Annotated in this window: 45 protein-coding genes and 1 other RNA gene (2 of these 46 cut by a window edge); 28 read left to right on the forward strand and 18 right to left on the reverse strand. The window is 60.9% G+C overall.

The window, feature by feature from the left end; genetic code table 11:
• The 4 genes in view from ccoN to ccoP are tightly spaced (at most 5 nt apart) and all read left to right on the forward strand, a layout consistent with a single transcriptional unit that may run on beyond the window.
• On the forward strand, positions 1–1344 hold the 3' portion of the coding sequence (gene ccoN, locus AACY19_RS02880; RefSeq protein ID WP_339447727.1) for a cytochrome-c oxidase, cbb3-type subunit I. 99 nt of this gene lie to the left of the window's left edge; the window shows 1344 of its 1443 coding nt (coding positions 100–1443); its start codon lies beyond the left edge, outside the window; the stop codon is at positions 1342–1344.
• The gene (gene ccoO / locus AACY19_RS02885) at positions 1344–1952 is read left to right on the forward strand and encodes a cytochrome-c oxidase, cbb3-type subunit II (protein WP_122592537.1); all 609 of its coding nucleotides are present in this window, start codon (positions 1344–1346) and stop codon (positions 1950–1952) included. Before ccoN ends, ccoO begins: the two co-directional genes overlap by 1 nt.
• A 5-nt stretch (positions 1953–1957) precedes the next feature.
• Complete coding sequence (locus AACY19_RS02890; RefSeq protein ID WP_003175465.1) at positions 1958–2143, forward strand: CcoQ/FixQ family Cbb3-type cytochrome c oxidase assembly chaperone; 186 nt, start codon at positions 1958–1960, stop codon at positions 2141–2143.
• Positions 2140–3123, forward strand: a complete 984-nt coding sequence (gene ccoP / locus AACY19_RS02895; protein WP_339447730.1) for a cytochrome-c oxidase, cbb3-type subunit III — start codon at positions 2140–2142, stop codon at positions 3121–3123. Before AACY19_RS02890 ends, ccoP begins: the two co-directional genes overlap by 4 nt.
• 54 nt (positions 3124–3177) lie before the next feature.
• Here the strand turns inward: ccoP and AACY19_RS02900 are convergent, their stop codons facing one another.
• Positions 3178–4182: a metallophosphoesterase family protein gene (locus tag AACY19_RS02900; protein WP_339447732.1), complete on the reverse strand. Its 1005-nt coding sequence runs from the start codon at positions 4180–4182 to the stop codon at positions 3178–3180.
• A 279-nt stretch (positions 4183–4461) separates the two neighbouring features.
• On the opposite strand from AACY19_RS02900, the gene AACY19_RS02905 reads away from it, so the two are divergent.
• The 7 genes from AACY19_RS02905 to hemN all read left to right on the forward strand — a co-directional run bounded on the left by AACY19_RS02905 (position 4462) and on the right by hemN (position 11949).
• Positions 4462–4665: a hypothetical protein gene (locus tag AACY19_RS02905; RefSeq protein ID WP_339447734.1), complete on the forward strand. Its 204-nt coding sequence runs from the start codon at positions 4462–4464 to the stop codon at positions 4663–4665.
• Positions 4666–4979: 314 nt separating this feature from the next.
• The gene (gene ccoG / locus AACY19_RS02910) at positions 4980–6395 is read left to right on the forward strand and encodes a cytochrome c oxidase accessory protein CcoG (RefSeq protein WP_339447736.1); all 1416 of its coding nucleotides are present in this window, start codon (positions 4980–4982) and stop codon (positions 6393–6395) included.
• Between the two features lie 11 nt (positions 6396–6406).
• The gene (locus AACY19_RS02915) at positions 6407–6946 is read left to right on the forward strand and encodes a FixH family protein (protein WP_339447738.1); all 540 of its coding nucleotides are present in this window, start codon (positions 6407–6409) and stop codon (positions 6944–6946) included.
• Positions 6947–7073: 127 nt separating this feature from the next.
• The gene (locus tag AACY19_RS02920; protein ID WP_339447740.1) at positions 7074–9524 is read left to right on the forward strand and encodes a heavy metal translocating P-type ATPase; all 2451 of its coding nucleotides are present in this window, start codon (positions 7074–7076) and stop codon (positions 9522–9524) included.
• 22 nt (positions 9525–9546) lie between these two features.
• Positions 9547–9759, forward strand: coding sequence for a cbb3-type cytochrome oxidase assembly protein CcoS (ccoS, locus tag AACY19_RS02925; protein WP_339447741.1), 213 nt, complete (start codon positions 9547–9549; stop codon positions 9757–9759).
• Positions 9752–10435: a sulfite exporter TauE/SafE family protein gene (locus AACY19_RS02930; RefSeq protein ID WP_210553588.1), complete on the forward strand. Its 684-nt coding sequence runs from the start codon at positions 9752–9754 to the stop codon at positions 10433–10435. Before ccoS ends, AACY19_RS02930 begins: the two co-directional genes overlap by 8 nt.
• Positions 10436–10566: 131 nt before the next feature.
• Positions 10567–11949, forward strand: coding sequence for an oxygen-independent coproporphyrinogen III oxidase (gene hemN, locus AACY19_RS02935; RefSeq protein WP_339447747.1), 1383 nt, complete (start codon positions 10567–10569; stop codon positions 11947–11949).
• Here the strand turns inward: hemN and AACY19_RS02940 are convergent.
• Positions 11946–12428, reverse strand: coding sequence for a hypothetical protein (locus tag AACY19_RS02940; protein WP_339447749.1), 483 nt, complete (start codon positions 12426–12428; stop codon positions 11946–11948). The two genes, hemN and AACY19_RS02940, sit on opposite strands and share 4 nt — an antisense overlap.
• A 155-nt stretch (positions 12429–12583) precedes the next feature.
• On the opposite strand from AACY19_RS02940, the gene fnr reads away from it, so the two are divergent.
• Positions 12584–13318, forward strand: coding sequence for a fumarate/nitrate reduction transcriptional regulator Fnr (gene fnr / locus AACY19_RS02945; RefSeq protein ID WP_339447751.1), 735 nt, complete (start codon positions 12584–12586; stop codon positions 13316–13318).
• A 78-nt stretch (positions 13319–13396) separates the two neighbouring features.
• Complete coding sequence (locus AACY19_RS02950) at positions 13397–13945, forward strand: adenine phosphoribosyltransferase (protein ID WP_339447754.1); 549 nt, start codon at positions 13397–13399, stop codon at positions 13943–13945.
• Between the two features lie 106 nt (positions 13946–14051).
• On the opposite strand, the gene AACY19_RS02955 is transcribed toward AACY19_RS02950, so the two are convergent.
• The 5 genes from AACY19_RS02955 to dnaX form a co-directional block, all read right to left on the reverse strand.
• A complete protein-coding gene (locus AACY19_RS02955; protein ID WP_339447756.1) occupies positions 14052–15200 on the reverse strand; it encodes an acyl-CoA dehydrogenase family protein in 1149 nt (382 codons plus the stop codon).
• A gap of 192 nt (positions 15201–15392) precedes the next feature.
• Complete coding sequence (gene recR, locus AACY19_RS02960; RefSeq protein WP_339447758.1) at positions 15393–15995, reverse strand: recombination mediator RecR; 603 nt, start codon at positions 15993–15995, stop codon at positions 15393–15395.
• 66 nt (positions 15996–16061) lie between these two features.
• A complete protein-coding gene (locus AACY19_RS02965) occupies positions 16062–17096 on the reverse strand; it encodes an NADP-dependent oxidoreductase (protein ID WP_339447760.1) in 1035 nt (344 codons plus the stop codon).
• A 263-nt stretch (positions 17097–17359) separates the two neighbouring features.
• A complete protein-coding gene (locus AACY19_RS02970; protein WP_016984747.1) occupies positions 17360–17698 on the reverse strand; it encodes a YbaB/EbfC family nucleoid-associated protein in 339 nt (112 codons plus the stop codon).
• 67 nt (positions 17699–17765) lie between these two features.
• Positions 17766–19868, reverse strand: coding sequence for a DNA polymerase III subunit gamma/tau (dnaX, locus tag AACY19_RS02975; protein WP_339447763.1), 2103 nt, complete (start codon positions 19866–19868; stop codon positions 17766–17768).
• 145 nt (positions 19869–20013) lie between these two features.
• Here dnaX and AACY19_RS02980 point away from each other — a divergent pair, with 145 nt between their 5' ends.
• Positions 20014–20763 carry a substrate-binding periplasmic protein gene (locus AACY19_RS02980; RefSeq protein WP_339447765.1) on the forward strand — a complete coding sequence of 250 codons (750 nt, stop codon included), beginning with the start codon at positions 20014–20016 and terminating at the stop codon, positions 20761–20763.
• Between the two features lie 195 nt (positions 20764–20958).
• On the opposite strand, the gene ffs is transcribed toward AACY19_RS02980, so the two are convergent.
• The 6 genes from ffs to AACY19_RS03010 all read right to left on the reverse strand — a co-directional run bounded on the left by ffs (position 20959) and on the right by AACY19_RS03010 (position 30119).
• Positions 20959–21055: signal recognition particle sRNA small type (ffs, locus tag AACY19_RS02985), an RNA gene on the reverse strand.
• Positions 21056–21189: 134 nt separating this feature from the next.
• Complete coding sequence (locus tag AACY19_RS02990; protein ID WP_339447767.1) at positions 21190–22353, reverse strand: zinc-binding metallopeptidase family protein; 1164 nt, start codon at positions 22351–22353, stop codon at positions 21190–21192.
• A gap of 82 nt (positions 22354–22435) precedes the next feature.
• Complete coding sequence (ligA, locus tag AACY19_RS02995) at positions 22436–24793, reverse strand: NAD-dependent DNA ligase LigA (protein WP_339447769.1); 2358 nt, start codon at positions 24791–24793, stop codon at positions 22436–22438.
• Between the two features lie 86 nt (positions 24794–24879).
• Positions 24880–25743 (reverse strand): cell division protein ZipA, encoded by an 864-nt coding sequence (zipA, locus tag AACY19_RS03000; RefSeq protein ID WP_339447771.1) that lies wholly within the window; start codon positions 25741–25743, stop codon positions 24880–24882.
• 225 nt (positions 25744–25968) lie between these two features.
• Complete coding sequence (gene smc / locus AACY19_RS03005; protein WP_339447773.1) at positions 25969–29457, reverse strand: chromosome segregation protein SMC; 3489 nt, start codon at positions 29455–29457, stop codon at positions 25969–25971.
• Positions 29458–29459: 2 nt separating this feature from the next.
• Positions 29460–30119 (reverse strand): GntR family transcriptional regulator, encoded by a 660-nt coding sequence (locus tag AACY19_RS03010; RefSeq protein ID WP_339447775.1) that lies wholly within the window; start codon positions 30117–30119, stop codon positions 29460–29462.
• A 268-nt stretch (positions 30120–30387) separates the two neighbouring features.
• Between AACY19_RS03010 and xdhA the strand changes: the two genes are divergently transcribed.
• The 4 genes from xdhA to guaD all read left to right on the forward strand — a co-directional run bounded on the left by xdhA (position 30388) and on the right by guaD (position 36529).
• Positions 30388–31842 (forward strand): xanthine dehydrogenase small subunit, encoded by a 1455-nt coding sequence (gene xdhA, locus AACY19_RS03015; protein ID WP_339447777.1) that lies wholly within the window; start codon positions 30388–30390, stop codon positions 31840–31842.
• Positions 31835–34234: a xanthine dehydrogenase molybdopterin binding subunit gene (gene xdhB, locus AACY19_RS03020; protein WP_339447779.1), complete on the forward strand. Its 2400-nt coding sequence runs from the start codon at positions 31835–31837 to the stop codon at positions 34232–34234. The genes xdhA and xdhB overlap by 8 nt, the downstream gene beginning before the upstream one ends.
• Before the next feature lie 119 nt (positions 34235–34353).
• Positions 34354–35211 (forward strand): xanthine dehydrogenase accessory protein XdhC, encoded by an 858-nt coding sequence (xdhC, locus tag AACY19_RS03025; RefSeq protein ID WP_339447781.1) that lies wholly within the window; start codon positions 34354–34356, stop codon positions 35209–35211.
• A gap of 13 nt (positions 35212–35224) precedes the next feature.
• Positions 35225–36529 (forward strand): guanine deaminase, encoded by a 1305-nt coding sequence (gene guaD / locus AACY19_RS03030; RefSeq protein WP_339447783.1) that lies wholly within the window; start codon positions 35225–35227, stop codon positions 36527–36529.
• 176 nt (positions 36530–36705) lie between these two features.
• Here the strand turns inward: guaD and AACY19_RS03035 are convergent, their stop codons facing one another.
• Positions 36706–37470 (reverse strand): GntR family transcriptional regulator, encoded by a 765-nt coding sequence (locus AACY19_RS03035; RefSeq protein WP_105707893.1) that lies wholly within the window; start codon positions 37468–37470, stop codon positions 36706–36708.
• A 358-nt stretch (positions 37471–37828) separates the two neighbouring features.
• Between AACY19_RS03035 and AACY19_RS03040 the strand changes: the two genes are divergently transcribed.
• The gene (locus AACY19_RS03040) at positions 37829–39019 is read left to right on the forward strand and encodes a benzoate/H(+) symporter BenE family transporter (protein ID WP_339447786.1); all 1191 of its coding nucleotides are present in this window, start codon (positions 37829–37831) and stop codon (positions 39017–39019) included.
• Positions 39020–39156: 137 nt separating this feature from the next.
• Here the strand turns inward: AACY19_RS03040 and AACY19_RS03045 are convergent, their stop codons facing one another.
• Positions 39157–39501, reverse strand: a complete 345-nt coding sequence (locus tag AACY19_RS03045) for a YggL family protein (RefSeq protein ID WP_339447787.1) — start codon at positions 39499–39501, stop codon at positions 39157–39159.
• 234 nt (positions 39502–39735) lie between these two features.
• Between AACY19_RS03045 and dacB the strand changes: the two genes are divergently transcribed.
• On the forward strand, positions 39736–41196 hold the full coding sequence (gene dacB / locus AACY19_RS03050; RefSeq protein WP_339447789.1) for a D-alanyl-D-alanine carboxypeptidase/D-alanyl-D-alanine endopeptidase: 1461 nt from the start codon (positions 39736–39738) through the stop codon (positions 41194–41196).
• A 121-nt stretch (positions 41197–41317) separates the two neighbouring features.
• Here dacB and AACY19_RS03055 read toward each other — a convergent pair whose 3' ends face one another.
• Both AACY19_RS03055 and rlmKL read right to left on the reverse strand, forming a co-directional pair.
• Complete coding sequence (locus AACY19_RS03055; RefSeq protein WP_339447791.1) at positions 41318–43699, reverse strand: sensor domain-containing diguanylate cyclase; 2382 nt, start codon at positions 43697–43699, stop codon at positions 41318–41320.
• Between the two features lie 145 nt (positions 43700–43844).
• Positions 43845–46115: a bifunctional 23S rRNA (guanine(2069)-N(7))-methyltransferase RlmK/23S rRNA (guanine(2445)-N(2))-methyltransferase RlmL gene (gene rlmKL / locus AACY19_RS03060; protein ID WP_339447793.1), complete on the reverse strand. Its 2271-nt coding sequence runs from the start codon at positions 46113–46115 to the stop codon at positions 43845–43847.
• Positions 46116–46645: 530 nt separating this feature from the next.
• Between rlmKL and rmf the strand changes: the two genes are divergently transcribed.
• Positions 46646–46861: a ribosome modulation factor gene (gene rmf, locus AACY19_RS03065; RefSeq protein WP_003223300.1), complete on the forward strand. Its 216-nt coding sequence runs from the start codon at positions 46646–46648 to the stop codon at positions 46859–46861.
• Positions 46862–47040: 179 nt separating this feature from the next.
• Here the strand turns inward: rmf and AACY19_RS03070 are convergent, their stop codons facing one another.
• Positions 47041–48060 (reverse strand): quinone-dependent dihydroorotate dehydrogenase, encoded by a 1020-nt coding sequence (locus AACY19_RS03070; protein WP_339447795.1) that lies wholly within the window; start codon positions 48058–48060, stop codon positions 47041–47043.
• Positions 48061–48282: 222 nt separating this feature from the next.
• Here AACY19_RS03070 and AACY19_RS03075 point away from each other — a divergent pair, with 222 nt between their 5' ends.
• From AACY19_RS03075 to AACY19_RS03105, 7 genes are all read left to right on the forward strand, one after another.
• Positions 48283–49494: a CmpA/NrtA family ABC transporter substrate-binding protein gene (locus tag AACY19_RS03075; protein ID WP_339447797.1), complete on the forward strand. Its 1212-nt coding sequence runs from the start codon at positions 48283–48285 to the stop codon at positions 49492–49494.
• A gap of 15 nt (positions 49495–49509) precedes the next feature.
• A complete protein-coding gene (locus AACY19_RS03080; protein WP_007916390.1) occupies positions 49510–50085 on the forward strand; it encodes an ANTAR domain-containing response regulator in 576 nt (191 codons plus the stop codon).
• Between the two features lie 291 nt (positions 50086–50376).
• A complete protein-coding gene (locus AACY19_RS03085) occupies positions 50377–51588 on the forward strand; it encodes a nitrate/nitrite transporter (protein ID WP_339447800.1) in 1212 nt (403 codons plus the stop codon).
• A 7-nt stretch (positions 51589–51595) separates the two neighbouring features.
• Positions 51596–53254 carry a bifunctional protein-serine/threonine kinase/phosphatase gene (locus AACY19_RS03090; RefSeq protein WP_339447802.1) on the forward strand — a complete coding sequence of 553 codons (1659 nt, stop codon included), beginning with the start codon at positions 51596–51598 and terminating at the stop codon, positions 53252–53254.
• Between the two features lie 419 nt (positions 53255–53673).
• Positions 53674–56127, forward strand: a complete 2454-nt coding sequence (nirB, locus tag AACY19_RS03095; RefSeq protein WP_339447804.1) for a nitrite reductase large subunit NirB — start codon at positions 53674–53676, stop codon at positions 56125–56127.
• Positions 56124–56441 carry a nitrite reductase small subunit NirD gene (gene nirD, locus AACY19_RS03100; protein WP_027613287.1) on the forward strand — a complete coding sequence of 106 codons (318 nt, stop codon included), beginning with the start codon at positions 56124–56126 and terminating at the stop codon, positions 56439–56441. Before nirB ends, nirD begins: the two co-directional genes overlap by 4 nt.
• A protein-coding gene (locus tag AACY19_RS03105) for a nitrate reductase (RefSeq protein WP_339447806.1) crosses the window boundary here: on the forward strand, positions 56441–57671 show its beginning. It continues 1484 nt past the right edge of the window; the window shows 1231 of its 2715 coding nt (coding positions 1–1231); the start codon lies at positions 56441–56443; its stop codon lies beyond the right edge, outside the window. The genes nirD and AACY19_RS03105 overlap by 1 nt, the downstream gene beginning before the upstream one ends.

Below are 57671 nucleotides of genomic sequence, written 5' to 3' on the forward strand. Positions count from 1 at the left end.
GTCTTCATCGCCTCGCAACTGGTCTGGCCGGAGTTGAACTTCGGTCTGCCGTGGACGAGCTTTGGACGCCTGCGCCCGTTGCACACAAACCTGGTGATTTTCGCCTTCGGTGGTTGTGCACTGTTTGCCACTTCCTACTATGTCGTGCAGCGAACCTGCCAGACGCGACTGATTTCCGACAGCCTCGCGGCCTTCACCTTCTGGGGCTGGCAAGCGGTGATCGTCGGCGCGATCATTACCTTGCCGCTGGGTTACACCACCACCAAGGAATACGCGGAACTGGAATGGCCGATCGCCATTTTGCTGGCCATTGTCTGGGTCACCTACGGTCTGGTGTTCTTCGGCACCATCACCAAGCGCAAAACCAAGCACATCTATGTCGGTAACTGGTTCTACGGCGCGTTCATCGTCGTGACCGCTATGCTGCACATCGTCAACCACATGTCGCTGCCGGTGAACCTGTTCAAGTCCTACTCCGCCTACTCGGGCGCGACCGACGCGATGATCCAGTGGTGGTACGGGCACAACGCCGTGGGCTTCTTCCTCACCACCGGTTTCCTCGGGATGATGTACTACTTCGTGCCGAAACAGGCCGAGCGCCCGATCTACTCCTATCGCCTGTCCATCGTGCACTTCTGGGCACTGATCACCCTGTACATCTGGGCCGGCCCGCACCACCTGCACTACACCGCCCTGCCGGACTGGGCGCAATCGCTGGGCATGGCGATGTCGATCATTCTCCTGGCGCCAAGCTGGGGCGGCATGATCAACGGCATGATGACCCTGTCGGGCGCCTGGCATAAGCTGCGCACCGACCCGATCCTGCGCTTCCTGGTGGTGTCGCTGGCGTTCTACGGCATGTCGACCTTCGAAGGGCCGATGATGGCGATCAAGACCGTCAACTCGCTCTCGCACTACACCGACTGGACCATCGGCCACGTACACGCCGGCGCGCTCGGCTGGGTGGCGATGATTTCCATCGGCGCGATCTACCACATGATCCCGAAACTGTTCGGTCGTGCTCAGATGCACAGCGTCGGCCTGATCAACGCGCACTTCTGGCTCGCGACCATCGGCACCGTGCTGTACATCGCTTCGATGTGGGTCAACGGCATCACCCAAGGCCTGATGTGGCGTGCAATCAACGACGACGGCACCCTCACCTACTCGTTCGTTGAAGCGCTGCAGGCCAGCCACCCTGGCTACATCGTCCGTGCGCTGGGCGGTGCATTCTTCGCCAGCGGCATGCTGTTGATGGCTTACAACGTCTGGCGCACAGTGCGCGCCTCGAACCCGGCTGAAGCCGAAGCCGCCGCCCAGATCGCCGTCGTTGGAGCTCACTGATGAAGCATGAAGCTGTCGAGAAGAACATTGGCCTGCTGGCCTTCTTCATGGTCATCGCCGTCAGCGTCGGTGGCCTGACCCAGATCGTTCCGCTGTTTTTCCAGGATGTGACCAACAAGCCGGTCGAAGGCATGAAGCCGCGCCCCGCCCTGGAACTGGAAGGCCGCGACGTTTACATCGCCAACGGTTGTGTCGGCTGCCACTCGCAGATGATCCGTCCGTTCCGCGCTGAAACCGAGCGCTATGGCCACTACTCGGTGGCCGGCGAAAGCGTCTGGGATCACCCGTTCCTGTGGGGTTCCAAGCGTACCGGTCCGGACCTGGCCCGCGTCGGCGGTCGTTACTCCGATGACTGGCACCGTGCGCACCTGTACAACCCGCGCAACGTGGTGCCGGAGTCGAAAATGCCGGCTTACCCGTTCCTCGTGGAAAACAAGCTCGACGGCAAAGAGACGGCCAAAAAAATGGAAGTCTTGCGCACACTCGGCGTTCCTTACACCGACGAAGACATCGCCGGAGCCAGGGATGCCGTGAAGGGCAAAACGGAAATGGACGCGCTGGTGGCCTACCTGCAAGGCCTGGGCACCATCATCAAAAGCAAACGGTGAATTAGATGGATATCGGGATGATTCGTGGCCTGGGCACCGTTGTTGTGATGGTGGCCTTCATCGGTCTGGCGCTGTGGGTGTTCAGCCCCAAGCGCAAGTCGGAGTTTGAAGACGCGACCTTGCTGCCTTTTGCGGATGATCCCGAAGCCATCAAGCACGTCGAGCAAGCTTCTAGGAGTAACAAAGAATGACTACATTCTGGAGTCTGTACGTCACAGTCCTCAGTCTCGGTACGATCTTTTCCCTGACCTGGCTGCTGCTGTCGACCCGCAAGGGCCAGCGCAGCGAACAGACGGACGAGACGGTCGGGCACTCCTTCGACGGGATCGAGGAGTATGACAACCCGCTGCCGAAATGGTGGTTCATGCTGTTTGTCGGCACCATCATTTTTGCCTTGGGTTACCTGGTGCTGTACCCGGGTCTGGGCAACTGGAAAGGCCTGCTGCCAGGCTACAACTACCTCGATAATGACAAGCAGACCGCGTTCGCCAACGGCCAGACCGGCTGGACCGGCGTGCACGAGTGGGAAAAGGAAATGGCCCGGTCGGACGCCAGGTTCGGTCCGATCTTCGCCAAGTTCGCTGCGATGCCAATCGAAGAGGTCGCCAAGGACCCGCAAGCACTGAAAATGGGGGGCCGTCTGTTCGCCTCCAACTGCTCGGTGTGCCACGGTTCCGATGCCAAGGGTGCTTACGGCTTCCCCAACCTGACCGACGCCGACTGGCGCTGGGGCGGCGAGCCGGAAACCATCAAGACCACCATCATGGGCGGCCGCCACGCGGTGATGCCGGCCTGGGCCGAGGTGATTGGTGAGCAAGGCGTTGCCGACGTCGCTGCATTCGTCGTGACCAACCTCGATGGCCGCAAACTGCCAGAAGGCACCAAGGCTGACCCGGAGAACGGCGGCAAACTGTTCGCCGCCAACTGCGTGGCTTGCCACGGTCCGGCCGGCAAAGGCACGCCAGCCATGGGGGCGCCCGACCTGACCCACCCGGGCGCGTTCATCTACGGTTCGAGCTTCGCCCAACTGCAGCAGACCATCCGTTACGGCCGTCAGGGCCAGATGCCTGCGCAGGAACAGCTGCAAGGCAACGACAAGGTTCACCTGCTGGCGGCTTACGTCTACAGCCTGTCACACGGTGAAAAAGCACCGGACGCCGAAGCGCAGTAGGCCTGCGCCTGATACACGAAAAAGCCCCCGCCAGTGATCTGACGGGGGCTTTTTTCATGGGCGACTGGCCCAGATCGACTTCACCGGCACTGTCGCCACCGAAGTGCGTTTGCGCCAATCATTACCTCTGACAAGGCTTACCTCCAACTGCTTGCGATCCTTGGAAAAACTGGCAGTCAGGTACGTCTGTTGAGAGGCCGCACCACTGAGGAACATCGGCACGCCGCCGATGGAACTCATGCTGCCACCGTCAGCATGGAAATGTCCGGCGAATATCGCCGTCACTTGATACTTTTCAATCATGTCGCGGAAACGCTTTTGCTGATCCCAATTGCCCGCCCAATCAAACGGTTTATGCATGTTGATAATGATCGCGTGCCCCTGCACCCGCGCCATGCGCAAATCATTCTCAAGCCAGTCCAGCGACTGCCGGATATCGAAGGTCGTCGGGTTCAGCGCATGGGCAATCTTCACCTGATACGTCGGCTCATTGTTCAGTTGTACCAGATGCACTTCGCCAATATTTTTCGAATAAGCCAGACTGCCCACATACTGCCTACTGACAAAAGTCCCGGAAACTTCCAGGTCAAATTCATCAACCTTGCCCACATGATGATCACGGTAATCGACAATACTGCCTGCAGCGCAACTTTCACTGAAACAGTCGCCCACATTGTTTTGATAGTCGTGATTACCCAGTCCGTACAGGTAGTCATCCCCAAAGTGCTTTTCCAGCATCGACCCGACATACGAGCGCTGCCAGCCATGGCCGAACGCGGTCATGTCGCCATTGATCATCAGCGGCACGGCAGCCTGCCCGCCCATTTCATGACGGAACTGGGCAATGCTCGCAAACTGGCTGTCCACCAGCCATTTAGAGCGTTCTTCGAATTCGGCACTCGATTCGTCTTCACCACTGTCCGACTTTTCCGTCCACGGGTATTGCGGGTCCGATGCAAATACCATGTGCTGCGGAACACCTCCATTGGCGCAGGCAAAAGAAGCCAGCGAAAACAGGTACACGCCAGCGAGCGCCTTCTTGACATCCTTGATATTCATACAACTCCATTCGTTCTTTCATTAAGTACTTTTCATGCAACTACCAAATAGCAGCGCAGACAACTAAGCTAGTTCAAATCCACCGAACTTTAAAACCCATCGATTAACTAATAATATTTCCAAAACAAACAGATCGCCCCCGCCAAAGAACATTGGCGAAACTATTTTTTGCGTTTCATACTTTGAGACATATGCCCGATGGACTCGATTCATCACTGCCTGTAGCGTCATCCACAGCCCGGTGATTCGCATCGGAGCCACTTCAAGGATGAAGCCGTCATGCGCGATAACGATACAAACTTTCAGCAGCCAAGTGATGACCACGCCATTGCAACCGGTCACGAGATCGAAGCGATGGAATACCCTGCGGAACCGGTCGTCGCGACACGGGCGTCCTCCGCCCAGCCCGCTTGCGCAAACACCACAAAACCCCACAGAAACACCGGCAGTCTCGACAGCCTGGGCGGCGGCAGGCTTCCCTGACGCCTGAAACCCGCAATGGATATACCGGAGACGGCTTGCGTGCGCTACGCAGCCGTCTCAACCCGGGCTGACAGCGCCGCGGCCCATAGCCGACTAGCGACCACGGCAAAACTGTCCATACTCAACAAGTCAATTGACCTGCATCAGGCTTTGCTGCATTCGCTACACCATTCACCAATTTTCCCCAACGCGACCAAAGGTCGCACCCTTGAGTTAGAGCGACAGGCGTATCATTGCGCCACTGCAACAATCCTTTTTGACCCCGGTTGGCACGTATCGACCGAGGCATTTTTCCACTGCCGTGGGATGCAATGATGAGCAACCAGATTCCGGTACACGACGTCACGCCACCGAGTAAAAACGCCAACAACAGCGTCGATCTCTACGCCTCACGAGAAAAAATCTACACCCGTGCTTTCACCGGTCTGTTCCGCAATCTGCGGATGATGGGCGGCGCCGCGCTGTTCCTGCTGTATTTCGGCACGGTGTGGCTGAACTGGGGCGGCCATCAGGCGGTGTGGTGGAATCTGCCGGAGCGCAAATTCTTCATCTTCGGCGCGACGTTCTGGCCACAGGACTTCATCCTGCTTTCGGGCCTGCTGATCATCGCGGCGTTCGGCCTGTTTTTCATCACTGTGTATGCCGGTCGTGTCTGGTGCGGCTACACCTGCCCGCAGAGCGTGTGGACGTGGATTTTCATGTGGTGCGAAAAGGTCACCGAGGGCGACCGCAACCAGCGCATCAAGCTCGACAAGGCGCCAATGAGCGGCAACAAGTTTTTGCGCAAACTGGCCAAACACGCGTTGTGGCTGCTGATCGGCTTTGTCACCGGCATGACCTTCGTCGGCTACTTCTCGCCGATCCGCGAACTGGTCATCGAATTCTTCACCGGCCAGGCTGACGGCTGGTCGTATTTCTGGGTCGGTTTCTTTACCCTCGCCACTTACGGTAACGCTGGCTGGTTGCGCGAACAGGTGTGCATTTACATGTGCCCGTATGCACGCTTTCAAAGCGTGATGTTCGACAAGGACACATTGATTGTGTCCTACGATCCACGTCGCGGTGAAAGCCGTGGCCCGCGCAAGAAAGGCATTGACTACAAGGCTCAGGGCCTGGGTGATTGCATCGATTGCACCATGTGCGTGCAGGTCTGCCCGACCGGCATCGACATCCGCGATGGTCTGCAGATCGAGTGCATCGGCTGTGCCGCATGCATCGACGCCTGCGACAGCATCATGGACAAAATGAACTATCCACGCGGCCTGATCAGCTACACCACCGAACACAACCTGTCGGGGCAGAAAACCCATAAACTGCGACCACGCCTGATCGGGTATGCCGTGGTGCTGCTGGCGATGATCAGCCTGTTGGTGACCGCTTTCTTCATGCGTTCGCTGGTCGGTTTCGACGTCAGCAAGGACCGCGTGCTGTATCGCGAAAACGCCGAAGGCCGGATCGAAAACGTCTACAGCCTGAAGGTCATGAACAAGGATCAGCGCGACCACACGTATGTGCTGCAAGCCACTGGTTTGCCGGACTTGCGCCTGCAAGGCAAACGCGAGATCAAGGTTGCGGCCGGAGAAATCTTTACCATGCCGGTCGAGTTGTCGAGCGCCCCTGAACAACTGCCGTCGAGTACCAACGAGGTGAAATTCATCCTCAAGGATGCCGATGACGACAGCGTCCACGTTGAAGCCAAGAGCCGATTCATCGGCCCACAAATCCGTTGAGAGAACTGAAGATGCCCGCAGCAAGCACCGCAAGCCCTTGGTACAAGCACCTTTGGCCGTGGATCATCATCGGGATTCTGGCCTGTTCGGTGACACTGACCCTGTCCATGGTGACCATTGCGGTGAACAACCCGGACAACCTGGTCAACGACAACTACTACGAGGCCGGCAAGGGCATCAACCGCTCGCTGGATCGTGAACTGCTGGCACAAAACCTGAAGATGCGCGCCGCCGTGCACCTGGATGACGTCACCGGCGAAGTCGACTTGCGCTTGAGCGGTGACAGCCAGCCGAAAACCCTCGAACTGAACCTGATCTCGCCGACCCAACCGGAGAAGGATCGCAAGATCGTCCTGACCCGCAGCGAGACTGAAACCGGGCGTTACATCGGTCAGTTGAACGACAAGGTTGAAGGTCGTCGTTTTGTCGAACTGCTCGGCACGCAAGACGAGCATATCTGGCGCATGTTCGAGGAAGAACTGGTGAACCACGACAAGGATCTGCTGCTGGGTGATGAACCGCTTCAGGGCGCCGAAGACCTGAAAAAATAAAAAAACCTGCGCTTCGCGCATTCGCGAGCAAGCCCGCTCCCACAGTTTGATCTGCGCTCGATACACATCCTCTGTGGGAGCGGGCTTGCTCGCGAAGAGGCCTTTGCGGACGACATAGATTTATCCGATGACCACGCCACTCCCCTGCTACCACTGCGCCCTGCCCGTTCCTTCCGGCAGCCGCTTCACCGCTGTCGTACTCGGGGAACCCCGCGAATTCTGCTGCCCGGGCTGTCAGGCCGTGGCTGAAGCCATCGTCGCCGGTGGCCTGGAAAGTTATTACCAGCATCGCAGCGAAGCCTCGGCCAACCCCGAAGCGCTGCCGGTGCAATTGACCGACGAACTGGCGCTGTACGACCGCGCTGACGTCCAGCAACCGTTCGTCCGTCACCAGGGTGATCTGGCCGAAACCACCCTGCTGATGGAAGGCATCAGCTGCGCCGCGTGTGGCTGGCTGATCGAAAAACACCTGCGCACGCTGCCCGCTGTGGCCGAGGCGCGGTTGAACCTGTCCAACCATCGCCTGCACGTGAGCTGGGCCGATGCGCAGTTGCCGCTCAGCCAGATCCTCGCCGAACTGCGCCACATCGGTTACGCCGCCCATCCCTATCAGGCCGACCGCGCCAGCGAACAACTGGCCAGCGAAAACCGTCTTGCCCTGCGCCAGCTCGGCGTCGCCGGGCTGCTGTGGTTTCAGGCGATGATGGCGACGATGGCGACCTGGCCGGAATTCAATATCGACCTCAGTCCCGAGCTGCACACGATCCTGCGCTGGGTCGCGCTGTTCCTGACCACGCCCATCGTGTTCTACAGCTGCGCGCCGTTCTTCAAAGGGGCGATGCGTGATCTGCGCACGCGACATCTGACCATGGATGTTTCGGTCTCGCTAGCGATTGGCAGTGCCTACATTGCCGGAATCTGGACGTCGATCACCGGAGTCGGCGAGCTGTATTTCGACGCCGTGGGCATGTTCGCCCTGTTTCTGCTGGCGGGGCGCTATCTGGAGCGGCGCGCCCGCGAACGCACCGCCGCCGCCACCGCGCAACTGGTCAACCTTTTGCCGGCGTCGTGTCTGCGTCTGGACGCCAGCGGCCAGAGCGAGCGCATTCTGCTCAGTGAACTGCGACTGGGTGATCGAGTGCTGGTGCAGCCCGGGGCCGTTCTGCCGGCGGACGGCACGATCCTCGACGGCCAGTCGAGTGTCGACGAATCGTTGCTCACCGGTGAATACCTGCCGCAACCGCGCACTCAGGGTGATGCGGTCACTGCCGGCACCTTGAATGTCGAAGGCGCGTTGACCGTGGAGGTTCACGCGCTGGGCCAGGACACCCGGCTGTCGGCCATCGTGCGCCTGCTCGACCGCGCCCAGGCGGAAAAGCCACGATTGGCGGAAATCGCCGACCGCGCCGCGCAATGGTTTTTGTTGTTGTCGCTGATCGCCGCTGCCGCCATCGGCCTGCTGTGGTGGGAGCTGGATGCGTCGCGGGCGTTCTGGATCGTACTGGCGATGCTGGTCGCTACCTGCCCTTGCGCACTCTCACTGGCGACCCCGACCGCGCTCACCGCCGCCACCGGCACGCTGCACAAACTCGGCCTGCTGCTGACGCGCGGCCATGTGCTGGAAGGTCTGAACCAGATCGACACGGTGATTTTCGACAAGACCGGTACGCTGACCGAAGGTCGTCTGGTGCTACGCTCCATTCGCCCGCTCGGCTCACGGGACAGCGATCAATGCCTGAGCCTCGCCGCCGCCCTCGAAAACCGTTCGGAGCACCCGATTGCCCGGGCATTCGGGCGCGCACCGCTGGCGGCTGAAGAGGTGCACAGCACGCCGGGGCTGGGTCTTGACGGTGTGGTCGGCGGACAGCGCCTGCGCATTGGTGAAGCCGCGTTTGTCTGTGAGTTGAGCGGTGCGGCGGTTCCCGCCATGCCGAACGAAGCGGGCCAATGGCTGCTGCTCGGCGACACTCATGGGCCGCTGGCGTGGTTTGTCCTCGACGACCGCTTGCGTGACGACGCCCCCGCCCTGCTCGCCGCATGCAAGGCGCGTGGCTGGCGCACATTGCTGTTGTCCGGCGACAGCTCGCCGATGGTCGCCAGTGTGGCGGCGGAACTCGGCATTGATGAGGCCCGAGGCGGTTTGCGCCCGGACGACAAGTTGCAGGTGCTGCAACAACTGCACAAGGAAGGTCGCAAAGTGTTGATGCTCGGCGACGGCGTCAATGACGTGCCGGTGCTTGCAGCGGCTGACATCAGTGTGGCCATGGGCTCGGCGACAGACCTGGCGAAAACCAGCGCCGACGCGGTGTTGCTGTCCAATCGCCTCGACGCCTTGGTGCAAGCCTTCACGCTGGCGCGGCGCACCCGCCGGGTAATCATCGAGAACCTGCTGTGGGCGGCGCTGTACAATGGCCTCATGTTGCCGTTCGCCGCTCTCGGCTGGATCACTCCGGTGTGGGCTGCCGTCGGCATGTCGATCAGTTCGTTGACCGTGGTGCTCAACGCCCTGCGCCTGACCCGTCTGCCGGGCCCGCCGCCGGTCAGCACCCGTTCAGAAACCCGCCCGCTGCCGGCCTGAGCCGCTCGGGCCTGGAGTACAGATGCCAGCTCTCTACGTGATGATCCCGGCCGCCCTGCTGATCGTGGCCATCGCCGTTTACATTTTCTTCTGGGCGGTGGACAGCGGTCAGTACGACGACCTCGACGGCCCGGCCCACAGCATTCTGTTCGACGATCAGGACCCGAACCACAAGGCAGCGGTCGACGAAGCCAACGCCAACAAGCCGGACGACAAGGCGCCACCCCATGCTTGAACTGGCGCCTCTGCTGGTGTCGGCGCTGATCCTTGGCCTGCTCGGTGGCGGTCATTGCCTGGGCATGTGCGGCGGCTTGATGGGCGCGCTGACCCTGGCGATTCCCAAAGAGCAGCGCAGCCGGCGCTTTCGTTTGCTGCTGGCCTACAACCTGGGGCGAATTCTCAGTTATGCCACGGCAGGCTTACTGATCGGACTGGCGGGTTGGGCGGTGGCGAACAGTCCGGCGGCGCTGTTCATGCGCGTGCTGGCCGGGCTGTTGCTGATTGCCATGGGTCTGTATCTGGCCGGCTGGTGGAGCGGGCTGACGCGCATTGAAAGTCTTGGACGCGGTCTGTGGCGCTATATCCAGCCCGTCGCCAACCGCTTGTTGCCGGTGTCGAGTTTGCCCCGCGCGCTGCTGCTCGGTGCCTTGTGGGGCTGGCTGCCCTGTGGGCTGGTTTACAGCACGTTGCTGTGGTCGGCGAGTCAGGGCAATGCGCTGGACAGTGCGTTGTTGATGCTTGCATTTGGGCTCGGCACCTGGCCGGTTTTGCTGGCGACGGGGCTTGCCGCTGAGCGGGTCACGGCGCTGTTGCGCAAGCGCAGCGTGCGCATGACCGGTGGTTTGCTGGTGATTCTGTTCGGGATATGGACATTGCCGGGGCCGCATCAGCATTGGCTCATGGGGCATTAGATCGGCGGTGCGGCCTTCGCGAGCAAGCCCGCTCCCACAACACACCGCTCCCCGTTGATGCAAATCAACAGCCCCGTCGCCGCCCCCCGATAGACTCGCCACACTGCCAGCCTATCCGGGGGAATGCCCGCATGCTCGACGCCATTCGTTGGGACTCTGATCTGATCCGCCGCTACGACCTGGCGGGGCCGCGTTACACCTCGTATCCGACGGCCGTGCAATTCCACAGTCAGGTCGGCACCTTCGACCTGTTCCATGCCTTGCGCGACAGCCGCAAGGCCCTACGCCCATTGTCGCTGTATGTGCATGTACCGTTCTGCGCGAACATTTGCTACTACTGCGCCTGCAACAAGGTCATCACCAAGGATCGCGGCCGCGCCCTGCCGTACCTGCAGCGGCTCGAGCAGGAAATCCAGTTGATCGCCTGCCACCTCGACCCGGCACAGAAAGTCGAGCAGTTGCACTTTGGTGGCGGCACGCCGACGTTTCTCAGCCACGACGAACTGCGGCAACTGATGGCGCACCTGCGCAAACATTTCAATCTGCTCGACGACGATTCCGGTGATTACGGCATCGAAATCGACCCGCGCGAAGCCGACTGGTCAACCATGGGCCTGCTGCGCGAACTCGGTTTCAACCGCGTCAGCATCGGCCTGCAAGACCTTGATCCGGCGGTGCAGCGTGCGGTCAATCGCCTGCAAAGCCTGGAAGAAACCCGCGCGGTGATCGACGCCGCACGCACCCTGCAATTTCGCTCAATCAACATCGATCTGATCTACGGTTTGCCCAAGCAGACGCCGGACAACTTCGCCCGCACGGTCGAGGAAGTCATCAGCCTGCAACCGGACCGGCTCTCGGTGTTCAACTACGCGCACTTGCCGGAGCGCTTCATGCCGCAGCGGCGGATCAATGGTCAGGAACTGCCAGCGCCGGCGCAGAAACTCGAGATGCTCGAGCGCACCATCGAGCAACTGACCGCCGCCGGTTACCGCTACATCGGCATGGATCACTTCGCCCTGCCCGACGATGAACTGGCCGTTGCCCAGGAAGAAGAAACCCTGCAACGCAACTTCCAGGGCTACACCACCCACGGCCATTGCGACCTGATTGGCCTGGGCGTTTCGGCGATCAGCCAGATCGGCGACCTGTACTGCCAGAACAGCAGCGACCTCAACGAATACCAGAACACCCTCGCCGCCGCGCAACTGGCGACCAGCCGGGGTCTGGTGTGCAACGCCGATGATCGACTGCGACGCGCCGTGATTCAGCAGTTGATCTGCAATTTCAGCCTGGAATTCGCCGGAATCGAGCAGCAATTCAACATCGATTTTCAGGGTTATTTCGGCGCGCTGTGGCCACAACTGCAGGATATGGCCAGAGACGGCCTGATTGAGCTTGATCGCGAACGGATCGAGGTGTTGCCTGCGGGACGCTTGCTGGTGCGGTCGGTGTGCATGGTGTTCGATGCCTATCTTGAGCAGCAGAACCGCCAGCGTTTTTCCCGGGTGATTTAGTCTTTGGTCAACAGTGAGCCGACTTTCAGGTTCTGGTCTGCGCTCAGGCCCGACTGGTTCATCACTTTCGACAGGGCAAGGTTGGCGGTGATCAGCCCGGTATTCAGCGCGGCGATGGCGCCGCGTAGCGCTGCGACCTTGTTGATCTTTTCTTCGCTGGACAGGCGCTTGTCGGCCATGACCGCTTCGATGCGTGCTTTCTTCTCGATGATGTCCTGATGCAGCTTGCGAATCATCTTCAGCAATTGCTGGATGTTCTCCGGCAAACCGCTTTCGTCGATATCGCGATTCTTGCCGCCGACACCTGCGGATTTCTGGATCGAGGCGCCGGACAGCGACACTTTGACGCCCTCGACCAAAGTCGGGGTTGCCTCGCTCGGGAAATTGTTTGCCCGGTCGTTGTCAGCGGCGGTGTCAGCCACGTCCGGCAATGCCGCAACACCGCTGTTACCGGGGCCCAGCGTAGCAATGGCGTCCATCGAGTCCTTCCTCTGCAAGCGTTCTGATACCGGGTTATCGGCTGTCGGCGCTGCGCCTTTATGGCGGCGGGACAAAGTTGCCACAGGCTGGCCTGAATGTCCTCCCGTGAGTTACCCTTACGCCTTATGTGTGTTTTCCCACAAGGATTTAAGAAATGTCCGAGCCAGTTAAACTGCGCGCTCACAACCAGGCCCATTGCAAGGATTGCAGCCTGGCCCCTCTCTGCCTGCCACTTTCTCTGAATCTGGAAGACATGGATGCGCTGGACGAAATCGTTAAACGCGGCCGCCCGTTGAAAAAAGGCGAGTTCCTGTTCCGCCAGGGCGACACGTTCGATTCCGTTTATGCAGTACGCTCCGGCGCCCTGAAGACCTTCAGCCTGAGCGATACCGGTGAAGAACAACTGACCGGTTTCCACCTGCCGAGCGAACTGGTCGGCCTCTCCGGCATGGACACCGAGAAACACCCGGTTTCCGCCCAGGCGCTGGAAACCACGTCGGTCTGCGAAATCCCCTTCGAACGTCTCGACGAACTGGCCCTGCAACTGCCGCAACTGCGCCGTCAGTTGATGCGCGTGATGAGCCGCGAAATCCGCGACGATCAGCAAATGATGCTGCTGCTGTCGAAGAAAACCGCTGACGAGCGCATAGCGACTTTCCTGGTCAACCTGTCCGCCCGCTTCCGCGCTCGCGGCTTTTCGGCCAACCAGTTCCGCCTGGCCATGTCCCGCAACGAAATCGGTAACTACCTGGGTCTGGCGGTGGAAACCGTGTCTCGGGTTTTCACCCGCTTCCAGCAGAACGAACTGATCGCCGCCGAGGGCAAAGAGATTCATATCCTCGACCCGATCCAGCTCTGCGCGCTGGCCGGTGGCTCCATCGAAGGCTGATCTCGATCCGCGGTTGAGCGAAGCGTTTCAGCCGCGGGTATACTGCGCCGTTTGCAGCCCTGCCAGGACACCTCGACGATGGTCTTCGACTCCTTCGACATCAAATCGCTTATCCGCCCCGTGATCGACTTCCCGAAGCCGGGCGTGATTTTTCGCGACATCACCCCGCTGTTCCAGTCGCCGACGGCCCTGCGCCTGGTGATGGACAGCTTCGCCCACCGTTACGTCGAAGCCGACTTCACCCACATCGGCGCGATGGATGCCCGTGGCTTTCTGATCGGCTCGGTCTTGGCCTATCAGTTGAACAAGCCGCTGGTACTGTTCCGCAAGCAAGGCAAGCTGCCGGCGGACGTGTTGGCCGAAGGTTATGCAACCGAGTACGGCGAAGCGTTCCTCGAAGTCCACGCCGACAGCCTGTGCGAAGGTGACTCGGTGGTGATGTTCGATGACCTGATTGCGACCGGCGGCACGCTGATCGCGGCGGCCAACCTGATTCGCCGCATGGGCGCACGGGTGCATGAGGCGGCGGCGATCATTGATTTGCCTGAGCTGAGTGGGTCGCAGCGCCTGCAAGACATGGGCATTCCTACCTTCTGCCTGACGCAGTTTGCCTTGACCGATAAATAAGTAGCGCCTGTCCGGCCGCTTTCGCGAGCAGGCTCCCACACTTGGAATGCATTCCCCTGTGGGAGCGGGCTTGCTCGCGAAGAGGCCCGCAGCCTCACTACAACACCTAAAGCCCCATCTGCTTGCTGATGATCTCGTTCATCACCTCCCGCGTCCCGCCGCCAATCGACAGAATGCGGTTATCCCGATACAGCCGCTCCACAAGGCTCTCACGCATATAACCGAGCCCGCCGAGAATCTGCACCGCCTCCGTGGTGATCCGGTCCGAGGTGTCCGTGGCAACGTTCTTCGCCATGGAAATCTCCTTGATCACGCTCCGCCCCGCCGCCATTTTCGCCGCTTGCCGGTAGGTGAACTCCCGCGACACCTCCAGCGCCGTCGCCATTTCTGCCAAACGATGCTTGATTACCTGAAACTTGCCAATCGGCTTGCCGAACGCTTCACGCTCACGCGCCCACTTCAGGCTTTCCTCCAGCGCTAGCTGTGCGGTCATGTTGGCCATCAGCGCCAACGCCAGCCGTTCGCTCTGAAAGTTGCCCATGATGCAAGCGAACCCCATGTTCTCGGCACCGATCAGATGGCCTGCAGGCACCCGGCAGTCGTCGAAGAACAATTCCGCCGTGTCCGACGCCCACCAACCCATTTTCTTCAATTGACGGCCCACGGTGAAACCGGGCGTGCCTTTCTCGATCAGCAACAGGCTGATGCCACCAAAACCCGGCGCACCGGTACGCACCGCGACGGTGTAGTAGTCGGCGCGCACGCCGCTGGTGATAAAGGTTTTGCTGCCGCTGACCCGGTAGACATCACCCTCACGCACGGCGCGGGTTTGCAGATTGGCAACGTCGGAACCGCCGCCGGGCTCGGTGACCGCCAGGGCGCTGATCTTCTCGCCGCTGAGCACCTGCGGCACGACGCGGTCGCGCACGTCAGGACGCGCCCATTTGACGATCGGTGGCAGGCCGATATCCAGCGAACCGAGCCCGGCTACCAGACCGCCCGAGCCACAGCGCATCAATTCCTCACTGGCGGCAACCTTGGCGAACAGATCGCCCTCATGGCTGCCACCCAGCGCTTCGGGATAACCGATGCCGAGAATGCCCGCCGCGCCGGCCTTCAGGTACAACTCCCGGGGGAAGCTTTCCGCCTCTTCCCATTGATCGATGTCCGGCAGGATCTCGCGCTCGACGAAACGGCGGACGCTGTCGCGGATCAATTGGTGACTGGGGTCGAAGTATTCCTGAAAGGCAGGCATGGGCGAGCTCCACGGAAGGGTTCGCCGAACTTAACCGAGCGCTTGCTTGGTTTTCAACAAGATTGTGTGGATCAGCTAAACCGAGGTGCGCCATTCGCGAGCAAGCCCGCTCCCACAATGGATTCGTGATCGACACAAAACCAATGTGGGAGCGGGCTTGCTCGCGAAGGCGTCAGTTCAGACACCGCGAATTCAAAGGGAAATCGGTTTACGCCCGGCAAACGAATGCGCCAGCGTGCCGCCATCGACCAGCTCCAGTTCGCCACCCAGCGGCACACCGTGGGCAATGCGCGAAGCGATCAGGCCTTTGTTGTTGAGCAACTGCGCGATGTAATGCGCCGTCGCCTCGCCTTCCACCGTCGGGTTGGTCGCCAAAATGACTTCGCTGAACGTGCCCGCCTCTTCGATCCGCGCCATCAACTGCGGGATGCCAATGGCCTCAGGCCCCAGTCCGTCCAGCGGCGACAAATGCCCCTTGAGCACAAAGTAGCGCCCACGGAACCCGGTCTGCTCGACCGCGTAGACATCCATCGGTCCTTCCACCACGCACAGCAACGTATCATCGCGGCGCGTGTCAGCGCATTGCGGGCACAAATCGTCTTCGGTGAGCGTGCGGCACTGGCGACAGTGACCGACCCCTTCCATGGCCTGGCTCAGGGCCTGGGCCAGACGCAAGCCGCCGCTGCGGTCACGTTCGAGCAACTGCAACGCCATGCGCTGGGCGGTTTTCTGACCGACGCCCGGCAAAGTGCGCAAGGCGTCGATCAGTTGGCGAATCAAAGGGCTGAAGCTCATGGGTAAAAAGTCCGACAAAACAACGAGACGCGGTTTATACCCGCGCCTCCGGCCAGCGTCAAATACTCAGTCTGTGGCGACCTTCACCACCAGTTTGCCGAAGTTGCGCCCCTCCAGCAGCCCGATAAACGCCTCGGGTGCCTGTTCCAGCCCTTCGACCACGTCCTCACGGAATTTCACCTTGCCGTCGCGCACCCACGGCACCATGTGGCTGACGAACTCCGGCTGACGATCACCGTAATCATCGAAGACGATAAAGCCCTGAATCCGCACACGCTTGGTCAACAGTGTGCGCTGCAGCAGCGGCAGGCGGTCAGGGCCTTGCGGCGCTTCGGAGGCATTGTAACCGGCGATCAGGCCGCACAGCGGAATGCGCGCCTTGGGATTGAGCAGCGGCACCACGGCGTCGAACACATGACCGCCGACGTTCTCGTAATAGATGTCGATGCCATCGGGGCAGGCCTTGGCCAGTTGCTCGGCGAAATCGGGCGCCTTGTGGTCGATGCAGGCGTCAAAACCCAGCTCTTGGACCACGTACTTGCACTTCTCGGCACCGCCGGCCACGCCAACCGCGCGCAGGCCTTTGATCTTGGCCACTTGCCCGACCACCGAACCGACCGCCCCGGAAGCGGCAGCCACCACCAATGTTTCGCCCTTTTTCGGCTGGCCGATGTCCATCAGCCCCATGTATGCGGTCATCCCCGGCATGCCCAGCACGCCCAGGGCCATCGACGGGCTCGGCAACCCTGACGGGATCGGGATGATGTTGCGCCCGTCGGTGATGCTGTGGCTCTGCCATCCGGTGGCGCCGACCACCAGATCGCCCTTATGAAACTTCGGATGACGCGAATCTTCGACGCGGCTGACAGCACCACCGGTCATCACTTCGCCGATTTGTACCGGCGCGGCGTAGGACGGTGCGTCACTCATGCGTCCGCGCATATAGGGATCGAGGGACAGGTACAGGGTTTTCAGCAGCACTTCACCGTCCTGCAGATCCGGCAGTGCTTCGCGTTCGAGGCGGAAGTTCTCCGGGGTCGGCGCGCCAACCGGACGCGAGGCAAGGACGAAGCGTTGGTTGAGCGTGAGAGGGTCGGACATGTCAGCGTCTCCTGTGAAGGGTGAATTCAGCGGGTATAGGGAGCAGACCGTTGAGGCTTTTGCGCGTTCGATGTTTATTCAGTTATACCGAGGTGAGTTCATTCGCGAGCAGGCTCGCTCCCACAGGGGAATGCATGCCTTTGTGGGAGCGAGCTTGCTCGCGAAGGCGCCCGCATCTGCAACGCAAATTCACCAGCCAAAAACAGAAATGCCAGGCGCAATGCCTGGCATTTTGTGTAGCTCATCTGCTGCCGGACGGCGAATCAGAATGGCAGTTTCATACCCGCTGGCAGGTTCATGCCGGCGGTCATGTTGCCCATTTTGTCCTGGCTGTTCTTTTCGATCTTGCGCACAGCATCGTTGACGGCGGAGGCGATGACCGCTTCCAGCATTTCCTTGTCATCTTCGCTCATGCCTTCGACCAGGCTTGGGTCGATGCTGACGCTTTTCACGTCATGACGACCGGTCATCACCACGGTGACCATATCGCCGCCGGCCTTGCCGGTGACTTCGGCGTTGGCCAGTTCTTCCTGCATCTTGGCCATTTTTTCCTGCATCTGCTGCGCCTGCTTCATCAGGCCGGCCATGCCACCTTTCATCATGGTAATCACCTCAAAAGTACTTGGATCAAAACAGCGCCCGGCCTGCGAGACCGGGCACCTTCAGTTATTAGCCCTGAGCGACCAAGGCGTCGACAGGTTCAATAGTATCGTGTCGCACCACCGCGCCGAACTGCTGAACCATCTGCTGGATGAACGGATCGCCGTGGATCGACTCTTCCGCTTCGCGCTGACGGTTGGCACGGCGACGGGACGCGGCCTGGGCCGGTGTTTCCTGCTCGGGCTTGATCAGCTCGATGGTCAGGGTCAGCGTGCGACCGTGGAACTGGTTCAACGCATCGTTCAGGCGACGCTGTTGCGTGGCGTTGAACAGTGCGCTGTGCGCAGGATCGAGGTGCATCAGCCAATGGTCGCCGTCGACGGCAATCAACGTGCAGTTGGCGGCAATGCTGCCGGTCATGCCGGAAATCGGCAGTTTCGGGAACAGTTCCAGCCATTGCAGGGCCAGACCGGTGGCCGGCGCGGCAGCAGGTTCGGGTTCGGGCTCTGGCGCGGGCTCGGCGGCGTGTTCGCTGGCCAGTTCGTCGAGGTAGCTGTAGGCCGAATCGATGTCCGGCTCGATGTAATCCTCATCCAGCGGCGGCTCGTCGTCCAGGTCCATGCCCGGTGTGGCGGCATCGACATCGGCGACCGATGGCTCGGGAATCGGCGCGGCGGCCCACTCCGGCGCATCCGGCACAACGCTGTCCGGGGTCGGCAGCGGCATCGGCGGCAACTCGGGCTGCTCGCCAGCGGTTTCCAGCACTGGCTCGACGGCCGGTTGCTGCACGGGCTCGGGCTCGGGTTCTACCGGATCGTTCCACGGCAGATCGACGGCGTCTTCAGCCACGACAGGCGCAGGCTCAGGGGCTGGCGCAACCTCTGGCTCGGCAGCCGTAGCAGCCGGAGCAACCGGAGCAGCCGGGGTAGGCTCGGGAGCCGCCGCAGGGGCTGCAACCGGCGCCGGCGCAACAGCCGCAGCGACTACCGGCGCAGGCTTGGGCGCGACAGCCACTGAGTTTGCGGAATCAACTGTGGCCTGGCTGATCCCCACTGGCTTTAGCGGTTGCCTCGGGGCGTCCGCGGTGTCGGCGGGACGGAAGGCCAGCATCCGCAGCAACACCATTTCGAAGCCGCCGCGCGGGTCCGGTGCCAGCGGCAAGTCACGGCGACCGATCAGGCCCATCTGGTAATAGAACTGCACATCTTCGGCGGGCAAGGCCTGCGCCAGCGCCAACACGCGGTCGCGGTCGCCATGGCCGTTGTCGACACCTTCCGGCAACGCCTGAGCGATGGCCACACGGTGCAACACGTTGAGAATTTCCGAGAGCACGCCGTTCCAGTCCGGGCCTTGCTCGGCCAGGTGACGCACGCCTTCGAGCAGCGCCTTGGCGTCGCCTTCGATCAACGCATGCAGCACGTCATAGACCTGGCCGTGATCGAGCGTGCCGAGCATCGCCCGCACATCGGTGGCCAGGACCTTGCCTTCACCGAAGGCAATGGCCTGATCGGTCAGGCTCATGGCGTCACGCATCGAACCGTCAGCGGCGCGACCCAGCAGCCACAGCGCATCGTCTTCGAACGGCACGTTTTCGGCGCTGAGAACGTGGGTCAAATGCTCGACCACACGTTCCGGCGTCATGTTCTTCAGGGAGAACTGCAGGCAGCGCGACAGAATCGTTGCCGGAAGTTTCTGCGGATCAGTGGTCGCCAGGATGAACTTGACGTAAGGCGGCGGCTCTTCGAGGGTTTTCAGCAGCGCATTGAAGGAATGGCTGGAGAGCATGTGCACTTCGTCGATCAGGTAGACCTTGAAGCGCCCACGGCTTGGGGCGTACTGCACGTTGTCGAGCAGTTCGCGGGTGTCTTCGACCTTGGTCCGGCTCGCGGCGTCGATCTCGATCAGGTCGACGAAGCGGCCCTCGTCGATTTCACGGCACACCGAGCACTCGCCGCAGGGGCTGGAAGTGATGCCTGTTTCACAGTTCAGGCATTTGGCAATGATTCGCGCAATCGTGGTCTTACCGACCCCGCGCGTACCAGTGAACAAATACGCGTGGTGCAGCCGCTGGCTGTCCAAGGCATTGATCAGAGCCTTGAGCACATGGGTCTGGCCGACCATTTCGCGGAACGAGCGCGGACGCCATTTACGTGCAAGAACCTGATAACTCATCGAAAACCGTCGCAGCGAAGGAAGCAGAAGCGGCTAATGCTAGCGGAGCAAGGGCAAAATTGCATCCGGTGTGCTCTTCAATTCTGGCTAAGCTGCATGAGCAGGGGCTTTTATCGGCTCAGGATGGGGAATTACCGGAGCGATTATGCGGTGGGCCGTGGGGGCATTGCTGGGGATCAGCCTGAGTGTGGCGTCATCTGAACGACCGCTGCGCTTCGCCCTGCCCGACAGCTGGGCGATGCCGATGGTGCAGTTTGAACGCGGCCGCCCGACCCAGGGCATCCTCTACGACCTGATGCTCAGCCTGGCCACGCAGGTAGGCGCTCCGGCCGAATTTAGCGTCCTGCCCCGCGCCCGCGTGCAAAGCTCGATGGAGCACGGCGAGATCGATGTGCGCTGCTATGCCGCGCAGTCGTGGTTGCCGAATCAGTCCGGTGATTACATCTGGAGCCTGCCACTGCTGTTCCAGCGCGACCTGCTGGTAAGCCGCAAGGACCAACCCACCCGCGCCGACCCCGCGCACCTGCCCCGCCAATCCGTCGGCACTGTTCTTGGCTACACCTACCCTACTCTGCAACCACTGTTCGATGCAGACCGACTGCAACGCGAAGACGCACGCAATCAGGAACAGGTGCTGGAGAAACTGCTGGCCGGGCGCTATCGCTATGCGGTAAGCAATCAGTGGACGCTGGACTGGTTTAACCAGCGCTTGATGCCTGAAAAGCAGTTGCAAGGGGTGGCGGTGTTGCAGGAGCAGAAGGTCGGCTGCTATGTGAGGAATGATCCGAGGGTGCCGGTGCAGCGAATCTTGCGCACGTTGCTGCGGATGAAAATGTCGGGGGAGATTGATGAGATTATCCGGCTTTACACCGGGTCCTCTGAAGCGACCCCATAGCCCCTGTGGGAGCGAGCCTGCTCGCGAAAGCGGTGTCTCAGTCAACTCATCTCTGGCAGGTCTGAGGCCTTCGCGAGCAGGCTCGCTCCCACAGTTAACTCAGGGCGCTGGCCGAATCGCAGGCACAAAAAAACCGCAGTGGGCGAAACCCATGCAGTTCTGGCTGAAGCGTTCGATTGTTCGTTAAGGTGGCAACCCCACCAGCCACACCCCGGCACACAATGTTCCCGCTGTGGCTGCTGCCTTCCGGCTCTGACCAGGTTCACGGGTAATCGTTGCGGGGGGACCGATGGGGTCACCATAACGACGCTTGCCTGTCGGCGAGCCGCGCCATTGTACCTATCTGAGACGAAGTTACAACCGTTCCGTCCAGATAAAAAATATGAACGGGTTCAAGGACATAAAGATCGCAGCCTGCGACAGCTCCTACAGGGCCAGCACCTCGTCCGCTTTGCCACCCGCCTGCTGGATCACCAGATGAATGAAATGCAGCTTGGCAATCGCCGGCGCCGGCAGTACGAACGGGTAGAAATCCGGCTGCCCCATGCTGCGTGACAATTCATTGAGCATGCCGGCCAGCTCGATCCACGCGTTGACGAATGACAGGAACGCCTCACCACCGGGATGCTCCGGGTCGTACAGCGTGCTGGTCGGAAATGGCTGGTAGTCGAAATCCATTTCCCGCGCACTCATGCCGAAACCCAGGGCGGTGTCGACCGCATCCATCATGTGCAGGTAATGCGCCCAGGTTTCCGCCCAGTCTTCCCAAGGATGCATGGTGGCGTAAGCGCTGACGTAGTGCTGCGGCCAGTCCAGCGGCGCACCTTGCTGGTAATGACGGTCGAGCGCCTCGGTATAACTGGCGCGCTCGTCGCCGAACAGGCTGCGAAATGAGTCGAGCCACGGGCCATTGGCGATCAAGCGATCCCAGTAGTAATGCCCGACCTCATGCCGAAAATGCCCGAGCAGCGTGCGATACGGCTCGTGCATTTGCGCCCTGACCCGCTCGCGGTGGACGTCGTCGGCTTCTTTGATGTCGAGGGTGATCAGACCGTTGGCATGGCCGGTCATTGGTACATTGCCTTCGAGGTCGACACCGATGAAATCGAACGCCAGACCGGTGTCTTCATCGACCGTTTTCGCAATCACGGGCAGGCCGAGGGTGATCAGTTGCGCCACCAGCCGACGCTTGGCGATTTCGACCTTGCGCCAGCGTTCGGGGTTCTCCGGGACGGACAGGTCGGGAATGGTGCGATTGAGGCTGCAGGCGATACACAGGCTGTCGTGATCGTTGGCCGGCAGCAGCCAGTTGCACGCGGCAGCGGTGTCGAGGTTGGCGCAACGACGGAACAGCCCGGCCTCCGGATCGGCATCCAGCGCCCAGGTGCCCTCATACGGCCCCGGTTGCAGCGACGTCAGGCGACTTTCTTCGGGCTGATAGCCAAGCAATGCGTTGCAAGCCAGGCACTGACTGTTGCGCAAGAACAGCGACTGGCCGCAGCGGCACGGCCAGACTTTGCTATTGCGTGAAGATTCGCCCAAGAATGGCGCGATGATGCGAGAACTGAGCTGCTCGAAAAAACGGTGCATGGCGATCTCTCCTTGGGGCTAGCCAAGACTAGATCATTCTGGCGCGATGATCGTTCCAACGCTCTGCGTGGGAACGATCAGTTCAGACAGAGATGCCATGGGTTTTGAGGAAGGCGATGAAGATTTCTTCGTCCATCACTTTCACGCCCAGCTCATTGGCCTTGGTCAGTTTGGAACCGGCGCCGGGACCGGCGACCACGCAATGAGTTTTTGCCGAGACGGAACCCGCGACTTTCGCGCCCAGACGTTCCAGATGCTCTTTCGCCACATCACGGCTCATCAACTCAACCTTGCCGGTCAGCACCCAGGTCTCGCCGGACAGCGGCAAGCCTTCGACGACTTTCTTCTCGCTGTGCCAGTGCATGCCGAAATCGCGCAGTTGCTTTTCCGATGCCTCCGCCAGTTGCCGATTCTCTGGAACAGCAAAAAACTCGCGAACCGAATTGGCCTGCTTTTCCGGCAAGGCCTGACGCATGTCGAGCCAATCAGCGTTCATCACCGCGTCGAGCGAACCAAACTTGTCCGCCAGTTTCTGCGCGCCGCCGGGGCCAACTGAAGGAATGTGCAGCTTGTCGAGGAAACCACCCAGCGTGGTGCTGGCCGCGAACTCCGCCCCCAACTCACCCTGATCCTGAATCTGCAAACCATGCCCCAACAGCTCAGCAATCACCTGCTGATTGTGTGCATCTTCAAAGAAGCTGTGAATCTCGTGCGCCACTTCCAGCCCGACATCCGGCAGGTAGGTCAGCACTTGCGGCAGCGCTTGCTGCACACGCTCCAGCGAACCCAGCGAGCGCGCCAGCACCTTGGCCGTCTCTTCGCCGACATCGGGAATGCCCAGCGCGTAGATGAAGCGCGCCAGCCCCGGCTTCTTGCTGTCTTCGATGGCCGCCAGCAACTTGTTGCTCGACACCTCGGCGAAACCTTCCAGATCGACGATGTCGTCGAACTTGAGCGCATACAGATCGGCCGGCGAACTGACCAGACCTTCATCAACCAACTGCTCGACGCTCTTGTCGCCCAGCCCTTCGATGTCCATCGCCCGGCGCGACACGAAGTGAATGATCGCCTGCTTCAGTTGCGCGCCACAGGCCAGGCGCCCGACGCAGCGATACACCGCGCCTTCGCTGACCGTTTCCTTGCCCTTGCTGCGCTTGATCAGTTGCGTGCGCTCGACGTGGGAACCGCAGACCGGGCAGCTCTCGGGGATCTGCACCGCGCGCGCGTTTTCCGGGCGACGGTCCATGACCACTTGCACCACTTGCGGGATCACGTCACCGGCACGGCGGATGATCACGGTGTCGCCGATCATCAAGCCCAGACGCGCGACTTCGTCCATGTTGTGCAGCGTTGCGTTGGCGACGGTCACGCCAGCCACCTTGACCGGTTTCAGACGTGCGACTGGCGTGACAGCACCGGTACGACCGACCTGGAATTCCACGTCGAGCAATTCGGTGAGTTCTTCCATCGCCGGGAATTTATGTGCGATTGCCCAGCGCGGTTCGCGGGCGCGGAAACCCAGCTCACGCTGGTCGGCAATGCTGTTGACCTTGAACACCACGCCGTCGATTTCATAAGCCAGATCGTTACGACGGGCGCCGATGTCTCGGTAGTAGTCAAGGCATTCGTCGATGCCTTTGGCCAGTTTCAGTTCGTGGCTGATCGGCATGCCCCACTTCTGCAACTGCTTGAGGTTGCCGAAGTGGGTGTCGGAAATATCGTGGGAGACCTGACCGATGCCATAGCAGCAGAATTCCAGCGGACGGTTGGCGGTGATCTTCGAATCCAGCTGACGCAAACTGCCAGCGGCAGCGTTGCGCGGATTGGCGAAAGTCTTGCCACCGACTTCCAGTTGCGAAGCGTTGAGACGCTCGAAACCGGCTTTGGACATGAACACTTCACCGCGCACTTCCAGGGTCGCTGGCCAGCCTTCGCCGTGCAGCTTCAGCGGGATGTTGCGCACGGTGCGCACGTTGACGCTGATGTCTTCGCCGGTAGTACCGTCGCCGCGTGTGGCGCCGCGCACCAATACACCGTTCTCATACCGCAGGCTGACCGCCAGGCCATCGAGCTTCGGTTCGCAGCTGTATTCCACTGCCGCGCCACCGCCGAACAGATCCCCGGCGGGGATATCCAGACCTTCGGTGACGCGGCGATCAAACTCGCGCATGTCGGTTTCTTCGAAGGCGTTGCCGAGGCTGAGCATCGGCATTTCGTGACGCACCTGGGTGAACGCGGTGAGCGCCACGCTGCCGACCCGCTGGGTCGGCGAGTCGCTGGTGATCAGTTCCGGGTTGGCCGCTTCCAGCGCCTTGAGCTCATGGAACAACCGGTCGTACTCGGCGTCCGGAATGCTCGGCTCGTCGAGAACGTGGTAACGGTAGTTGTGCTGATCGAGCTCAGCACGCAGCTCTTGAATGCGGTTTTTGGCGGCGGTCATGGGTGTTCTCTCATAAAGCAAAAGAGCAGCCGAGGCTGCTCAATCTATATTGCCGACTGCCTCTTATACCGAGGCAATCTTTTCAATCAACGTTTCTGGGTCAAGGCGCGACGTTCGAATTCAACGATGCGCTGACGGTAGTGCTCGATGGTCTGCGCGGTCAGAACACTGCGCTGGTCATCTTTCAGTTCGCCGTTCAGTTCCTGCGACAGCTTGCGAGCTGCGGCCACCATCACGTCGAAGGCTTGCTTCGGATGACGCGGGCCTGGCAGGCCAAGGAAGAAGCTCACCGCCGGGGTGCTGAAATGGTCAATGTCGTCCAGATCGAAGATCCCCGGTTTGACCGCATTGGCCATCGAGAACAGCACTTCACCGTTGCCGGCCATGCTTTCGTGACGGTGGAAAATATCCATCTCGCCAAAACGCAGACCACTTTCCAGAATGTTCTGCAGCAGCGCCGGGCCTTTGAAGCCGGCAGCGTCACGGCAGATCACACTGATCACCAACACTTCTTCCGCTTGTGGCTGGTCTTTGTCGACCACCGCCGGCGAAGGCTTGGCATCTTCAACGAAATCGCCGTCACGGCTGCTGAAGCTCGGGCCGCCGTCCAGATCCAGGTCGAGGTTCAGGTCGCCCTGAGCCGGGCCATTGCTGCCACGCTTGCCACGTTTCGAACCGGATTCGCGAGGCTCGCGTGCTTCGCGGGCCGGCATGCTCACCGACGGCAGATCGTGTTCGTCCAGCTGTGGCTCTTTATGCGTGTCGAGCACGCGGGCCGGGCCCAACAGCTCCGCGCTGGTGTCCTCGTCCGGCAGGTTGGACAGACTTCGGTCAAGACGGAATTTCAGTTTTCCCTTGCCGCCGCGCATACGGCGCCAGCCATCGAAAAGAATACCGGCTATCACAATGATGCCGATGACGATCAGCCACTCGCGCAGACCGATTTCCATGTAATCCCGTGCCTCTATAAAAAATGCTGAAAAATAAGGGGTTTACATTGTGCAAACCGCTTTAAAACGTGGCGCCAACTCTATGTTCTGACAGGCGTTTTGCCCACGTATACGAAAAATTGACATTAAACTAGCACGATCAAAGGCTTCGCAGCTACAAGCTTTAAGCTCCAAGCCACAAGCCGTCCACTTGCAGCTTGGAGCTTGTAACCTGCAGCTGCGCCGCTAGGCGTCCACCATCGCCATCGCCTCCTCGACATCCACGGCTACCAGTCGCGAGCAACCCGGTTCATGCATCGTCACGCCCATCAACTGCTCGGCCATTTCCATGGCGATCTTGTTGTGGGTGATATAGATGAACTGCACGGTCTGCGACATCTCTTTGACCAAGCGTGCGTAGCGTCCAACGTTAGCGTCATCCAGTGGTGCGTCAACTTCATCTAGCATGCAGAACGGCGCCGGGTTCAACTTGAAGATGGCAAACACCAGCGCCAGCGCGGTCAGGGCTTTTTCCCCGCCTGAGAGCAAATGGATGGTGCTGTTCTTCTTCCCTGGCGGCTGCGCCATGATCGTTACCCCTGTATCGAGTAGATCTTCGCCCGTCAGTTCCAAATACGCGCGCCCGCCACCGAAAACTTTTGGAAAAAGTGCCTGTAAACCGCCGTTGATCTGATCAAAGGTATCTTTGAAACGGTTACGGGTTTCCTTGTCGATCTTGCGGATAACGTTCTCGAGGGTCTCCAGCGCTTCAACCAGATCGGCGTCCTGGGCATCCAGATAACGTTTACGCTCGGACTGTTGCGTGTATTCGTCGATGGCCGCGAGGTTGATCGCGCCCAGGCGCTGAATCCGCGCATTGATGCGTTCGAGTTCTTCTTCGGCTTCGCGTTCACTGGCTTGTGCGGTCAATGTCGCAAGGACGCCGTTGAGATCGTAGCCGTCTTCCAGCAATTGATCCTGCAAAGCCTTGCGTCGCACCGTCAGCGCTTGCCATTCCATACGCTGCTGTTCGAGCTGGCCACGAATCAACTGCGATTGCTGTTCAGCCTGGGTCCGGCGTTTTTCTGCATCGCGCAGTTCACGGTCGGCGTCTTCCAAAGCGATCTGCGCGGTCTTGAGTTCTTCGTCAACGGTCATGCGCTTGTCGAGCAACTCTTCGAGTTTCAGGCGCAGCTCTTCCAGCGGCGCTTCGCCCTCCTCCAGATTCAGACTCAACTGTTCGCGCTTTTCGGTCAGGCGCTCGGCCTGCATTTGCAGACGCTCGAGCGCCTGACGCGTGGAGTCGTGCTGCGCGCGCAACGAGCCCAGACGCACGGCCAATTGATGGGCGTGGTCCTTGTGTTGCCGCGCCTCCTGCCGCACACGGTCGAGGCGTTCGCGCAGACTGTCACGCTGGGCCAGCAGCAACTCGCGCTGCTCAGTGTCCAGCGCCATCGCATCCAGCGCTTCCTGCAATTGCATGCGCGCTTCGCCGATTTGTTCGTGCTCCAGCTCGCGTTGCTCGCCGAGTTCGACCAGTTCTTCATCGAGACGCGTGCGACGCAACGTCAGTTGCTCGGCCTTGGCTTTGCCGGCGGACAACTGGGCTTTCAGTTCGCCTTGCTGGCGCGCTTCGTCCTGCAGCAAACGACGCAAGTGCTCACGGCCGTTTTCCTGCTGACGCTGTTGCGCGCGCAGGGTTTGCAAACGGGTTTCCATGGCCTCGACCGTGGCTTCCTTTTCTTCGCGCTCAAGGTGCAGCGCTTCGATTTCCTGGCCCCGGGCGAGCATGCCGCTTTCCGCTTCGCTCGCGCGTCGCACACGTAAAAAGTGCCGCCCGACCCAGTATCCGTCGCGGCTGATCAGGCTCTCGCCAGCGCTCAATTGCCCGCGCAAAGCCAAGGCCTGCTCGAGGCTGTCGACCGGCTTGACCTGACCCAGCCATGGCGACAGATCGATCTGTGCGTCAACCTTGTCGAGCAAACTGCCCGCGATGCGCACGCCATCGCTGGCCGGGCTGAGCAGGCGCAGATCGCCCTGGGTGAATCCGGACAAATCGAAGCCGCTGAAATCGTCGACCAACACCGCTTGCAGGTCGGCGCCGAGCACGGTTTCCACCGCCAGTTCCCACCCGGCCTCGACCTTCAACCCTTCGGCCAGACGCGGACGCTCGGCGAGGTTGTGTTCCTTCAGCCACTCGGCAGTGCCGGTGCCCGGATCGAGCGCAGCTTGTTGCAACGCTTCAAGGGACGCCAGGCGGCCGTTGAGGCGTTGCAAATCGCCCTGGGCCTGTTGCTGCGCGGTCAGCGCTTGCTGCAGCTCCTGGCGCAGCTGCTCAAGTTTTTCGACCTGGGCTTCTTCACTGGTCTGCAAATCTTCGAGGGTCGCTTCGGACTCGGCGAGCTGCTCGTTGAGTTCCATGATCGCCGCGTCTTCCGGATCAGCCGAGAGCAACGCGCGTTCCTCACCCAGACGCTTTTGCCGGTCAGCGAGACGTTCCATGCTGGTTTCCAGCTGCTGGATGCGCGACTGCTGCACTTCGGCCTGACGACGCGGCTCGGCGGCGGTGAGGTTGAAGGCGTCCCACTGCTCCTGCCAGCCGTGCATGACGCTTTCGGAATCTTCCAGCGCGGCGGCGGCTTCTTCGGCGGCAGCGCTGGTGACTTCCTGCTCGGGGGTGAGCATGTCCAGCTCTTCGCCGAGGGTCAGCAGCAACGTGCGGTCGTGGCCCAGATGGGATTCGGTTTCCAGACGTGCGCGTTCGGCCTCTTTCAAGTCGTCCTGCAACTGGCGCAGACGTTGCTGGCCGTGCTGGATGCTCTGCTCGACCCGAGCGATGTCGCCGCCGACCGAATAGAAGCGCCCCTGCACCAGATTGAAGCGCTCGGACAGATCATGGTGCCCGTCGCGCAAGCGTTCGATGGCCGCATCGGCATTGCGCTGTTCAGCGACCAATGCTTCGAAACTGATTTCCTGGGTGCCGATGATCGACTCGCGCTGGCCCACCTGATCGTTGAGATCCTGCCAGCGCAGGGCCGACAGTTGCGCCTTGAGCTGACGCTCCTCGGCTTTGAATTCCTGATACTTCCTGGCGGCCTCGGCCTGGCGGTGCAAGCGTTCGAGCTGACGCTCCAGCTCTTCGCGCAGGTCGGTCAGACGCGCGAGGTTCTCGTGGGTGCGGCGGATGCGGTTTTCGGTCTCGCGGCGGCGCTCTTTGTATTTGGAGATACCGGCGGCTTCTTCGATGAAGTTGCGCAGGTCTTCCGGTTTGGATTCGATCAGCTTGGAAATCATCCCCTGCTCGATGATCGAATAACTGCGCGGGCCGAGACCGGTGCCGAGGAAGATATCGGTAATGTCGCGACGCCGGCATTTGGTGCCGTTGAGATAATAAGTGGTCTGGCTGTCGCGGGTCACTTTGCGGCGGATAGAGATTTCCGCGTAGGCGGCGTATTCGCCGAGCAAGGTGCCGTCGGAGTTGTCGAAGACCAGCTCGATGCTGGCCTGACTCACCGGTTTGCGGCTGGTCGAGCCGTTGAAGATGACGTCGGTCATCGACTCGCCACGCAGGTTTTTTGCCGAGCTCTCGCCCATCACCCAGCGGACGGCGTCGATGATGTTCGACTTGCCGCAACCGTTCGGCCCGACGACCGCCGCCATGTTACTGGGGAAGTTCACCGTGGTCGGGTCGACGAAGGATTTGAATCCCGCCAGTTTGATGCACTTGAGCCGCACGCTTAGGCAACCGTCAGCGCGGCGACCACCAGATCGCAGCTGCGCTGGGCGTAGGCCGTCAGCACGATGCGGATCTGCGGCAAATCACGGGCGAGCACGGCGGCGAGCAGGCGTTCGAACAGTTCGAGGAACTCGCTCATTTCCGCCTTGCGCTGTTCGAGGGCGAGGAAGTACGCGCGGCTCATGGCCGGCTGCAGGTTCTCAACGGTCTCTTGCAGGTACGGGTTGTTGGCGAATGGATAGGCGGCGCGCATCACGGCGAAGCTGTCGTCGACGAAGCTGCGGATGTCCTGACGCTCGTAGCTGGCGGTCAGGCGCTGCTGGATCTGCACGAACGGCGCCATGTCCGACTGCATCTGCCAGCCGTTAGCCACCGAGTTGCCGAGCAGGATGTACAACTCGCTCATCAGCGTGCACAGGCTCTGCACCTTGTGCGGCGTCAGTTCGGTGACGTGGGCGCCACGACGCGGCAGGATCGCGATCAGGTGGCGGCGTTCGAGGATCAGCAAGGCTTCGCGGACCGAACCGCGGCTGACATTGAGTGCCAGCGTGACCTTTTGTTCCTGGATGCGCTCTCCCGGCTTCATTTCGCCACGAATGATGCGTTCGGCGAGGTGGTGAGCGATTTGCTCGGCGAGGCTGTCCGGCGCCTTGAACGTCATGGTTGTCCTTCAAACTCTATCGATCTGCACAAGCGGCGCAGTGTAGCGCAAATGCGGGCTCATGGCGGAGTGCCCACTCAGCGGTTTTTGGCACGATTCCCGCAAAAAAGCAGGGTGACCGATGAGGGTCAATACTGAATAGACACGTTGTTGATCGACGAAATGCATTTTCCTGACCTTTAAGTCAGAAAACCATTGACCGAAAAGTCAGACCTGCTAAATTCGGCTCAAGTCGGTTAACAACAATAATGAGTCTGCGAGGCCTTCCGTGATCCAGTTTTTACTTAACCAGGAACTCCGTAGCGAGCACGCCCTGGACCCGAATCTGACTGTGCTCAATTACCTGCGTGAACACGTCGGTAAATCGGGCACCAAAGAAGGTTGCGCCAGCGGTGACTGCGGCGCCTGCACCGTGGTGGTCGGCGAGTTGCAAACGGATGACGCGGGCCGCGAGCACATTCGCTATCGCAGCCTCAATTCGTGCCTGACCTTTGTTTCGTCGCTGCACGGCAAACAACTGATCAGCGTTGAAGACCTCAAGCACAAAGGCGAACTGCACAGCGTGCAAAAAGCCATGGTCGAATGCCACGGCTCGCAGTGCGGTTTCTGCACCCCCGGTTTCGTCATGTCGCTGTTCGCCCTGCAAAAGAACAGCGATGAGCCCGATCACGCCAAGGCCCACGAAGCGCTGGCCGGCAACCTCTGTCGCTGCACCGGCTACCGGCCGATTCTGGCGGCTGCCGAGCAATCGTGCTGCGGCAAGCAACCGGATCAGTTCGATGCCCGTGAAGCAGAAACCATCGCGCGCCTCAAAGCCATTGCCCCGACTGATATCGGCGAACTCAACAGCGGCGACAAGCGCTGCCTGGTGCCGCTGACCGTTGCCGATCTGGCCGACCTCTACGATGCTTACCCACAAGCGCGCCTGCTCGCCGGCGGTACTGACCTGGCGCTGGAAGTCACGCAATTCCACCGCACCCTGCCGGTGATGATCTACGTGGGCAACGTCGCTGAGCTCAAGCGCATCGAAACCTTCGAAGACCGTATCGAAATCGGCGCCGCCACCGCCCTCTCCGACTGCTACGAAGCGCTGAACGCCGAGTACCCGGACTTCGGCGAACTGCTGCACCGCTTCGCCTCTCTGCAAATCCGCAACCAGGGCACCCTCGGCGGCAACATCGGCAACGCCTCGCCCATCGGTGACTCGCCACCGCTGCTGATCGCCCTCGGTGCGCAAGTGGTGCTGTGCAAAGGCGACACCCGCCGCACCCTGAACCTGGAAGATTACTTCATCGACTACAAGGTCACCGCCCGTCAGGAAAGTGAATTCATCGAGAAGATCATCGTCCCGCGCGCCAGCGCCGAGCAGTTGTTCCGCGCCTACAAAGTCTCCAAGCGTCTGGACGACGACATCTCCGCCGTCTGCGCCGCCTTCAACCTGCGCGTCGAAAATGGCGTGATCACCGATGCGCGCATGGCCTTCGGCGGCATGGCCGCGATCCCGAAACGCGCAGCCCACTGTGAAGCCGCGCTGATCGGTGCGCCGTTCACCAACGCCGCAGTCGAACGTGCCTGCGCGGCGCTGGCCGAAGATTTCACACCGCTCTCGGATTTCCGCGCCAGCAAGGAATATCGCCTGCTCAGCGCGCAGAACCTGCTGCGCAAATACTTCATCGAACTGCAAACACCGCACATCGAGACTCGGGTGACCGCTTATGTCTAACCATCACGGCGTAGAGAAAACTCAAGCTGAACTGGCTGAATTGTTCGCCAGGGATCTGACCTCCGGGGTCGGCCGCAGCGTCAAGCACGACAGCGCCGCCAAACACGTGTCCGGTGAAGCGCAGTACATCGATGATCGTCTGGAATTTCCGAACCAGTTGCATCTGTACGCACGCCTGTCGGACCGCGCCCACGCGAAAATCATCAGCATCGACACCTCGCCGTGCTACGCCTTCGAAGGCGTGCGCATCGCCATCACCCACGAAGACGTGCCGGGCCTCAAAGACATCGGCCCGCTGATGCCGGGCGATCCGTTGCTGGCGATTGATGACGTGCAGTTCGTCGGTCAACCGGTGCTCGCCGTGGCCGCAAAAGACCTGGAAACCGCGCGCAAGGCCGCCATGGCCGCGATCATCGAATACGAAGATCTCGAGCCGGTGCTGGACGTGGTCGAGGCGCTGCGCAAACGCCATTTCGTGCTCGACAGCCACACTCACCAGCGCGGTGATTCGGCCTGCGCACTGGCGACCGCCGAACACCGCATTCAAGGCACGCTGCACATCGGCGGTCAGGAACACTTTTACCTGGAGACGCAAATCTCCTCGGTCATGCCGACCGAAGACGGCGGCATGATCGTCTACTGCTCGACGCAAAACCCGACCGAAGTGCAGAAACTGGTCGCCGAAGTGCTCGACGTGTCGATGAACAAGATCGTCGTCGACATGCGCCGCATGGGCGGTGGTTTCGGCGGCAAGGAAACCCAGGCCGCCAGCCCGGCGTGCCTCTGCGCCGTGGTTGCGCACCTCACCGGCCAGCCGACCAAGATGCGCCTGCCGCGCGTCGAAGACATGCTGATGACCGGCAAGCGTCACCCGTTCTACGTCGAGTACGACGTCGGCTTCGACAGCACCGGGCGCCTGCACGGGATCAACATGGACCTGGCCGGCAACTGCGGCTGTTCGCCGGACTTGTCCGCTTCGATTGTTGACCGGGCGATGTTCCACTCGGACAACTCGTACTACCTGGGCGACGCGACCATCAACGGTCATCGTTGCAAGACCAACACCGCGTCGAACACCGCTTACCGCGGTTTCGGCGGGCCGCAAGGCATGGTCGCAATCGAAGAAGTGATGGACGCGATTGCCCGTCATCTCCAGCTCGATCCACTCGCCGTGCGCAAGGCCAACTACTACGGCAAGACCGAGCGCAACGTCACCCATTACTACCAGACCGTCGAGCACAACATGCTCGAAGAGATGACCGCCGAACTGGAACAAAGCAGCCAGTATCACGAACGCCGCGAAGCGATCCGTCGCTACAACGCCAACAGTCCGATCCTGAAAAAAGGCCTGGCGCTGACCCCGGTGAAATTCGGTATTTCCTTCACCGCGAGCTTCTTGAACCAGGCCGGCGCGCTGATCCATGTCTACACCGACGGCAGCATCCACCTGAACCATGGCGGCACCGAGATGGGCCAGGGCCTGAACACCAAAGTCGCGCAGGTTGTGGCCGAAGTGTTCCAGGTGGAAATGGATCGTGTGCAGATCACTGCAACCAACACCGACAAGGTGCCAAACACCTCGCCAACGGCGGCCTCCAGCGGCGCTGACCTGAACGGTAAAGCGGCGCAGAACGCGGCGCAAATCATCAAGAAACGCCTGATCGAATTCGCCGCGCGTCACTACAAAGTCACTGAAGAAGACGTCGAGTTCCACAACGGCCACGTGCGTGTTCGCGACCATATCCTGACCTTCGAAGCGCTGATCCAGCAGGCGTATTTCAATCAGGTGTCGCTGTCGAGCACCGGCTTCTACAAGACCCCGAAAATCTACTACGACCGCAGCCAGGCACGTGGCCGTCCGTTCTACTACTTCGCCTTCGGCGCGGCGTGCTGCGAAGTGATCGTCGACACCCTGACCGGCGAGTACAAGATGCTGCGCACCGACATCCTTCACGATGTCGGCGCCTCGTTGAACCCGTCCATCGACATCGGTCAGGTCGAAGGTGGCTTCATTCAGGGCATGGGCTGGCTGACCATGGAAGAGCTGGTCTGGAACAACAAAGGCAAGCTGATGACCAACGGCCCGGCCAGCTACAAGATCCCGGCGGTGGCGGACATGCCGCTCGACCTGCGGGTGAAACTGGTGGAAAACCGCAAGAACCCGGAAGACACCGTGTTCCATTCCAAAGCTGTCGGTGAACCGCCGTTCATGCTCGGGATTGCGTCGTGGTGCGCGATCAAGGATGCGGTGGCGAGCCTCGGTGACTACAAGCATCAGCCGCAGATCGATGCGCCGGCGACGCCGGAGCGGGTGTTGTGGGGTTGCGAGCAGATGCGTCAACTCAAAGCGGTGAAAGCCGTCGAGGCTGAAACCGAGTTGGCTCCGCTCTAGAGACCGAGGCACGACCATTCGCGAGCAGGCTCGCTCCCACAGGGGAATGCATTCCAAATGTGGGAGCGGGCTTGCTCGCGAAGAGGCCCGAACAGACAACGATGTTGTAGGGGTGAACTATGTACAACTGGATCGACGCCCTCGCCGACCTGCAGAACCAGGGCGTGCCCTGTGTGCTGGTGACGATCATCGAAGAACTCGGCTCGACGCCACGCAACGCCGGCTCGAAAATGGTCGTCAGCGCCCATCAGAGCTTCGACACCATCGGTGGCGGGCATCTGGAATACAAAGCCATGCAGATCGCCCGCGAGATGCTCGCCAGCGGTAAGCAGGACACGCACCTGGAGCGCTTCAGCCTCGGCGCCAGCCTTGGCCAGTGCTGCGGCGGCGCCACCGTGTTGCTGTTCGAACCGATGGGCCAGGTGCAGGCGCAAATCGCGGTGTTCGGCGCCGGTCACGTTGGCCGCGCCCTGGTGCCGTTGCTCGCCAGCCTGCCCTGCCGGGTGCGCTGGATCGATTCGCGCGAGGCCGAATTCCCCGAACAGATCCCCCACGGCGTGCGTAAAATCGTCTCCGAAGAGCCTGTGGATGAAATCGATGACCTGCCCGCCGGCAGTTATTGCATCGTCATGACCCACAACCATCAGCTCGACCTTGAACTCACTGCCGCGATTCTCAAGCGTAACGACTTCGCCTGGTTCGGCCTGATCGGCTCGAAGACCAAACGCGCGAAGTTCGAACACCGTCTGCGTGATCGCGGTTTCGACAGCGGCGTCGTGCAACGCATGCGCTGCCCGATGGGCATCGGCGAAGTCAAAGGCAAACTGCCTGTGGAAATCGCCATCTCCATCGCCGGCGAAATCATCGCCACCTATAACGCCAACTTCGGCCAGCAGACTGCCAGCGCCGAACCGATTGCCAAACTGCTGCCGGTTTCGCGGCGCAGTCAGGCCACCAAACTCAAAGCCTCAAACTGATTAGAGAACCCTCATGCCTCTGACTCGCAAAGCCTACCGCGCCGCCATCCTGCACAGCATCGCCGACCCCGCCGAAGTCGGGATCGAAGCCTCCTACGAATATTTCGAGGATGGCCTGCTGGTGGTCGATGGCGGCAAGATCAGCGCCCTCGGCCACGCCAGCGATCTGCTGCCGACCCTGCCGGCGGACATCGAAATCGAACACTACCAGGACGCGCTGATCACGCCGGGCTTCATCGACACCCACATTCACCTGCCGCAAACCGGGATGGTCGGTTCCTACGGTGAGCAACTGCTCGACTGGCTCAATACCTACACCTTCCCGTGCGAAAGCCAGTTCGGCGACAAGGCTCACGCCGACGAAGTCGCGGACATTTTCATCAAGGAATTGCTGCGCAACGGCACCACCACCGCACTGGTGTTCGGCAGCGTGCACCCGCAGTCGGTGAATTCGTTCTTCGAGGCGGCTGAAAAGCTCGACCTGCGCATGATCGCCGGCAAGGTGATGATGGACCGCAACGCCCCGGACTACCTGACCGACACCGCCGAATCGAGCTACGTCGACAGCAAGGCGCTGATTGAGCGCTGGCACGGCAAAGGCCGCTTGCACTACGCGGTCACTCCACGCTTCGCCCCGACCAGCACCCCGGAACAACTGACCCTCGCCGGCCAGTTGCTGAGCGAATACCCGGATCTGTACATGCAGACCCACATCAGCGAAAACCTCAAGGAAATCGAGTGGGTCAAGGAGCTGTTCCCGGAGCGCAAGGGCTACCTCGACGTTTACGATCACTACAAATTGCTCGGCGAGCGCTCGGTGTTCGCCCACGGCGTGCACCTGTGCGACGACGAATGCGCACGCCTGGCGGAAACCGGTTCGGCGATCTCGTTCTGCCCGACCTCGAACTTTTTCCTCGGCAGCGGCCTGTTCAACTTGCCGATGGCCGAGAAGCACAAGCTCAATGTCGGCCTGGGCACGGACGTTGGCGGCGGCACCAGTTTCTCGCTGCTGCAGACGTTGAACGAAGCGTACAAAGTGATGCAACTGCAAGGTGCGCGACTGAGCCCGTTCAAGTCGCTGTATCTGGCGACGCTGGGTGGTGCGCGGGCGCTGCGTCTGGAAGACCGGATCGGCAACCTGCAACCGGGTTCCGACGCCGACTTCCTGGTGCTCGACTACAACGCCACGCCACTGCTGAGCTACCGCTTGAAGCAGGCCAATAACATTGCCGAGACGTTGTTCGTGCTGATGACCCTGGGTGATGACCGCACCGTGCAGCAGACGTTCGCGGCGGGTGCGTTGGTGCATCAGCGCTAAGCTTTTCCCAAGGCAATAAAAATCCCCCGGAGGTGTTCACCCCGGGGGATTTTTTGTTGCCTGTCAGATCGCCTTCGCGAGCAAGCTCGCTCCCACAGTTGACCTCATTTCCTCTGACAGAATGCGGTTGAATGCGGGAGCGAGCCTGCTCGCGAAGGGCGCGCCTCGGTGCCAGCTCAGAGCTTGGCGGCAGGACGCCCCGGCTTCTTGGTCTGCAGCAAATGCGAGAACACCGCATGCAGGTCATCCGACGCGCCTTCCTCGTCGAGGTTGAGCTTGCTGTCGATGTGATCCATGTGATGCATCATCAGGTTCACCGCCAACTCGCCGTCGCGTTTTTCAATCGCATCAATCAATTGCGTGTGTTCGTCATACGAACAGTGCGAGCGGTTGCCGCTTTCGTACTGGGCAATGATCAGCGAGGTCTGCGAGACCAGGCTGCGCTGGAAACTCACCAATGGCGCGTTTTTCGCGGCTTCGGCCAGTTTCAAGTGGAATTCGCCCGACAGACGAATGCCGGCGCCACGGTCGCCGCGAGAGAAACTGTCGCGCTCGTCGTTGACCATCTGCCGCAGTTCGGCGATTTGCTCGGCGGTGGCGTGCAGCACGGCCAGTTCAGTGATCGCGCGCTCGACCAGACGACGGGCCATGAACACCTGACGCGCCTCTTCAACGCTCGGGCTGGCGACAACGGCGCCACGGTTGGGCCGCAACAGCACGACGCCTTCATGGGCCAGACGCGACAGCGCGCGGCGAATGATGGTGCGGCTGACCCCGAAGATTTCCCCCAGCGCTTCTTCGCTCAACTTGGTGCCGGGCGCCAGACGCTGTTCGAGGATGGCCTCGAAGATATGCGCGTAGACAATATCGTCCTGGGTTCCGCTGCGGCCGGCTTTGCCTGCTCGCGGTTGTTTCTTGAGGGGTTGCAACTGTTCGTTCATGGGCACTCGAGTCGGGAGAACTGCGGCGAATAGACCGTGACTGTAATACGGCACAGTAGGTCGCTGGCAAGTATCGCGTAAAAAACAGCGCGATTGTACACAATGGATGGTGGCAACACGACTGTATGGCTGTTTGTGACCACGGCTGTATTGCAACGGTTCGTTACGATTGAGTTTAGGCTTGTTCGCAGAATCCGCTGCTTGAATACAATCCACCTGTGGGAGCGGGCTTGCTCGCGAACGCTGTTTCACATTCAACATCCATGTTGACTGACACACCGCTTTCGCGAGCAAGCCCGCTCCCACAAGGGTTCGTGTTGTGGCGGACATCTTCACTGGTATAAGGAACACCGCCGTCATGAGCGACGCCGCCCACCCCCAGCTCCGCCCTCTGGCCGATACATCACCGTCGGCCATCGTCGCCGGGTTCATCGCGATGATGACCGGCTACACCAGTTCGCTGGTGCTGATGTTCCAGGCCGGGCAAGCGGCGGGCCTCACCAGCGGACAGATTTCCTCGTGGATCTGGGCGATTTCCATCGGCATGGCGGTGTGCTCCATCGGCCTGTCGTTGCGCTATCGCACACCGATCACCATCGCCTGGTCGACGCCCGGCGCGGCGTTGCTGATCACCAGCCTGGGCGGGGTCAGTTATGGCGAGGCCATCGGCGCCTACATCACCTGCGCGGTGCTGGTGACCCTTTGTGGCCTGACTGGCAGCTTCGAACGGCTGGTGAAAAAGATTCCGGCGTCACTCGCAGCAGCATTGCTGGCGGGGATTCTGTTCAAGATCGGCAGCGAGATTTTCGTCGCCGCGCAACATCGCACCGGGCTGGTGCTGGGGATGTTCTTCACTTATCTGCTGGTCAAACGTTTGTCACCACGCTATGCGGTGCTCGCCGCGCTGCTGATCGGCACCGCGCTGTCGGGCTTCATGGGTCTGCTGGACTTCAGCGGCTTCCACCTCGAAGTGGCGACCCCCGTGTGGACCACGCCGCACTTCTCGCTGGCGGCGACGATCAGCATCGGCATTCCCTTGTTTGTGGTGGCCATGACCTCGCAGAACATGCCGGGCATCGCGGTTTTACGCGCCGATGGCTATAACGTCCCGGCCTCGCCGCTGATCACCACCACCGGCATTGCTTCGCTGTTGCTGGCGCCGTTCGGCTCCCACGGCATCAACCTCGCTGCCATCAGCGCGGCGATTTGCACCGGGCCGCACGCTCATGAGGATCGCAACAAACGCTACACCGCAGCGGTCTGGTGCGGGATTTTTTACGGGATTGCCGGGGTGTTCGGCGCCACATTGGCCGCCCTGTTTGCTGCGCTGCCGAAGGAATTGGTGCTGTCGATTGCTGCGCTGGCATTGTTCGGTTCGATCATCAACGGCCTGAGCATTGCCATGACCGAGGTGAAGGAACGTGAAGCGGCGCTGATCACCTTTATGGTCACGGCGTCGGGCCTGACGCTGTTTTCCGTTGGTTCGGCGTTCTGGGGGATTGTCGCGGGGGTGTTGACGTTGGTGATTTTGAATTGGCGTAAGGCTTAAGCTCAAAAGCCCCTCTCCCAAGGGGAGAGGGCTGGGCGGCGTTCCGATGAGGGCAGACTCACCACAAATCCCAAACCGAACACCCAAACACCAGACGAAAAAAAACGGCGACCCGAAGGTCGCCGTTTTTTTCAGTATCACTTGGCCGCGTTGATCGGCTTTTCCGGATACCAAACGTCCAGCAGCGGGCTCAGTTCAGCCTTGGTCAGCTCGGAACGGTTTTTCAGCCAGGCTTCAACGGCAGCGCGCTGCTCTTCGTTGACCGAGCCGCGCTTCTGCAGGCATACCAGACCGAAGTCGTCGCCGCCGACATAACCCAGACCGTTGGCTTCCATGGCTTCTTTGATGAAGGCTTCGAGGAAAGCGTCAATGGCTTCTTCGGACAAATCTTCTTTGAAGTCCAGGTTCAGTTCGAAACCCAGCTCTTGAAATTCATCAACGCACAGTTTTTTGCGCAGACGCTGGGAACGGTTAGTCGCCATTGGAACAATCCTCTTAAGTAAATACGGCGGGCACTCTACCAGTTTAAGCAATCGATTGCCCGCCTCTCTGGACACCGCGACCGACCGCCTGTAAAAAAATCAACGAATCGCCACCCCGAGGACGGCACAATCGGTTACACCTTGGGGCATAATGCCGACACTTTCGTGACCACTGAGGGCCTTTTCATCCATGTCCTCGTCTTTTTTCCCCTCGGCTGTAGGGTTTTATTTCATATGATCAAATCGCTGCGTCCACTGCTTCTCGCCGGCCTCCTTCTGCCTCTGGCCCTGCCGGTTTCTGCCGCCTCCGTCAACACCGCCCTCACCCCGAATGTCGAAAAGGCCCTCAAGGCCAGCAAACTGCAGCCCAGCGCCCTGTCGCTGGTGATGGTGCCGCTCGATGGCCCGGGCACGCCGACCGTGTTCAACGCCGACGTGTCGGTCAACCCGGCCTCGACCATGAAACTGGTGACCACTTACGCGGCACTGGAAATGCTCGGCCCCAATCATCAGTGGAAAACCGAGTTCTACACCGATGGCACCCTCAACGGCGGCATCCTCAACGGCAACCTCTACCTCAAGGGTGGCGGCGACCCCAAGCTGAACATGGAAAAACTCTGGCTGCTGATGCGCGACCTGCGCGCCAACGGCGTGACCCAGATCACCGGCGACCTGATCCTCGACCGCAACTTCTTCGTGCAGCCGGTGCTGCCGGAATTCAACGATGACGGCAACGATGACAACAAGCCGTTCCTGGTCAAACCCGACTCGCTGCTGGTCAACCTCAAGGCCCTGCGCTTTGTGGCGCGCAACGATAACGGCCGGGTGCTGATCTCGGTTGAGCCGCCGATTGCCAGCGTGCGCATCGAAAACACTGTCAAAGCGCTGCCCTCCAAGCAGTGCACCGGCGGCGTGCGCTACAACCCGGTGCCGCAGGCCGATGGCAGCGTCACTGTGACGGTGGCCGGTCAGTTGGGTGAAGGTTGCAGCTCGCAGACGTACCTGTCGCTGCTCGACCACGCGACTTACACTGCCGGGGCCGTGCGTGCGATCTGGAAGGAGCTGGGTGGCAGCATTCAGGGCAAGGACCGTCTGGCGTCGACCCCGAGCAACGCCAAACTGCTCGCGCGTGCCTACTCGCCGGATCTGGCGGAAATCATCCGCGACATCAACAAATACAGTAACAACACCATGGCCCAGCAACTGTTCCTCAGCCTCGGCCAGCGTTTCCGCAACGATGCCGACGGTGATGATGCGAAAGCCGCACAGCGTGTCGTGCGTCAGTGGCTGGCGAAGAAAGGCATCACCGCGCCGCACCTGGTGATGGAGAACGGCTCCGGGCTGTCCCGCGCCGAGCGCGTCAGCGCCCGGGAAATGGCCGGCATGCTGCAAGCCGCCTGGCACAGCCCGTATGCTGCGGAATACATCAGCTCGCTGCCGATTGCCGGCACCGACGGCACCATGCGCAAACGCCTGAAAACCACCGCCATGCGCGGCGAAGCCCACGTCAAGACCGGCACCCTCAACACCGTGCGGGCCATTGCCGGCTTCAGCCGTGATGTGAATGGCAACACCTGGGCAGTGGTGGCGATCCTCAACGACAAGGCACCGTTTGGTGCGTCGTCGGTGCTGGATCAGGTGCTGCTGGATCTCTACAAGCAGCCGAGATTGCCGCAGACCGCTTCGGTGCTGTAACGCAACAAAACCCTGTGGGAGCGAGCCTGCTCGCGAAGACCGAGTATCAGTCAGCGGATGGATTGACTGACCTGACGCCTTCGCGAGCAGGCTCGCTCCCACATTGGTTTGGCGCCGGGCCCTAACTCATCGGTTCGACGCGATCACGGCCGCCCTGCTTCGCCGCGTATACGCCCGAATCCGCGCGTAACAGCAAGGCATCCGCGCCCTCCCCCGGGCGCCAGCTGGCGATGCCGAAGCTTGCGGTCACGACGCCGACCACATCCACTGGCGCACCGCGCAGGCCTTGCCACAGTTCAACCGCCAGCCTGTAGGCGTGTTCGCCATCGATGTCCGGGCACAACACCATGAATTCTTCGCCGCCCAAACGACAGAATACGTCGGTGCGCCGCAAACGATGGCCGATGCGTTCGCACACCGCTTGCAGCACACGGTCGCCGACCGCGTGGCCGTACTGGTCGTTGATGCGCTTGAAGTGGTCGATGTCGAGCATGATCACCGACAGTTCGCCGCCGCCGCGCTCGACCCGGGCCATTTCGGTGGTCAGGCGCTCCTGAAAATAGCGACGGTTATGAATGCCGGTGAGCGAATCGGTTACCGACAGCGCGCGCAACTCCTCCTCCACCCGTTTCAGATCGGAAATGTCCGAAATATAGCCGTGCCACAACACCCCACCGCCCGGCAGTTCTTCCGGCGTTGCCTCACCGCGTACCCAGCGCAGGCCGCGCTCAGGCAGTTGCACGCGGTATTCCTCGCGCCACGGGCTGAGGTTGTCCGCCGAGGCGCGAATTGAAGAACGCACGCGCGTGGTGTCCAGCGGATGAATGCGCGTGAAGATCGCCTCGGCGTTGAGCAGCAATACATCGGGCTCCAGTTCGTAGATCTCACGAATGCCGTCGCTGGCGTAAATCACGCTAAAGCGACCATCGAATTCCATCTTGAACTGGTAGATACCGCCGGGAACATGAGCGCTGAGTTTTTTCAGCAACACGTCCCGCGCCGCTAGAACCTCATGCACGCGCTTGCGCTCAGTGATATCGATGCAGATCGCCAGGTGCCCGACCCACAGCCCCTGCTCATCCAGCACCGGCGTGGCGAGCATGTTCACCGGCAAGTGGCTGCCATCGTGGCGGATCAGCGTCCACTCGCGGGCCTCATGGCCGCCGACCTCGCCGCCCTCGACCAGCATCGCCTGACAGGTCGGAATGCTTTTGCCGTATCGCGTACTCAACTCCGCCGAGCGCGCGGTCAGCTCTCGGGGCAGGTGCAGGTTTTCCAGGGTCATGCGGCCGACGACATCAGCGCTGCTGTAGCCGAGCATCTGCTCAGCGCCGGGGTTGAACGTATTGATCACGCCGCGCAAATCCGTGGCGATGATGGCCACCTGGGTCGCGGCATTCAGTACGCCACGCAATTGTCCGTGAGTGCCACGCAACTCCTGTTCGCGTTCGTGCAATTCCTGAGTGCGCAGTTCAACCATGCGCAGGGCGCGCTGACGCTGGCTGACCAGCACATATAGCAACGCACTGAGCAGCACGCTGAGCAAACCGCCAAGAATGACCACACTGGCAATCGACGAATGGTTGGCCAGCACAAAGGCTTTACTCGGGAGGATGTCGACCTGATAGTCGTGATCGGCCATGCGCAGCAGGCGCGTCGCCGACAGGCCGCTCGGCGCCGGCTCATTGGCCGACTCGAACAGCACCTCGTGCTGGTCATTGGTCGACAGATCGAGAATGCGCACCGACAGATAATCATGGAGCGCATCAGGCAGACCGTCGGCCAGCAACTGACGCATGCTGATCACCGCCATCACGTAGCCAAACGCTTGCGCTTGCGTCTCCCGGGCCACGGGCGCCACGAGCAGCACGCCGCGCGCGTAGGACGGCTCGATGCTGACCAGATGCAGGGGTTGCGACACCGCCAGGCCGGTGAGCTTTTCCGCACGTTGCAGCGTGTCGCGGCGCAGAGGTTGTGCGAGCAGGTCATAGCCCAACGGCGAACCCAGGCGGCTCTGGGTCTGGCTGTACAGCACCGGCACGTACTCGTCGCGGGGGGCCGCCAGTTGCAGTTCCCCCTGGCCGTCGAGTTCGCGGATGGTGAACGTACTCAGCCCTTCGTCACGCACTCGCTGCTCAAACGCCGCGCGCTCGGCGCCACTGACCTTAAGCGCAAACGAATAGGCTTGAGTACGCAATAACAAGGGTTGGGTGTAGCCGTCGAATTCGGCGCGGGACACCGATTCGGAGTTGGTGAAGAATCGCCGCAGACCATCGAGACGCTGTTCCTGATCCTGAAAACGCTCTTCGATGCGACTGAAGCGCTCACTGGCCAGCAGTTGAAAGCGCTGATGCAGTTGTTGCTGGAACTGATTGAGAGTGGCCCAGGCCAGCAGCCCCGTGAGAATCCCGCCGGCGAGCAATACCAGTATCGCGACCAGCCAGGCCGAGACGTCTTCGCTGATGAAACCCAGAATCTTTGGGCGCACGGGGTGTAACGACATAAAGACAACTCACTACGCCAGCATTTACGGGAAAACCCCATTGACCGTGTGTGAGTTATAGCTATTAGCCACTAATTTAGCTAGCGCGGTCAGATCCACGGAGCCTTTAAAAATCAAGACTCTGTGGATTCAACTGGGCAAAGCGTCAACGAGCCGTGATTTTCCAGGCGCGGTGGATCTTGGTGTTGCGGGCGAAATCCGGATCGATGGTCTGTGCGCTGATTTCCTCGACCGCATAACGCTCGGCGAGGTTCTCTTCCAACTGGAACTTGCGGAAGTTATTGGAGAAATACAGCACACCACCGGCGGCCAGACGCGCCATGGCCAGGTCGATCAATTGCACCTGATCACGCTGCACGTCGAAAACCCCTTCCATGCGTTTGGAGTTGGAGAAGGTCGGCGGATCGATGAAGATCAGGTCGTACTCGTCACGACTGCTTTCCAGCCACGCCATCACATCGCCCTGCTCCAGACGGTTCTTGTCCGAGAAGCCGTTGAGCGACAGGTTGCGGCGCGCCCAGTCGAGGTAGGTTTTCGACAGATCGACGCTGGTGGTGCTGCGCGCGCCACCCTTGGCCGCATGCACGCTGGCCGTCGCGGTGTAGCAGAACAGATTGAGGAAGCGCTTGCCGGCCGCCTCTTTCTGGATGCGCATGCGCATCGGCCGGTGATCGAGGAACAGGCCCGTGTCGAGGTAGTCGGTGAGGTTGACCAGCAACTTCACGCCGCCTTCGTTCACTTCATTGAACTTGCCTTGGGCAGCCTGACGCTCGTACTGCTTGGTGCCGCTCTGGCGCTCGCGGCGTTTGACCACCACGCGGCTCTTGTCGACGTTCAGCGCCTGGGGAATCGCGGCCAGGGCGTCGAACATGCGCGCCGAGGCCTTTTCCGGGTCGATGGACTTCGGCGCGGCGTATTCCTGCACGTGCACCCAGTCGTGGTACAGGTCGATGGCCATCGCATATTCAGGCATGTCGGCATCGTAGACGCGGTAGCAATCGATGCCTTCGCGCTTGACCCACTTGCCCATCGCCTTGAGATTCTTTTGCAGGCGGTTGGCAAACATCTGCCCGCCTTCGCTCAAGCGCGGCTGCTCGATCACCGGCGCCGGGGCTGGCGCTGGTTTGATCGGGTTGCCGTTCTTGTTGTACTTGCGCTCTTGTGGCTCGTCCGGAGTCTGGTCGTAGGCGGCTTGTTCGCGCTCGGCCTGACGCTGTTCCGGAGTGCGACGTTCGCCGGTGACGAACTGGTCTGGCAGCACTTTGATCAACAGCAGTTTGCACGGCAGCGCGCCGTTCCAGAACGAGTACTGTTTGTGGCTGCGAATGCCCATGCGCTTGCCCAGATCCGGCGCGCCGGTAAACACCGCCGCTTCCCAGTTCAGGCAGGCCTGACGCAGGCGCTCGCCGAGGTTCTGATAGAGATAGAGCAGGCTGGCTTCGTCACCGAGACGCTCGCCGTAAGGCGGGTTGCAGATCACCAGACCTTTCTGGTTCTGATCCGGACGCGGCTCGAAGGTCGCGACTTCGCCCTGGTAGATCTTGATCCACTCGCTCAGGCCGGCACGCTCGACGTTGTTGCGGCCCGGTTGAATCAAGCGCGGATCGGCTTCATAACCGCGAATCCACAGCGGCGGCCTGGCGAGACCGGCAGCAGCACGCTCAACGGCCTCTTCGTGGAGTTTTTTCCACAGCGCCGGCACATGGCCGAGCCAGGCCGTGAAACCCCATTGCTCACGGCGCAGGTTCGGCGCCATATCGGCGGCGATCATCGCTGCTTCGACGAGGAACGTACCGACACCGCACATTGGGTCAGCCAGCGCGCCGCCTTCGGCGGCAATGCGCGGCCAGCCGGCGCGGATCAGGATAGCGGCCGCGAGGTTTTCCTTCAGCGGCGCCGCACCTTGCTGCAGGCGATAGCCACGCTGGTGCAGGCTGTGGCCGGACAAGTCGAGGGAAAGAATCGCTTCGCCGCGATCCAGACGCAGGTGAATGCGCAGATCCGGGTTGAGCTTGTCGATAGACGGGCGGTCGCCCTGCGGGGTGCGCAGTTTGTCGACGATGGCGTCTTTGACTTTCAAGGCGCCGAAGTGGGTGTTGTCGATACCCGAGCCGTGGCCGCTGAATTCAACGGCCAGGGTGCCGTCGCTGAGCATGTGATCCTGCCAGTCGATGTCGAGCACGCCGTGGTACAGGTCTTCGGCGTCCTTCATCGGAAAGCGCTTGAGTACCAGCAACACGCGGTTGGCCAGACGCGACCAGAGGCACAGGCGATAGGCGGTTTCCATGGTGGCCATGCCACGCACGGCGGAAGTGTGCTCGCGCGCTTCTTCAAGGCCAAGCCCGACGGCTTCCTCGATGAGCAGGCCTTCAAGGCCTTTGGGGCAAGTGAGGAAGAGTTCGAAACGGTCGGACATGGTATTTCCAGAGCCTTTGGCTAGTGAATCGGCAACGCATTGCCGATCCGGTTTTCAATCAGGCGCTTTTCTAAAAGAACGCCCGCGTGGCACGAAGGTGTGCCGTTCCATCCCCGCTGCTCGGGTTAATAGAGCTTAGATGCAAGGACAGATAAAAAAGTTGATGAAACGAAAAGTCTTAAAGCGACCCTTCGTCGCTTTCTACCCTGCGCAAACGGGGGTCATTCTCACTAAAGGATTAAACCCGTCATCCAGCGCAGGGCTGATCATACCGGGGTTTGCCCACAAAACGTTCATGAAAACCGACGTTACTTATGGCTGTAGCACTATTTTCGTTACGTCCTTATGACAAAACGATCATTCCCTCGGTGTGACTCATTGGTTAGAACTGACCACAGGTTGACGTCGCAACGGCGTCAACACCTTGGCTCGCCACGCCGGCAGCGAGCCGCCCGATGGCAGGTTTTTTCTGCCAGACCTCAGTTGAGGTCAACGCGACACAAACAGTCAACAAGTGAGGGAAACACCCTATGAGAAGACTTAAGCGTGATCCGTTGGAAAGAGCGTTTTTGCGCGGATATCAATATGGCGTTGGTGGCAAATCCCGTGAGCTTTGCCCATTTACTCTACCGTCGGTACGTCAAGCCTGGATTAACGGCTGGCGAGAAGGACGCGGCGACAACTGGGACGGTATGACCGGCACTGCGGGAATCCACAGACTCAACGAACTTCACGCCGTCGGCTGACACAGGGCATTTATTCCGACACGACAATCTGAACTTGTAACGAATTAACCACGCACGTCCTTCCCGGACGGCGGGCTTCGGCCCAGGGGCTCCTTCAAGGAGCCCTTTTTTATGCCTGCCACATTATTTGAGATGCACACATACCTGTGGGAGCGAGCTTGCTCGCTCCCACACTTAAATCAGCGCAGGGCGGCGATAGCGTCTACCGACTCACGAATCAGCGCCGGGCCCTTATAGATGAAGCCGGAGTAGATTTGCACCAGGCTCGCACCGGCCAGAATCTTCTCGGCTGCGTGCTTGCCTTCAGTAATGCCGCCCGCAGCAATGATCGGCAAACGCCCCGCCAGCTCACCCGCCAGCACTTTCACAGTATTGGTGCTCTTCTCACGCACCGGCGCGCCGGACAGGCCGCCCGCCTCGTCGCCGTGTTCCATGCCTTCGACGCCGACCCGGCTCAGGGTGGTGTTGGTGGCGATCACGGCGTCCATCCCGGTTTCAATCAGCGCTTGCGCGACCTGCGCGGTCTCTTCATCGGTCATGTCCGGCGCGATCTTGATCGCCAGCGGCACATGCTTGCCATGACGCAACGCCAGTTCGGCGCGGCGCGTGGCCAGATCGGCGAGCAGTTGCTGGAGCGAGTCACCGAACTGCAGGCTGCGCAGGCCCGGCGTGTTCGGCGAGCTGACGTTGACCGTCACGTAACTGGCGTGGGCGTAAACCTTGTCCAGGCAGATCAGGTAATCGTCGACCGCACGCTCGACCGGCGTGTCGAAGTTCTTGCCGATGTTGATGCCCAGCACGCCCTTGTATTTAGCGGCGGCAACGCGCGCCAGCAGGTTATCCACACCGAGGTTGTTGAAGCCCATGCGGTTGATGATCGCCTCGGCTTCCGGCAGGCGGAAGATCCGTGGTTTCGGGTTGCCCGGCTGCGGACGCGGGGTCACGGTGCCGATTTCGACAAAGCCGAAACCCAGCTGCGCGAAGCCGTCGATGGCCGCGCCGTTCTTGTCCAGACCGGCGGCCAACCCCACCGGGTTAGGAAACTGCAGCCCCATGACCGTCACCGGCATTTTCGCCGGGGCCTTGCACAACATGCCGTTGAGTCCCAAACGCCCACCCGCGCCGATCAGATCCAGCGACAGATCGTGGGAGGTTTCCGGGGAAAGTTTGAACAACAGCTGACGGGCCAGGGTGTACATGGGCGGCGATGACTCGGGCGGCGAAAAGAGGCGGCGATTATAGCCGGGCAACGTCCCGCCGCGCGAGGCGCACGCGCAAATCGCCGCGACTGGCATATGCCTTGCACCTGCCCCGCTATCAGCTCGCAAGCCAATGGCGGCAGGCAAGCAAGGACAATGGCGTCGCCCCGGGTTTTGCCTGCGCAAAGTCCGGGGCGGCGTTTTTTTTCGAGGTGGCGTTGGATGAATGAACCTTCGGTGGGGCCGCTGGCCTGGGTCAATGGCAGCGATGCCCCGGAAAAAAGTGCGATCAATCTCGGCTTCATGGCCTTGAGCGATTGCGCCTCGGTGGTCGTCGCCGCCACCCAGGGCTTCGCCCAGCCCTACGGGCTGACCCTCAACCTCAAACGCCAGTCTTCATGGGCGAATCTGCGTGACAACCTGGTCAGCGGCGAACTCGATGCCGCGCACAGCCTGTACGGACTGATTTACGCCGTGCACCTGGGCATCGGCGGCGTCGCCCCGACGGACATGGCCGTGTTGATGGGCCTGAATCAGAATGGCCAGAGCCTGAATCTGTCGCACGGTCTGCAGACCCTCGGCGTGACCCGTCCTGAAGCGCTGGACCGCCACGTGCACCAAAACCGCGCAAGACTGACCTTCGCCCAGACTTTTCCCACTGGCACCCACGCCATGTGGCTGTATTACTGGCTGGCAAGTCAGGGCATTCATCCGTTGCAGGATGTCGAAAGCGTGGTCGTGCCTCCGCCGCAAATGGTCGCGCACCTGCAAGCCGGGCGGATCGACGGCTTTTGCGTCGGTGAACCGTGGGCGGCCAGCGCAGTGCAGCAGGATCTGGGGTTCACCCTCGCTACCAGCCAGAGCATCTGGCCTGACCACCCGGAGAAAGTCCTCGGCTGCACCCGCGAATTTGTCGAGCAATACCCCAACACCGCGCGGGCACTGGTGATGGCGATTATCGAAGCCAGCCGCTTCATCGAAGAGAGCCCGGAGAACCGTCGCAGCACCGCGCAATTGCTCAGTGCTGCGGACTATCTCGATGCGCCGCTTGCCTGCATCGAACCACGCTTTCTCGGCGACTATACCGACGGCCTCGGCAATCGCTGGCAAGACCCGCATGGCTTGCGCTTCCACGGCAAGGGCGAAGTCAATCTGCCGTATCTTTCCGACGGCATGTGGTTCATGACCCAGTTCCGCCGCTGGGGTCTGCTGCGCGAAGACCCGGATTACCTCGCCGTGGCGCGCCAGGTCCAGCAACTCGAGCTCTATCGCGAAGCGGCCACCGCCGTCGGCGTAGCGGCTTGGGGCACCGACATGCGCAGCAGCCAGTTGCTCGACGGCAAAGTCTGGGACGGCAGCGACCCGGCCGGGTACGCGCGCAGCTTCACGCTGCACGCCCTGAGCGATGACTCTGCCCTTCTCGCCCGCCGCTGACTGGAGACCGCGAACATGTTGCGCATTCTGCTGATCAACGACACGGCAAAAAAAGTCGGCCGCCTCAAGGCCGCGCTGACCGAAGCCGGCTTCGAGGTGATCGACGAGTCCGGCCTGACCATTGACTTGCCGGCGCGCGTCGAAACGGTGCGCCCGGACGTGATTCTGATCGATACCGAGTCACCGAGTCGCGATGTGATGGAGCAAGTGGTGCTGGTCAGCCGCGACCAGCCGCGACCGATTGTGATGTTTACCGACGAGCATGATCCGGGAGTCATGCGTCAGGCAATCAAGTCCGGGGTCAGTGCGTATATCGTCGAAGGCATCCACGCCCAGCGTTTGCAGCCGATTCTCGATGTGGCGATGGCGCGCTTCGAGAGTGATCAGGCCCTGCGCGCGCAGTTGCAGGCGCGTGATCAGCAATTGGCTGAGCGTAAGCGTATTGAACTGGCCAAGGGGCTGTTGATGAAGATGAAGGATTGCAATGAGGAAGAGGCTTACACCCTGATGCGTCGCCAGGCGATGAGCCGGCAGCAGAAGCTGATTCAGGTGGCGGAGCAGATCATTGCCATGAGTGAGTTGCTGGGCTGAAAGTACTGGCAGTTTGAAAAGCCCCTCACCCTAGCCCTCCGGTAGAGGGCTAGGGTGAGGGGCTTTTGACTTTCTCGCTGTTGGCACAAATCTCGCTATGTAAAACGCACAGGTAACCAACGGCGGTTGCCCCACCTACGACAAAGACGTCGCTCACCCGTTCGCCCAACCGGCGCATCAGGTAGCGGCGTTTTTGCGTTTTGGCCCCACAGACCGGGGCCGGTGGTGCGGCCGTGGCGGCGCCCCACCTGCTGTGACTCCTTTCGAGATTCTTTTCAGCTGAGGTGCGCGATGAATTCAAGCTTCTGGAAATCCGGCCACACCCCGACTCTGTTTGCGGCCTTCCTGTATTTCGACCTGAGCTTCATGGTCTGGTACCTGCTCGGCCCGCTGGCGATACAAATCGCTGCCGATCTGCACCTGACCACGCAACAACGCGGCCTCGTAGTGGCCACGCCAATCCTCGCCGGTGCGGTGCTGCGCTTTGTGATGGGCATGCTCGCTGATCGATTGTCACCGAAAACCGCCGGGCTGATCGGCCAGGTCATCGTCATCTGTGCATTGTTCAGCGCCTGGAAACTGGGCATCCACAGCTACGAACAAGCCCTGTTGCTCGGGCTTTTCCTCGGCATGGCTGGCGCCTCGTTCGCCGTGGCCCTGCCGCTGGCCTCGCAGTGGTATCCGCCGCAACATCAGGGCAAGGCCATGGGCATCGCCGGCGCGGGCAACTCCGGCACTGTGTTCGCCGCGCTGCTGGCACCGGTGCTCGCCGCTGCGTTCGGCTGGAGCAATGTGTTCGGTTTCGCTTTGATTCCGCTGATACTGACCTTGGTGCTGTTCGCCTGGCTGGCAAAAAACGCACCTGAGCGGCCGAAAGCCAAGGCCATGGCGGACTACTTCAAAGCCCTCGGCGACCGCGACAGCTGGTGGTTCATGTTTTTCTACAGCGTGACCTTCGGCGGCTTCATCGGTCTGGCCAGCGCCCTGCCCGGCTACTTCAACGATCAATACGGTTTAAGCCCGGTAACAGCGGGTTACTACACCGCCGCCTGCGTGTTCGGTGGCAGTCTGATGCGGCCGCTGGGCGGCGCGCTGGCTGATCGCTTCGGCGGCATCCGCACGCTGCTGGCGATGTACACCGTCGCCGCCATTTGCATCGCCGCCGTCGGCTTCAACCTGCCCAGTTCCTACGCGGCGCTAGCACTTTTCGTCTGCACCATGCTCGGATTAGGGGCAGGCAACGGCGCGGTGTTCCAACTGGTGCCGCAACGTTTTCGTCTGGAGATCGGCGTCATGACCGGATTGATCGGCATGGCCGGCGGCATCGGCGGTTTTGCCTTGGCAGCGGGCATGGGCGCGATCAAACAGAGCACCGGCAGCTATCAACTGGCGCTGTGGTTGTTCGCCAGTCTTGGTGTATTGGCGTGGTTCGGCCTGCACGGCGTCAAGCGTCGCTGGAGAACCACTTGGGGTTCGGCAGCGGTGACGGCGGCGCGGGTCTGAATCTTCGATGGCCCTGCAACTGAGTTTTGCCGAAGCCAGCGCCACCGGCCCGCGTGCAGAGAATCAGGACGCCTTGCGTGCAGTCACTCCGGCGCCGGCGCTGGCGGCGAGCAAGGGCTATCTGTTCGCGATTGCCGATGGCGTCAGTCAATGCGCCGATGGCGGACTGGCCGCCCGTTCGACCTTGCAGGCTCTGGCGCTCGACTACTACGCCACCCCGCAAACCTGGAGCGTGGCTCAGGCGCTGGATCGCCTGTTGCTTGCGCAAAATCGCTGGTTGCAGGCCAATGGTGGTGGGCAGCCACTGCTCACCACCGTCAGCGTTTTGATCCTGCGCGGTCGGCGTTTTACCCTCGCGCACGTAGGCGATTGCCGGGTTTACCGCTGGCACGCCGACACCTTGCACCGAATCTCTGCAGACCACGTGTGGGAACAGCCCGGTATGCAGCACGTGCTCAAGCGCGCGTTGGGGCTGGATCAACACCTGGTGCTGGACTTTCTTGACGGCGAATTGCGCGAAGGCGAGTGTTTTGTGCTGCTCAGCGATGGCGTGTGGGCAACGCTGGGCGACAGCGCCATTGCCGCGATCATGCGCGATCAACCCGACCTGCCCAGTGCCGCGCAAACCCTGATCAACGCCGCGCATTTGGCGGGCAGCCAGGACAACGCCAGCGCTTTGCTGTTACGGGTCGATGCGGTGGGCGAAGCCAGTATCGGCGATGCGCTGATTCATTTGCAGCAATGGCCGCTGCCGCCGCCGCTGAAATCCGGGCAGCGTTTTGAAGGCTGGCAGGTACAGGGCATCGCCGCTCAGAGCCAGCAATCACTGCTGTATCGAGTGCTTGATGGGCAAGGTCAGAAATGGCTGTTGAAAACCCTTCCGGCACGTCTCGCGGAGGATTCACACACCGGGCAAGCGCTGCTGGCGGAAGAATGGTTCCTCAAACGTGTGGCCGGGCGGCATTTTCCTGAAGTCCACATGTGCAGTCAGCGTCAGCATTTGTACTACGTGATGCGGGAGTATTCCGGAAAGACCCTGGCACAGCTCGGGCCCTTATCTTTGCCGCAGTGGCGGGATATCGCCGAGCGCCTGCTGCGCGCGGTCGGGTTGCTGCATCGGCGGCAGATCTTCCATCGCGACATCAAACCGGAAAACCTGCATTGGGGTGACGACGGCGAATTGCGCCTGCTGGATTTTGGTCTGGCGTATTGCCCGGGACTGTCCGAAGACGCGCCGGCGACGTTGCCGGGAACACCGAGTTACCTCGCACCGGAAGCGTTTCGTGGTGATCCTCCGAGTGCGCAGCAGGATTTGTATGCAGTCGGTGTGACCCTGTACTTCCTGTTGACCGGACATTTTCCCTACGGCGAGATCGAAGCGTTTCAGCGACCACGTTTTGCGGTGCCGGTCAGCGCCAGCCGCTATCGGCCGGATCTGCCGGAATGGCTGGCGCAGAGTCTGGAGCGCGGGGTGGCGGCTGATCCGCAGCAACGGTTTGAAACGGCTGAAGAATGGCTGCTGGTGCTGGAACAGGGCGAGCGGCGCAGTTTGAGCGTGCGGCCCCGGCCTTTATTGGAGCGAGAGCCGTTGAGGGTCTGGCGGACGATGGCGTTGGTGGCACTTTTGGGAAATCTGGTGCTGCTGGTTTTGTTGTTTCACAGTTGAACCGCGTCGCGCCATTCGCGAGCAGGCTCGCTCCCACAGGGAATATGTGGCGCTCACAAATCCCCTGTGGGAGCGGGCTTGCTCGCGAAGGCGTCAGCTCACTCACCACACATCCGTCTGCCTGAACGCCCCAAGAACGGGCAGTCCGCTTCGATTCGGTGCAAAAAAATTTTATGTGCGCTGACAAAACCCAATAAAACCGCGCTTCCCGTAGTTGGCACAACCACTGCATTAACCCACCCAACACACACATAAAGCCCAACCTTCAACGACGAAGGCTGCGCTTCCCGAGAGAACGGGACCAGGACAAAGGCGTCCTCGCTAGGCAACTAGCGGGACGCCTTTTTTTGTTTGCGCAAAATTTGTCGAGCACGGCCTGAAGGCTCACAAGAGGCCAGCCGCTGCTCCCGGAGAACCTGATGAAAAAACTCAAACTGGTGATGATCGGCAATGGCATGGCCGGCGTGCGCACCCTCGAAGAACTGCTCAAACTGAGCGACGAGCTGTACGACATCACGGTCTTCGGCGCCGAACCCCACACCAATTACAACCGCATCCTGCTGTCGCCGGTGCTGGCCGGTGAGCAAACCTTCGAAGAGATCGTCCTCAACGACCTCGACTGGTACCTGCAAAACAACATCAAGCTGCTGCTCAACCGCAAAGTCGTAGAGATCGACCGGGTCAAACGCCGGGTGATCGCCGAGGACGGCACCGAAGCCGAGTACGATCGCCTGCTGATCGCCACCGGCTCGACGCCTTTCATCCTGCCGATTCCGGGCAACACCTTGCACGGCGTGATCGGCTACCGCGATATCGCCGACACCCAGGCGATGATCGACACCGCAAAAACCCATAAACACGCGGTGGTCATCGGCGGCGGCTTGCTCGGTCTCGAAGCCGCCAACGGCCTGATGCTGCGCGGCATGCACGTTACCGTGGTGCATATCGGCGAGTGGTTGCTGGAGCGGCAACTGGACAGGACCAGCGGCCAACTGCTGCAAACCGCCCTCGAGTCCCGGGGCCTGCACTTCCGCCTGTGCGAACAGACCCAGGCCCTGCACGATGCCGGCAATGGTCGGGTCGGCTCGGTACAGTTCAAGAATGGCGACATCATCCCGGCCGATCTGGTGGTGATGGCCGCCGGCATTCGTCCCAACACCGAACTTGCGGAAAAGGCCGGCATCCCGTGCAATCGCGGAATTCTGGTCAACGACACCCTGCAAACCTACGACCCGCGCATCTATGCCATCGGCGAGTGCGCCAGCCACCGTGGCATTGCCTACGGCCTGGTCGCGCCACTGTTCGAACAGGCCAAGGTGTGCGCCAACCACCTCGCCCAACTGGGATTCGCCCGCTATCAGGGCTCGGTGACGTCGACCAAATTGAAAGTCACCGGTATCGACCTGTTTTCCGCCGGCGATTTCATGGGCGGCGAAGGCACGGAAACCATCACCCTCTCCGATCCGATTGGCGGCGTGTACAAAAAACTGGTGATCAAGGATGACGTGTTGGTCGGTGCGTGTCTGTACGGCGATACGGCAGATGGCGGTTGGTATTTCCGCCAGATTCGTGAGAATCACGCCATCGGCGAGATCCGCGATCACCTCATGTTTGGAGAAAATGCCTTAGGCGACGTAGGACATCAGGGCCAGGACAAAGCCATGGTCATGGCCGACACCGCCGAAGTCTGCGGCTGCAACGGGGTGTGCAAAGGCACCATCGTCAAAGCGATTCAGGAACAGGGTCTGTTCAGCGTCGACGAGGTGAAGAAACACACCAAGGCAGCCAGTTCGTGCGGCTCTTGTGCGGGCCTGGTCGAGCAGATCCTGATCAACACCGTTGGCGGCGCGGCAGACGTCAAACCGAAAAGTGAAAAAGCCATCTGCGGCTGCAGCGACCTCAACCATGGGCAGATCCGCCAAGCCATTCGCGAACAGCATCTATTGACCATCGCCGGCACCATGAGCTACCTCAACTGGCGCACGCCGAACGGCTGCGCGACCTGCCGCCCGGCCCTCAACTATTACCTGATTTCCACTTGGCCCGGCGAAGCCAAGGACGACCCGCAATCGCGCCTGATCAACGAACGCGCCCACGCCAACATTCAGAAGGACGGCACCTATTCGGTAGTGCCACGGATGTGGGGCGGCGTGACCAACCCTTCGGAACTGCGGCGGATTGCCGACGTGGCCGACAAGTACAACGTGCCGATGGTCAAGGTTACCGGCGGGCAGCGCATCGACTTGCTGGGGATCAAAAAGCAGGACTTGCCTGGTGTCTGGAAAGACCTCGACATGCCTTCCGGTCACGCCTACGGCAAATCCATTCGCACGGTGAAAACCTGCGTCGGCAGCGAGTTCTGCCGCTTCGGCACGCAAAACTCGACGCAACTGGGCATCGAACTGGAGCATGACCTGTTCAACATGTGGTCGCCGCACAAAGTGAAACTGGCTGTCTCCGGATGTCCTCGCAACTGCTCGGAAGCGGGGATCAAGGACGTAGGCATCATCGGTGTCGACTCTGGCTGGGAGGTGTACATCGGCGGTAACGGCGGGATCAAAACCGAAGTTGCCGAATTTTTCGTCAAGTTGAAAACCGCTGAAGAAGTCCGCGAATACAACGGCGCCTTCCTGCAGCTCTATCGCGAAGAAGCCTTCTACCTCGAACGCACCGTGCACTACCTGCAACGGGTCGGCATGGAGCACATCAAGAAAGCCGTACTCGAAGACCCCGAGCGCCGCAAAGCCTTGAACGAACGCCTGCAATTCTCCCTGTCGTTCGAACAGGACCCCTGGAAAGAACGCCTCGCGCAGCCGCAACTGAAGAAAGAATTCGACGTCATCCCCGTGAAAAACCTGGAGGTGCCGGCATGAACTGGCTCGATATCTGTGCTCTCGAAGAGATCAACGCCCTCGGCTCGCGCATCATCGCCGGGCCCAAAGGTGATATCGCGATTTTTCGTACAAGCGACGATGAGGTTTTCGCCCTCGACGACCGCTGCCCGCACAAGGGTGGGCCGTTGTCTCAAGGTTTGATCTACGGCAAACGCGTGGCCTGCCCGTTGCACAACTGGCAAATTGACCTGCAAACCGGCGAAGCCCAGGCGCCGGACATAGGCTGCGCGCACCATCATCCGGCGCGAGTCGAGAACGGTCGCGTGCAACTGGCCCTGCGGGACGCCGTCTGATGAACCGCCAGACGACCGCCTCGACCTGCTGTTATTGCGGGGTCGGCTGCGGCGTGCTGATCGAGCACGACGGCGAGCGCATCCTCGGCGTCAGCGGCGATCCGGCGCATCCGGCCAACTTCGGCAAACTGTGCAGCAAAGGCTCGACCCTGCACCTGACCGGCGACCTCGCGGCCCGCGCGCTATATCCAGAGCTGCGCCTGGGCAAGGAGCTGGCGCGCAGCCGCAGCGATTGGGACACCGCGCTGGAACACGCCGCCAACGTGTTCGCCACGACCATTGCCGAGCACGGCCCGGACAGCGTGGCGTTCTACATTTCCGGGCAACTGCTGACCGAGGATTACTACGCTTTCAATAAACTGGCGCGGGCGCTGGTCGGCACCAACAACATCGACAGCAATTCCCGGCTGTGCATGTCCTCGGCGGTGGTTGGCTACAAACGCAGCCTCGGTGCCGACGCGCCGCCATGCAGCTACGAGGATCTGGAACTCAGTGATTGCGTGATGATCGTCGGCAGTAACATGGCCTACGCCCATCCGGTACTTTTCCGTCGGCTGGAGGAAGCAAAGTCCCGCCGCCCACAGATGAAAGTCATCGTCATTGATCCACGGCGCACTGACACCTGCGATCTGGCGGATCTGCATCTGGCGATTCTGCCCGGCACCGACGTCGCTTTGTTTCATGGGATTTTGCATCTGCTGCTGTGGGAAGACTGGGTCGACCGCGACTTCATCAAGGCACACACCGAGGGTCTTCCAGAGCTGAAGAAGCGGGTGCGTGACTACACCCCGCAAATGGTGTCGCAACTGTGCGGGATCAGTGTCGAGCAATTGCAGCAATGTGCCGAATGGGTCGGCACCTCGCCCGGTTTTCTGTCGTTGTGGTGCATGGGGTTGAACCAGTCCACCGCTGGCAGTGCGAAAAACAGCGCGCTGATCAATCTGCACCTGGCCACCGGGCAAATCGGCCGCCCGGGTGCAGGACCTTTCTCCCTCACCGGTCAGCCAAATGCCATGGGCGGACGCGAAACCGGCAGCCTATCCAATCTGCTGCCCGGTCATCGCGACGCCGCCAACCCGCAACATCGCGCCGAGGTAGCCACCTATTGGGGCGTTGAGCGCTTGCCCGACAGCACCGGGCTCAGCGCCATCGAACTGTTCGAACAGGTGCGTAACGGCAAGATCAAGGCGCTGTGGATTGCTTGCACCAACCCTGCGCAGTCGATGCCGG

Source organism: Pseudomonas sp. EA_5y_Pfl2_R50 (genome assembly GCF_963970475.1).
Lineage (GTDB): Bacteria > Pseudomonadota > Gammaproteobacteria > Pseudomonadales > Pseudomonadaceae > Aquipseudomonas.

Excerpts from the sequence above, each read along its gene's own strand:
- nirD (WP_027613287.1), top strand. The coding sequence starts at position 56,124 with ATGAACTGGCTCGATATCTGTGCTCTCGAAGAGATCAACGCCCTCGGC.
- AACY19_RS03090 (WP_339447802.1), top strand. The coding sequence starts at position 51,596 with ATGGCCCTGCAACTGAGTTTTGCCGAAGCCAGCGCCACCGGCCCGCGT.
- AACY19_RS02940 (WP_339447749.1), bottom strand. The coding sequence starts at position 12,428 with ATGGACGCCATTGCTACGCTGGGCCCCGGTAACAGCGGTGTTGCGGCA.
- ccoG (WP_339447736.1), top strand. The coding sequence starts at position 4,980 with ATGAGCAACCAGATTCCGGTACACGACGTCACGCCACCGAGTAAAAAC.
- AACY19_RS03085 (WP_339447800.1), top strand. The coding sequence starts at position 50,377 with ATGAATTCAAGCTTCTGGAAATCCGGCCACACCCCGACTCTGTTTGCG.
- nirB (WP_339447804.1), top strand. The coding sequence starts at position 53,674 with ATGAAAAAACTCAAACTGGTGATGATCGGCAATGGCATGGCCGGCGTG.
- AACY19_RS02970 (WP_016984747.1), bottom strand. The coding sequence starts at position 17,698 with ATGATGAAAGGTGGCATGGCCGGCCTGATGAAGCAGGCGCAGCAGATG.
- guaD (WP_339447783.1), top strand. The coding sequence starts at position 35,225 with ATGCCTCTGACTCGCAAAGCCTACCGCGCCGCCATCCTGCACAGCATC.
- AACY19_RS02920 (WP_339447740.1), top strand. The coding sequence starts at position 7,074 with ATGACCACGCCACTCCCCTGCTACCACTGCGCCCTGCCCGTTCCTTCC.
- xdhB (WP_339447779.1), top strand. The coding sequence starts at position 31,835 with ATGTCTAACCATCACGGCGTAGAGAAAACTCAAGCTGAACTGGCTGAA.
- rlmKL (WP_339447793.1), bottom strand. The coding sequence starts at position 46,115 with ATGTCCGACCGTTTCGAACTCTTCCTCACTTGCCCCAAAGGCCTTGAA.
- AACY19_RS03045 (WP_339447787.1), bottom strand. The coding sequence starts at position 39,501 with ATGGCGACTAACCGTTCCCAGCGTCTGCGCAAAAAACTGTGCGTTGAT.
- dnaX (WP_339447763.1), bottom strand. The coding sequence starts at position 19,868 with ATGAGTTATCAGGTTCTTGCACGTAAATGGCGTCCGCGCTCGTTCCGC.
- AACY19_RS03070 (WP_339447795.1), bottom strand. The coding sequence starts at position 48,060 with ATGTACACCCTGGCCCGTCAGCTGTTGTTCAAACTTTCCCCGGAAACC.
- AACY19_RS02955 (WP_339447756.1), bottom strand. The coding sequence starts at position 15,200 with ATGCCTGCCTTTCAGGAATACTTCGACCCCAGTCACCAATTGATCCGC.
- AACY19_RS02915 (WP_339447738.1), top strand. The coding sequence starts at position 6,407 with ATGCCCGCAGCAAGCACCGCAAGCCCTTGGTACAAGCACCTTTGGCCG.
- ccoS (WP_339447741.1), top strand. The coding sequence starts at position 9,547 with ATGCCAGCTCTCTACGTGATGATCCCGGCCGCCCTGCTGATCGTGGCC.
- ccoO (WP_122592537.1), top strand. The coding sequence starts at position 1,344 with ATGAAGCATGAAGCTGTCGAGAAGAACATTGGCCTGCTGGCCTTCTTC.
- AACY19_RS02930 (WP_210553588.1), top strand. The coding sequence starts at position 9,752 with ATGCTTGAACTGGCGCCTCTGCTGGTGTCGGCGCTGATCCTTGGCCTG.
- AACY19_RS02980 (WP_339447765.1), top strand. The coding sequence starts at position 20,014 with ATGCGGTGGGCCGTGGGGGCATTGCTGGGGATCAGCCTGAGTGTGGCG.
- AACY19_RS03035 (WP_105707893.1), bottom strand. The coding sequence starts at position 37,470 with ATGAACGAACAGTTGCAACCCCTCAAGAAACAACCGCGAGCAGGCAAA.
- AACY19_RS03010 (WP_339447775.1), bottom strand. The coding sequence starts at position 30,119 with ATGACGTTCAAGGCGCCGGACAGCCTCGCCGAGCAAATCGCTCACCAC.
- hemN (WP_339447747.1), top strand. The coding sequence starts at position 10,567 with ATGCTCGACGCCATTCGTTGGGACTCTGATCTGATCCGCCGCTACGAC.
- zipA (WP_339447771.1), bottom strand. The coding sequence starts at position 25,743 with ATGGAAATCGGTCTGCGCGAGTGGCTGATCGTCATCGGCATCATTGTG.
- AACY19_RS02990 (WP_339447767.1), bottom strand. The coding sequence starts at position 22,353 with ATGCACCGTTTTTTCGAGCAGCTCAGTTCTCGCATCATCGCGCCATTC.
- AACY19_RS02965 (WP_339447760.1), bottom strand. The coding sequence starts at position 17,096 with ATGTCCGACCCTCTCACGCTCAACCAACGCTTCGTCCTTGCCTCGCGT.
- AACY19_RS03080 (WP_007916390.1), top strand. The coding sequence starts at position 49,510 with ATGTTGCGCATTCTGCTGATCAACGACACGGCAAAAAAAGTCGGCCGC.
- ligA (WP_339447769.1), bottom strand. The coding sequence starts at position 24,793 with ATGACCGCCGCCAAAAACCGCATTCAAGAGCTGCGTGCTGAGCTCGAT.
- AACY19_RS03075 (WP_339447797.1), top strand. The coding sequence starts at position 48,283 with ATGAATGAACCTTCGGTGGGGCCGCTGGCCTGGGTCAATGGCAGCGAT.
- AACY19_RS02890 (WP_003175465.1), top strand. The coding sequence starts at position 1,958 with ATGGATATCGGGATGATTCGTGGCCTGGGCACCGTTGTTGTGATGGTG.
- AACY19_RS03040 (WP_339447786.1), top strand. The coding sequence starts at position 37,829 with ATGAGCGACGCCGCCCACCCCCAGCTCCGCCCTCTGGCCGATACATCA.
- rmf (WP_003223300.1), top strand. The coding sequence starts at position 46,646 with ATGAGAAGACTTAAGCGTGATCCGTTGGAAAGAGCGTTTTTGCGCGGA.
- AACY19_RS02905 (WP_339447734.1), top strand. The coding sequence starts at position 4,462 with ATGCGCGATAACGATACAAACTTTCAGCAGCCAAGTGATGACCACGCC.
- ccoP (WP_339447730.1), top strand. The coding sequence starts at position 2,140 with ATGACTACATTCTGGAGTCTGTACGTCACAGTCCTCAGTCTCGGTACG.
- AACY19_RS03055 (WP_339447791.1), bottom strand. The coding sequence starts at position 43,699 with ATGTCGTTACACCCCGTGCGCCCAAAGATTCTGGGTTTCATCAGCGAA.
- recR (WP_339447758.1), bottom strand. The coding sequence starts at position 15,995 with ATGAGCTTCAGCCCTTTGATTCGCCAACTGATCGACGCCTTGCGCACT.
- xdhC (WP_339447781.1), top strand. The coding sequence starts at position 34,354 with ATGTACAACTGGATCGACGCCCTCGCCGACCTGCAGAACCAGGGCGTG.
- AACY19_RS02950 (WP_339447754.1), top strand. The coding sequence starts at position 13,397 with ATGGTCTTCGACTCCTTCGACATCAAATCGCTTATCCGCCCCGTGATC.
- fnr (WP_339447751.1), top strand. The coding sequence starts at position 12,584 with ATGTCCGAGCCAGTTAAACTGCGCGCTCACAACCAGGCCCATTGCAAG.
- dacB (WP_339447789.1), top strand. The coding sequence starts at position 39,736 with ATGATCAAATCGCTGCGTCCACTGCTTCTCGCCGGCCTCCTTCTGCCT.
- AACY19_RS02900 (WP_339447732.1), bottom strand. The coding sequence starts at position 4,182 with ATGAATATCAAGGATGTCAAGAAGGCGCTCGCTGGCGTGTACCTGTTT.